The 56,109-nt window shown below is 67.5% G+C and carries 55 protein-coding genes (1 of these 55 only partly in view); 38 read left to right on the top strand and 17 right to left on the bottom strand.

All coding sequences use genetic code 11. From position 1 onward, the window contains the following. Positions 1–743, top strand: the 3' portion of a protein-coding gene (locus ABTX24_RS25625; RefSeq protein ID WP_350843622.1) for an AraC-like ligand-binding domain-containing protein. It extends 232 nt beyond the left edge of the window; 743 of the gene's 975 nt are visible here — the last part of the coding sequence; its start codon lies beyond the left edge, outside the window; its stop codon occupies positions 741–743. A 65-nt stretch (positions 744–808) separates the two neighbouring features. Here ABTX24_RS25625 and ABTX24_RS25620 read toward each other — a convergent pair whose 3' ends face one another. Further along, positions 809–2,335, bottom strand: coding sequence for a GMC family oxidoreductase (locus ABTX24_RS25620; protein ID WP_350843620.1), 1,527 nt, complete (start codon positions 2,333–2,335; stop codon positions 809–811). A gap of 246 nt (positions 2,336–2,581) precedes the next feature. Between ABTX24_RS25620 and ABTX24_RS25615 the strand changes: the two genes are divergently transcribed. From ABTX24_RS25615 to ABTX24_RS25560, 12 genes are all read left to right on the top strand, one after another. Continuing rightward, positions 2,582–4,030 (top strand): aldehyde dehydrogenase family protein, encoded by a 1,449-nt coding sequence (locus tag ABTX24_RS25615; protein ID WP_350843618.1) that lies wholly within the window; start codon positions 2,582–2,584, stop codon positions 4,028–4,030. Positions 4,031–4,087: 57 nt separating this feature from the next. Further along, positions 4,088–5,050, top strand: a complete 963-nt coding sequence (locus ABTX24_RS25610) for an MBL fold metallo-hydrolase (protein ID WP_350843616.1) — start codon at positions 4,088–4,090, stop codon at positions 5,048–5,050. Positions 5,051–5,067: 17 nt separating this feature from the next. Beyond that, positions 5,068–6,678: an FAD-dependent monooxygenase gene (locus ABTX24_RS25605; protein WP_350843615.1), complete on the top strand. Its 1,611-nt coding sequence runs from the start codon at positions 5,068–5,070 to the stop codon at positions 6,676–6,678. Continuing rightward, complete coding sequence (locus ABTX24_RS25600) at positions 6,675–7,319, top strand: YczE/YyaS/YitT family protein (protein ID WP_350843613.1); 645 nt, start codon at positions 6,675–6,677, stop codon at positions 7,317–7,319. Before ABTX24_RS25605 ends, ABTX24_RS25600 begins: the two co-directional genes overlap by 4 nt. Before the next feature lie 144 nt (positions 7,320–7,463). Continuing rightward, positions 7,464–8,546: a homogentisate 1,2-dioxygenase gene (locus ABTX24_RS25595; RefSeq protein WP_502890782.1), complete on the top strand. Its 1,083-nt coding sequence runs from the start codon at positions 7,464–7,466 to the stop codon at positions 8,544–8,546. 183 nt (positions 8,547–8,729) lie between these two features. Further along, complete coding sequence (locus ABTX24_RS25590; RefSeq protein ID WP_350843611.1) at positions 8,730–9,146, top strand: DUF4345 domain-containing protein; 417 nt, start codon at positions 8,730–8,732, stop codon at positions 9,144–9,146. A gap of 96 nt (positions 9,147–9,242) precedes the next feature. After that, a complete protein-coding gene (locus ABTX24_RS25585) occupies positions 9,243–10,274 on the top strand; it encodes an AraC family transcriptional regulator (RefSeq protein WP_350843609.1) in 1,032 nt (343 codons plus the stop codon). Positions 10,275–10,419: 145 nt separating this feature from the next. Continuing rightward, positions 10,420–11,367 (top strand): 3-hydroxyacyl-CoA dehydrogenase, encoded by a 948-nt coding sequence (locus tag ABTX24_RS25580; RefSeq protein WP_350843607.1) that lies wholly within the window; start codon positions 10,420–10,422, stop codon positions 11,365–11,367. A gap of 42 nt (positions 11,368–11,409) precedes the next feature. Continuing rightward, positions 11,410–12,963, top strand: a complete 1,554-nt coding sequence (locus tag ABTX24_RS25575) for a flavin-containing monooxygenase (RefSeq protein ID WP_350843605.1) — start codon at positions 11,410–11,412, stop codon at positions 12,961–12,963. Then, on the top strand, positions 12,956–13,855 hold the full coding sequence (locus ABTX24_RS25570) for an alpha/beta fold hydrolase (RefSeq protein WP_350843603.1): 900 nt from the start codon (positions 12,956–12,958) through the stop codon (positions 13,853–13,855). Before ABTX24_RS25575 ends, ABTX24_RS25570 begins: the two co-directional genes overlap by 8 nt. A gap of 279 nt (positions 13,856–14,134) precedes the next feature. After that, positions 14,135–16,357 (top strand): molybdopterin cofactor-binding domain-containing protein, encoded by a 2,223-nt coding sequence (locus ABTX24_RS25565; protein ID WP_350843601.1) that lies wholly within the window; start codon positions 14,135–14,137, stop codon positions 16,355–16,357. 9 nt (positions 16,358–16,366) lie between these two features. Next, positions 16,367–16,843: a (2Fe-2S)-binding protein gene (locus ABTX24_RS25560; protein WP_350843599.1), complete on the top strand. Its 477-nt coding sequence runs from the start codon at positions 16,367–16,369 to the stop codon at positions 16,841–16,843. Positions 16,844–16,874: 31 nt separating this feature from the next. Here the strand turns inward: ABTX24_RS25560 and ABTX24_RS25555 are convergent, their stop codons facing one another. Together ABTX24_RS25555 and ABTX24_RS25550 are read right to left on the bottom strand one after the other, a co-directional pair. Then, positions 16,875–18,143, bottom strand: coding sequence for a PucR family transcriptional regulator (locus tag ABTX24_RS25555; protein WP_350843597.1), 1,269 nt, complete (start codon positions 18,141–18,143; stop codon positions 16,875–16,877). 37 nt (positions 18,144–18,180) lie between these two features. Next, positions 18,181–19,269 carry an alkene reductase gene (locus ABTX24_RS25550; RefSeq protein WP_350843596.1) on the bottom strand — a complete coding sequence of 363 codons (1,089 nt, stop codon included), beginning with the start codon at positions 19,267–19,269 and terminating at the stop codon, positions 18,181–18,183. Positions 19,270–19,434: 165 nt separating this feature from the next. Between ABTX24_RS25550 and ABTX24_RS25545 the strand changes: the two genes are divergently transcribed. Next, positions 19,435–20,037: a TetR/AcrR family transcriptional regulator gene (locus ABTX24_RS25545; protein ID WP_350843594.1), complete on the top strand. Its 603-nt coding sequence runs from the start codon at positions 19,435–19,437 to the stop codon at positions 20,035–20,037. Between the two features lie 10 nt (positions 20,038–20,047). On the opposite strand, the gene ABTX24_RS25540 is transcribed toward ABTX24_RS25545, so the two are convergent. The 4 genes from ABTX24_RS25540 to ABTX24_RS25525 all read right to left on the bottom strand — a co-directional run bounded on the left by ABTX24_RS25540 (position 20,048) and on the right by ABTX24_RS25525 (position 24,202). Further along, positions 20,048–20,848 (bottom strand): hypothetical protein, encoded by an 801-nt coding sequence (locus ABTX24_RS25540; RefSeq protein ID WP_350843592.1) that lies wholly within the window; start codon positions 20,846–20,848, stop codon positions 20,048–20,050. A gap of 41 nt (positions 20,849–20,889) precedes the next feature. Continuing rightward, positions 20,890–21,747 (bottom strand): alpha/beta fold hydrolase, encoded by an 858-nt coding sequence (locus ABTX24_RS25535; protein WP_350843590.1) that lies wholly within the window; start codon positions 21,745–21,747, stop codon positions 20,890–20,892. A 226-nt stretch (positions 21,748–21,973) separates the two neighbouring features. Then, positions 21,974–23,518 (bottom strand): long-chain-fatty-acid--CoA ligase, encoded by a 1,545-nt coding sequence (locus ABTX24_RS25530; protein ID WP_350843588.1) that lies wholly within the window; start codon positions 23,516–23,518, stop codon positions 21,974–21,976. A gap of 195 nt (positions 23,519–23,713) precedes the next feature. Further along, complete coding sequence (locus ABTX24_RS25525; protein WP_350843586.1) at positions 23,714–24,202, bottom strand: winged helix-turn-helix transcriptional regulator; 489 nt, start codon at positions 24,200–24,202, stop codon at positions 23,714–23,716. Positions 24,203–24,357: 155 nt separating this feature from the next. Here ABTX24_RS25525 and ABTX24_RS25520 point away from each other — a divergent pair, with 155 nt between their 5' ends. The 6 genes from ABTX24_RS25520 (at position 24,358) to ABTX24_RS25495 (ending at position 30,896) form a co-directional block, all read left to right on the top strand. Further along, positions 24,358–25,230: an alpha/beta fold hydrolase gene (locus tag ABTX24_RS25520; RefSeq protein ID WP_350843584.1), complete on the top strand. Its 873-nt coding sequence runs from the start codon at positions 24,358–24,360 to the stop codon at positions 25,228–25,230. Next, positions 25,227–27,125 carry an AMP-binding protein gene (locus ABTX24_RS25515; protein WP_350843582.1) on the top strand — a complete coding sequence of 633 codons (1,899 nt, stop codon included), beginning with the start codon at positions 25,227–25,229 and terminating at the stop codon, positions 27,123–27,125. Before ABTX24_RS25520 ends, ABTX24_RS25515 begins: the two co-directional genes overlap by 4 nt. Positions 27,126–27,227: 102 nt before the next feature. After that, positions 27,228–28,043, top strand: a complete 816-nt coding sequence (locus ABTX24_RS25510; RefSeq protein WP_350843580.1) for a mycofactocin-coupled SDR family oxidoreductase — start codon at positions 27,228–27,230, stop codon at positions 28,041–28,043. Positions 28,044–28,077: 34 nt separating this feature from the next. Continuing rightward, complete coding sequence (locus ABTX24_RS25505) at positions 28,078–28,911, top strand: mycofactocin-coupled SDR family oxidoreductase (protein WP_350843578.1); 834 nt, start codon at positions 28,078–28,080, stop codon at positions 28,909–28,911. 67 nt (positions 28,912–28,978) lie between these two features. Beyond that, a complete protein-coding gene (locus ABTX24_RS25500) occupies positions 28,979–29,965 on the top strand; it encodes an MDR family oxidoreductase (RefSeq protein WP_350843576.1) in 987 nt (328 codons plus the stop codon). A gap of 58 nt (positions 29,966–30,023) precedes the next feature. Next, the gene (locus tag ABTX24_RS25495; RefSeq protein ID WP_350843574.1) at positions 30,024–30,896 is read left to right on the top strand and encodes an alpha/beta fold hydrolase; all 873 of its coding nucleotides are present in this window, start codon (positions 30,024–30,026) and stop codon (positions 30,894–30,896) included. 159 nt (positions 30,897–31,055) lie between these two features. Here the strand turns inward: ABTX24_RS25495 and mftR are convergent, their stop codons facing one another. Further along, positions 31,056–31,667: a mycofactocin system transcriptional regulator MftR gene (mftR, locus tag ABTX24_RS25490; protein WP_350843572.1), complete on the bottom strand. Its 612-nt coding sequence runs from the start codon at positions 31,665–31,667 to the stop codon at positions 31,056–31,058. Positions 31,668–31,797: 130 nt separating this feature from the next. On the opposite strand from mftR, the gene mftA reads away from it, so the two are divergent. Genes mftA through mftF form a run of 7 tightly spaced genes read left to right on the top strand, consistent with a single transcriptional unit; the run spans position 31,798 to position 37,553 of the window. Next, positions 31,798–31,896 (top strand): mycofactocin precursor MftA, encoded by a 99-nt coding sequence (gene mftA, locus ABTX24_RS25485; RefSeq protein ID WP_350843570.1) that lies wholly within the window; start codon positions 31,798–31,800, stop codon positions 31,894–31,896. Further along, the gene (mftB, locus tag ABTX24_RS25480; protein WP_350843568.1) at positions 31,896–32,165 is read left to right on the top strand and encodes a mycofactocin biosynthesis chaperone MftB; all 270 of its coding nucleotides are present in this window, start codon (positions 31,896–31,898) and stop codon (positions 32,163–32,165) included. The genes mftA and mftB overlap by 1 nt, the downstream gene beginning before the upstream one ends. 10 nt (positions 32,166–32,175) lie before the next feature. After that, positions 32,176–33,387 carry a mycofactocin radical SAM maturase gene (mftC, locus tag ABTX24_RS25475; RefSeq protein ID WP_350843566.1) on the top strand — a complete coding sequence of 404 codons (1,212 nt, stop codon included), beginning with the start codon at positions 32,176–32,178 and terminating at the stop codon, positions 33,385–33,387. Positions 33,388–33,416: 29 nt separating this feature from the next. After that, the gene (mftD, locus tag ABTX24_RS25470) at positions 33,417–34,670 is read left to right on the top strand and encodes a pre-mycofactocin synthase MftD (RefSeq protein WP_350843564.1); all 1,254 of its coding nucleotides are present in this window, start codon (positions 33,417–33,419) and stop codon (positions 34,668–34,670) included. Beyond that, a complete protein-coding gene (gene mftE / locus ABTX24_RS25465; RefSeq protein ID WP_350843562.1) occupies positions 34,667–35,338 on the top strand; it encodes a mycofactocin biosynthesis peptidyl-dipeptidase MftE in 672 nt (223 codons plus the stop codon). Before mftD ends, mftE begins: the two co-directional genes overlap by 4 nt. Positions 35,339–35,349: 11 nt before the next feature. Further along, the gene (locus tag ABTX24_RS25460) at positions 35,350–36,144 is read left to right on the top strand and encodes a mycofactocin-coupled SDR family oxidoreductase (protein ID WP_350843560.1); all 795 of its coding nucleotides are present in this window, start codon (positions 35,350–35,352) and stop codon (positions 36,142–36,144) included. Positions 36,145–36,155: 11 nt separating this feature from the next. After that, a complete protein-coding gene (mftF, locus tag ABTX24_RS25455; RefSeq protein ID WP_350843558.1) occupies positions 36,156–37,553 on the top strand; it encodes a mycofactocin biosynthesis glycosyltransferase MftF in 1,398 nt (465 codons plus the stop codon). 190 nt (positions 37,554–37,743) lie between these two features. On the opposite strand, the gene ABTX24_RS25450 is transcribed toward mftF, so the two are convergent. The 6 genes from ABTX24_RS25450 to ABTX24_RS25425 form a co-directional block, all read right to left on the bottom strand. Beyond that, on the bottom strand, positions 37,744–37,992 hold the full coding sequence (locus ABTX24_RS25450; RefSeq protein WP_350843556.1) for a zinc-binding dehydrogenase: 249 nt from the start codon (positions 37,990–37,992) through the stop codon (positions 37,744–37,746). A gap of 548 nt (positions 37,993–38,540) precedes the next feature. Beyond that, positions 38,541–40,076 carry a bifunctional 3-(3-hydroxy-phenyl)propionate/3-hydroxycinnamic acid hydroxylase MhpA gene (mhpA, locus tag ABTX24_RS25445; RefSeq protein WP_350843555.1) on the bottom strand — a complete coding sequence of 512 codons (1,536 nt, stop codon included), beginning with the start codon at positions 40,074–40,076 and terminating at the stop codon, positions 38,541–38,543. Continuing rightward, entirely contained in the window at positions 40,073–40,423 is a 351-nt protein-coding gene (locus ABTX24_RS25440) for a DoxX family protein (protein WP_350843553.1), read from the bottom strand. The genes mhpA and ABTX24_RS25440 overlap by 4 nt, the downstream gene beginning before the upstream one ends. A gap of 8 nt (positions 40,424–40,431) precedes the next feature. Next, on the bottom strand, positions 40,432–42,351 hold the full coding sequence (locus ABTX24_RS25435; protein WP_350843551.1) for an acyl-CoA synthetase: 1,920 nt from the start codon (positions 42,349–42,351) through the stop codon (positions 40,432–40,434). Next, positions 42,348–43,283: a fumarylacetoacetate hydrolase family protein gene (locus tag ABTX24_RS25430; protein WP_350843549.1), complete on the bottom strand. Its 936-nt coding sequence runs from the start codon at positions 43,281–43,283 to the stop codon at positions 42,348–42,350. The genes ABTX24_RS25435 and ABTX24_RS25430 overlap by 4 nt, the downstream gene beginning before the upstream one ends. Then, positions 43,280–44,413, bottom strand: coding sequence for a VOC family protein (locus ABTX24_RS25425; RefSeq protein WP_350843547.1), 1,134 nt, complete (start codon positions 44,411–44,413; stop codon positions 43,280–43,282). Before ABTX24_RS25425 ends, ABTX24_RS25430 begins: the two co-directional genes overlap by 4 nt. Before the next feature lie 232 nt (positions 44,414–44,645). On the opposite strand from ABTX24_RS25425, the gene ABTX24_RS25420 reads away from it, so the two are divergent. Genes ABTX24_RS25420 through ABTX24_RS25410 form a run of 3 tightly spaced genes read left to right on the top strand, consistent with a single transcriptional unit; the run spans position 44,646 to position 47,721 of the window. Further along, entirely contained in the window at positions 44,646–45,254 is a 609-nt protein-coding gene (locus ABTX24_RS25420) for a hypothetical protein (protein ID WP_350843545.1), read from the top strand. A gap of 12 nt (positions 45,255–45,266) precedes the next feature. After that, positions 45,267–46,610, top strand: coding sequence for a Dyp-type peroxidase (locus ABTX24_RS25415; RefSeq protein ID WP_350843543.1), 1,344 nt, complete (start codon positions 45,267–45,269; stop codon positions 46,608–46,610). Positions 46,611–46,623: 13 nt separating this feature from the next. Next, on the top strand, positions 46,624–47,721 hold the full coding sequence (locus ABTX24_RS25410) for a catalase family protein (protein ID WP_350843542.1): 1,098 nt from the start codon (positions 46,624–46,626) through the stop codon (positions 47,719–47,721). Between the two features lie 29 nt (positions 47,722–47,750). On the opposite strand, the gene ABTX24_RS25405 is transcribed toward ABTX24_RS25410, so the two are convergent. After that, positions 47,751–48,425, bottom strand: a complete 675-nt coding sequence (locus ABTX24_RS25405; RefSeq protein WP_350843540.1) for a TetR/AcrR family transcriptional regulator — start codon at positions 48,423–48,425, stop codon at positions 47,751–47,753. A gap of 524 nt (positions 48,426–48,949) precedes the next feature. Here ABTX24_RS25405 and ABTX24_RS25400 point away from each other — a divergent pair. From ABTX24_RS25400 to ABTX24_RS25385, 4 genes are all read left to right on the top strand, one after another. After that, entirely contained in the window at positions 48,950–49,471 is a 522-nt protein-coding gene (locus ABTX24_RS25400; protein ID WP_350843538.1) for a PadR family transcriptional regulator, read from the top strand. Beyond that, complete coding sequence (locus tag ABTX24_RS25395) at positions 49,468–50,457, top strand: zinc-binding dehydrogenase (protein ID WP_350843536.1); 990 nt, start codon at positions 49,468–49,470, stop codon at positions 50,455–50,457. The genes ABTX24_RS25400 and ABTX24_RS25395 overlap by 4 nt, the downstream gene beginning before the upstream one ends. A gap of 98 nt (positions 50,458–50,555) precedes the next feature. Then, positions 50,556–50,708, top strand: a complete 153-nt coding sequence (locus tag ABTX24_RS25390) for a hypothetical protein (RefSeq protein ID WP_350843534.1) — start codon at positions 50,556–50,558, stop codon at positions 50,706–50,708. 19 nt (positions 50,709–50,727) lie between these two features. After that, complete coding sequence (locus ABTX24_RS25385; protein WP_160023009.1) at positions 50,728–51,069, top strand: hypothetical protein; 342 nt, start codon at positions 50,728–50,730, stop codon at positions 51,067–51,069. A 17-nt stretch (positions 51,070–51,086) separates the two neighbouring features. On the opposite strand, the gene ABTX24_RS25380 is transcribed toward ABTX24_RS25385, so the two are convergent. Together ABTX24_RS25380 and ABTX24_RS25375 are read right to left on the bottom strand one after the other, a co-directional pair. Then, positions 51,087–51,710: a class I SAM-dependent methyltransferase gene (locus tag ABTX24_RS25380; RefSeq protein ID WP_160023011.1), complete on the bottom strand. Its 624-nt coding sequence runs from the start codon at positions 51,708–51,710 to the stop codon at positions 51,087–51,089. A gap of 6 nt (positions 51,711–51,716) precedes the next feature. Then, on the bottom strand, positions 51,717–52,343 hold the full coding sequence (locus ABTX24_RS25375) for a GNAT family N-acetyltransferase (RefSeq protein ID WP_160023013.1): 627 nt from the start codon (positions 52,341–52,343) through the stop codon (positions 51,717–51,719). 143 nt (positions 52,344–52,486) lie between these two features. Between ABTX24_RS25375 and dop the strand changes: the two genes are divergently transcribed. The 4 genes from dop to prcA all read left to right on the top strand — a co-directional run bounded on the left by dop (position 52,487) and on the right by prcA (position 56,003). Beyond that, on the top strand, positions 52,487–53,998 hold the full coding sequence (dop, locus tag ABTX24_RS25370; protein ID WP_160023015.1) for a depupylase/deamidase Dop: 1,512 nt from the start codon (positions 52,487–52,489) through the stop codon (positions 53,996–53,998). 116 nt (positions 53,999–54,114) lie between these two features. Continuing rightward, positions 54,115–54,312 (top strand): ubiquitin-like protein Pup, encoded by a 198-nt coding sequence (locus ABTX24_RS25365; RefSeq protein ID WP_008356645.1) that lies wholly within the window; start codon positions 54,115–54,117, stop codon positions 54,310–54,312. 3 nt (positions 54,313–54,315) lie between these two features. Next, positions 54,316–55,152 carry a proteasome subunit beta gene (gene prcB / locus ABTX24_RS25360; RefSeq protein WP_350843531.1) on the top strand — a complete coding sequence of 279 codons (837 nt, stop codon included), beginning with the start codon at positions 54,316–54,318 and terminating at the stop codon, positions 55,150–55,152. Then, the gene (gene prcA / locus ABTX24_RS25355) at positions 55,149–56,003 is read left to right on the top strand and encodes a proteasome subunit alpha (protein WP_160023019.1); all 855 of its coding nucleotides are present in this window, start codon (positions 55,149–55,151) and stop codon (positions 56,001–56,003) included. The genes prcB and prcA overlap by 4 nt, the downstream gene beginning before the upstream one ends. Positions 56,004–56,109: the final 106 nt, after the last annotated feature.

Here is a 56,109-nt window from a genome sequence, read left to right as displayed (position 1 = left end):
GGTCTGGCCGCGACTTCTACAAGCTCTCCATGCAGCTGCGCGGCAGCAGCCTGCTGCTCCAAGACGGCAAGGAAGCCGTGCTGACCCCGGGTGACATCGCGATCTACGACACCACGCGGCCCTACACCTTGCTGTCGGACGACTACATGCGGCACATCGTGCTGATGTTTCCCCGGACGTCCATCGACCTGTCGACCGAGGACCTCAGCGAGCTCACCGCCACCCGACTGCCGGCCGACCTCGCGCTGTGCCAGGTCGTCAGCCCGTTTCTCCTGAGGATGGCCAAGAACTTCGAGTCGCTCCACGGCGTCTCGGCGCTCCGCCTCGCTCACACGACGATCGACCTGGTGACCACGTTGTTCGCCAGCGAGCTCGACATCGGACTGGAAGGTGCGAACGAGCCGCGGCGGAGGCTGCTGAGCCAGATCAAGCACTTCATCGAAGCCAACCTCGACGATGACTCGTTGTCGCCGGGCCAGATCGCGGCAGCCCACTACATCTCGGTGCGCCAGCTCCATCAGCTGTTTCAGACCGAGGGCAGCAGCGTGTCGACCTGGATCCGTACGCGACGGCTCGAGCAGTGCCGCAGGATGCTCACCGATCCGGTGCACTCAGGGCGGTCTGTCTCGGAGATCGGTGCCCGGTGGGGACTGCCGGACGCGCCTCACTTCTCGCGGGTGTTCAAGGCCGCCTACGGTGCTTCGCCGCGTCAGTTCCGTGCCGAGGCCCTTCACGACGCCTGATCTGCATACGAAAGGTGGCCGACGCGTGAGCGTCGGCCACCTTTCTGCTTTACCGTCTCGACGCGCTACTCGGCGAGCACGAAGTCAGCAGCACGTTCGCCGATGAGACAGGCCGGTGCGTTGGTGTTGCCGCTCGTGATGCGGGGCATCACCGAGGCGTCAGCGACGCGGAGGCCGGCCACCCCGTGCACGCGAAGGGTCGACGGGTCCACCACGGCGTCGGGGGTCGTTCCCATGGCGCACGTGCCGACCTGGTGGTGGTACGTGATCGCGGTCCGGCGTACGTAGTCGCGGAGCTCCTCGTCGGACTCGAGCCCTGGTCCGGGGTAGATCTCGCGGGCTCCCCACTCGGTGGCCAACGCAGGCTGTCGCCCGATTTCCCGGCACTTCTTGAGCGAGGCGACGAGGGCATCGAGGTCGGCCTCGTCGTCGAAGACGTTGAGGTCGATCGCGACAGGATCATTGGCACCCGGACCGGTCAGTGTGACTGAACCACGGCTCTCGGGCCGGACCAGACCTGCCATGAGCGAGAAGCCGAACTCCGGCCCGCTCATCCATTCCTCGGAGTACATGGGGACGCCGAAGTTGATCGGCTGGGTGTCGGGGGAGTCGAGCCCCTCGCGGCTCCGCCAGAAGTGGTGCGTCTGGCAGGCGGCGAGTCCCGGCGTCGGCGGGCCGACCTCCCGTGTGGTCGTCTCGAAGATGACCGGAGCGATGAGGTGGTCGTGCAGGTTGCGCCCCACGCCGGGCAGATCGCGCTCGATCGCGATGCCCAGCGCCCGGAGCTCGTCCGCCGGGCCGATGCCGCTGCGGAGCAGCAGGCGGGGGGAGTCCAGCGCGCCCGCGCACAGGATTGTCTCGGCGGCGTACGCCTCGGTCGGGACGCCTTGCACGTCGACCTCGACGCCGCTCACCACACCGTCCTCCACGATGAGCCGATTGACCCGGGCACCGGTGACGATCTGGAGGTTCTCCTGCTCGCGGACCGGCTTGAGGTACGCCTTGTAGGTGTTCCAGCGCTCGATGCCGCGAATGTTGAACTGCATCTTCGCCACGCCATCGAGGTGACCGCTGTTGTAGTCCGGGTTGAGCGGCAGGCCTGCCTCGACCGATGCGTCGAGGATGGACTGCTGGATCGGGTCGAGGGTGTACGAGACATTGATGTCCAGCAAGCCGTCGGTGCCACGGCCCGTGGCGGGCTGCCCGTCGTACGCCTCGATCCGGTCATACACGGGGGCGACGTCTTCCCAGCCCCACTCGGTGGCGCCCAGCTTCTGCCAGTGGGTGAAGTCCTCGACGGCGCCTCGAACCCAGATGCAGGCGTTGAGCGCGTGGGAGCCGCCGAGCACCTTGCCGCGTGGCAGGTGCAGGGCACGTCCGGCCGCATTCTTCTGCGGCACCGTGAAGTATCCCCAGTCCTGTGGGCTCATCCAGAGCTCAGCCAGGCGCATCACGTCGTGGATGGCGGGATTGGTGTCCTCGTCGCCGGCTTCGAAGAGCAGGACGGACTTGCCGGCATCCACGAGGCGGCGGGTGAGAATGGAGCCGGCGGAACCGGCTCCGACGACGATTACGTCGGCGTTCAGCGTCATGACGCGACCTCCCAGTGGCGAATGTGCGGCTCGCGAGGGGATCTCGCGACGGCGGCGCTCCTTCTCATTCTGAGAATTGGAAAGGCCGGCGGAAGTGCGGGAGCGGAACCTTTCGCGCTACGCCAAGTGTCGATCACGGCGGGCCAAGTCAACGGTTGGTTCCCGCTCCAGAATCGAGTGGGCGCCTCTCCGGCGCACCGATCAGCGGCACTCGCCGACCTCACCGCAGCGCAGGAGGACACCGGAATGGCAAGCAAGCTCTTCATCGATGGAGAATGGACCGGTTCCTCCGGAACGTCCGCGATCGACACCGTCGACCCCTCCACCGGGCTGGTCATCGAGACCGTCCCAACAGCCAACCGGGTTGACGTGGACGCGGCTGTCGCCGCAGCGCGAGCAGCCCTGAGCAACCCCGCATGGGCCGGCCTGCTCCCGGTCCAGCGCGCGGGCTTGTTGTTCAAGCTCGCGAGCCTGGTTGACGAGCATCACGAGGAGCTGGCACAGCTCGAGACCCGCGACCAGGGTCAGCCGATCGGCATCTCGCGCATGGTGTCGGTGACCGGCGCTGCCGAGCACATCCGCTACTACGCGGGTTGGGTCACCAAGATGCAGGGCAGTACGAACCCGGTGTCCTTCCCGGACACGCTGAACTACACCCGCCGCGAGCCGGTCGGGGTCAACGCACTGATCACGCCGTGGAACTTCCCGTTGATGATCCTGACGTGGAAGCTCGCACCGGCGCTGGCGACCGGCAACACGGTCGTGATCAAGCCCAGCGAGGTCACGCCTCTGACGAGCCTGCGCCTCGTAGAGCTCTGTGCCGAGGCCGGCTTTCCACCGGGGGTCGTGAACATCGTGACCGGCGACGGGTCGGTGGGGGAGATGCTCACCCGTCACCCGGACGTCGACCACGTCTCCTACACCGGGTCCACGGCCGTCGGGAAGCTCATCACCATGGCGAGCGCCGAGACCAACCTCAAGCGGCTCACCCTCGAGCTGGGCGGGAAGGCCCCGAGCATCATCGCCCGCGACGCGGACATCGACGCCGCGGTCGGCGGCAACATCATGGGTGCCACGCTCAACAGCGGGCAGGTGTGCGCTGCGTACACCCGGTTCTACGTCGAGCGTTCCCGCGAGCAGGAGTTCGTCGAGAAGGTGGTCGGCGGGCTCGCCCAGGTGCCGATCGGGCCGGGCGCCGACGAATCCAACGTGCTGGGACCGCTGGTCTCGGCCAAGCACCTGGCACATGTCGAGAAGCTGGTCGCGACCGGAGCCGCCGATGGCGCTGACCTGGTGGCCGGTGGCCGGCGCATCGACCGGGACGGGTACTTCTTCGAACCGACCGTGTTCACCGGCGTCAAGGACAGCGCGGCGATCATGCACGAAGAGATCTTCGGGCCGGTCCTCGCCGTGACCGCGTACGACGACACCGATGAGCTCCACGACCTCATCAACCGCGCCAACGACACGCCGTACGGCCTGGCCGCCACGGTGTGGACCCGCGACATCGCCACGTCGCAGCGACTCGCGAACGGCATCAAGGCCGGCGCCGTGTTCGTCAACATGCCGCCCATCCCCGACATGGCCGCACCGTGGGGTGGCTACAAGGCCTCGGGCTGGGGACGCGAAATGGGTCCGTGGGCGCTCGACGCCTACACCGAGCTCAAGTCCGTGTGGCTCCACTACGGGTCCTGATCCACGCCCCAGCCCACCAGAGCTTCGACCGCCGCAACACCTAGGAGAAGAAACCGTATGTCCAGCAAGCCGTTCGCCTCATCCGCAGACCTTGCCGCGAAGGACCAGACCCTCGAGGTGCTCGCCGATGGTGTGTATGCCCTCACCGCCGAGGGCGACCCCAACCTCGGCGCCATCGAGGGGGAGGACTTCGTCGTGTGCTTCGAGGCGCTGGCGACCCCGGTCGCAGCTCGCCGATGGCTCGCGATGCTTCGCGAGCACACCGACAAGCCCGTCAAGTACCTGGTGCTCTCGCACTACCACGCGGTCCGCGTCCTCGGAGCCAGCGCGTTCGATGCCGAGGTGATCGTCGCGCACGAGCAGACCAAAGTGCTCATCGCCGAACGAGGAGAGCAGGACTGGGCCTCGGAGTACGGCCGGATGCCGCGCCTGTTCGACGAACCGGAGTCCATTCCGGGACTGACGTGGCCGACCGCGACGTTCTCGGACCGCTTCACGATCGATCTCGGAGGCGATCGCGGCGACCTGGTGCTCCAGCATCTGGGTCGAGGGCACACCGCCGGCGACATCGTGGCCTGGCTTCCGAAGCAGAAGATTCTGTTCGCAGGTGACCTCGTGGAGGCTCAGGCGGCGCTCTACACCGGCGATGCGTTCCACCGTGACTGGTCGAGCTCGACGCTGGACGGCATCGCTGGGCTTGGCGCCGAGCAGATCGTCGGCGGCCGCGGCGCTGTTGCGCGAGGGGCCGACGCCGTGTCGGCTGCTATCGAGCAGACCCGTGGCTTCCTCACCACGATGATCGACGAGGTCGGCTCGGTCCAGGCCCGCGGCGGGACGCTCAAGGAGGCGTTCGAGGCGACACACGCGGCCCTGTCGCCGCAGTTCGGGAAGTGGCCGATCTTCGAGCACTGCCTGCCGTTCGACGTGGCCCGGCTGTGGGAAGAGCTCTCCGGGACCGACTGGCCGAGCATCTGGACTGCCGAACGCGACCGCGAGGTCTGGGCCCGGCTCCAGGACTGAGCGGATCCATGACCAGCATGAGCCACTCAGAGGATCCGGTTGTCGTCATCGGCGACGGTCCCGTCGGACAGACCGCGGCGCTGCTCCTGGCGCGATGGGGCCTGCCCGTCGTCGTCGTGGACGCACGTCCAGTACGGGACATGGTCGGCTCGAAGGCGATCTGCCAGCAGCGCGACGTCCTCGATGTCTGGGACAGTCTCGGCGGCGCGGGTGCCCAGATCGCGCGAGAAGGCGTCACTTGGACCCGGGCAACGACGTTCCATCAGGACCATGAGCTGTTCACGCTCGAGTTCCAGGACCCGGGCCAGTCGCCCTTCCCGCCGTTCGTGAACATCTCGCAGTGCCGCACCGAGGAGATCCTCGACGAGAAGATCGAGACCAACCCTCGTATCGACGTTCGGTGGGGTCATCGGGCCACCGGGATCGCTCAGAACGACTCCGGGGCCGTGGTCACGTGTGTCACCGAGTCTGGCGAGGTTCGTATCGCAGCGTCGTACGTGATCGCGTGCACCGGCGCCCGCAGCGATCGGCTCCGCGCGGAGCTGGGACTGACGTTCGAGGGTTCGACGTTCGGCGACCAGTTCCTGATCTGCGACATCCGCACGGACCTGCCGGGCTGGGGCCAAGAGCGCCGGTTCTACTTCGACCCCCCGTGGAATCCGGGTCGTCAGGTGCTCATCCATCCCTGCCCCGACTCCACGTTCCGGATCGACTGGCAGGTGCCGGAGACGTTCGATCTCGCCGAGGCGGAGCGGTCAGGTTCGCTGGACGCGCGCATCCGCCAGATCATCGGCGACCGCGAGTACGAGGTCATGTGGAGCTCGGTCTACCGGTTCCACTCCAGGGTCGTGAACCGGATGCGCGTCGGGCGGGTCCTGCTGGCCGGCGACTCGGCTCACTTGGTCTCGCCGTTTGGCGCACGCGGTCTCAACAGCGGTGTCCAGGACGCCGAGAACGCCGCCTGGAAAATCGCATTCGTTCTACATGGCTGGGCTCCGGAGAGCCTCCTCGACAGCTATCACGACGAGCGGCACGCGGCGGCGCTGGAGAACATCGACGTCACGACAGCCACGATGAACTTCCTGGTCCCGCACACCGCCGCCGAGCAGGACCATCGCCGCCGGGTGCTCGAAGCGGCACGCCACGACCCGATGTCACGGGCCGAGGTCGACTCCGGTCGGCTCGCCGAGCCGTTCTGGTACTCCGACTCGCCGCTCACGACACCGAGCGTCGACCGCCCAGCGTCCGGCCGTCCACCGCGCGGCACGACGCCGCCATGTGCGCCGGGGGTGTTGATTCCCGACCACAAGGTGTACGACAGCGTCGATGGGCGCCCGGACCGCCTGAGACGGAGGCTGCGCGACGGCATGACCCTGCTGTGCGGGACAGCGGTCGACGTCGGTCAGGTTCGCGACGTCGTGGCGGCGGCCGGCTCCGCTCACGTGTACGTCAGCGGAGTCGACGAGCTCGACGATGACCTCGGGCGCGCACTCGGGCTCGGCGCCGACGAGGTCTGGCTGGTTCGGCCTGACGCGCACATCGCAGCGTGTCTGGCGTCGGCCGACGCGGCCGACGTCCTCGCAGCGGTCCACCGCACACTGGGCAGCACCGCGAATGCGCTTTCGTGAGCCGACTTTGGCCGGTGAGCCGGGGCGGCCGGTTCATCCAGCTCGCGGTGGGTCTGCTCATCGCGTCGACGGGTATCTGGCTGAGCATCCGCGCGAACCTTGGGGTCGCCAGCTGGGAGGTCCTCCACATCGCTCTGGCAGACCGCCTCGGGATCGGTGTCGGAACGGCGTCGATCGGGGTCGGAGTCCTGCTGGTCACGATCGTGGCACTCCTGGGCGTACGTCCTGGCGCAGGCACGCTGCTGAACGTCCTGATCATCGGGATCGCTCTGAATGTCCTGCTCGACCTGCCAGCACTCGCGTCGTTGCCCTCGGGCGGGCTGCCAGTTCGGCTCGGTGTACTTGCCGCCGGAATCGTCGTGTTCGCAGTTGGATGCGCGATCTATGTCGGGGCGCATCTGGGTTCGGGTCCCCGCGACGGGCTGATGCTGGCGGTCCATCTGAGAACGGGGCTGGGCATCGGGCCGGCGCGGATCCTCTCCGAAGGCGTCGGGCTGGCCACCGGTTGGCTGCTCGGGGGACCGGCAGGGCTTGGGACCGTGCTGTTCGTCCTGACCGCCGGCCCCTGTGTGGCAATTGCGTTCAAGGCTCTCGGTCTGCGGCCTCTGGCACCTACATCACCGCACGCCGCGGCGTGCTGACCACCATCTGTAAGGAGACGGCTCGTGTTCTATCGCCACCTGGGTGACATCCCTCGGCACCGGCACACCCAGATGAGGGACGCCGATGGCCGGTTGCACTACGAAGAGCTCATGGGCGAGGAAGGTTTCTCGTCTGACTCATCCTTGCTCTATCACAGAGAGATCCCGTCAGCGATCGTCGCGACCGCGGCGTGGGAGCTGACGGACCAGGCGACCGCTCCGAATCACCCCCTCCGGCCGATCCACTTCACGCTCCACGACCTCTTCCGCGACAGCGAGCCTGATGGAACCGATGCTGTGACCGGCCGGCGCCTGGTGCTCGGCAACGGCGACGTCCGGATCTCGTACGTGGTCGCCGGCGCAGTCGCGCCCTACTACCGCAACGCGATCGGGGACGAGTGCGTCTACGTCGAGTCGGGCTCCGGCATCGTCGAGACCGTGTTCGGCGCCCTGCCATACCGGACCGGTGACTACGTAGTGATTCCTCGGGCGGCGACCCATCGCTGGGTGCCGGCGGACGTCAACCGCCTGTACGCCATCGAGGGACAGGGGCACATCGCCCCTCCGAAGCGGTACCTCTCCCGCTACGGCCAACTGCTCGAGCACGCACCGTTCTGCGAGCGCGACCTGCACGGGCCGACCGAGCCGCTTCTGGCCGAGGGATCCGACGTCGAGGTGCTGGTCAAGCATCGAGGCAACGGTCCAGGGGGAATCGTCGGGACGACGATGACGTACGCCACCCACCCGTTCGATGTCGTCGGCTGGGACGGCTGCCTCTATCCCTACACGTTCAACATCGAGGACTACATGCCGTTGACCGGCAAGGTCCACCAGCCACCCCCGGCTCACCAGGTCTTCGAGGGAAACAACTTCGTGATCTGCAACTTCGTCCCGCGCAAGGTCGACTACCACCCACTAGCGGTGCCCGTTCCCTATTACCACTCCAACGTCGACAGCGACGAGGTGATGTTCTACGTCGGCGGTGACTACGAGGCCCGCAAGGGCTCAGGAATCGATGTGGGTTCGGTGTCACTGCACCCCGGCGGCCATGCTCACGGCCCCCAGCCCGGCGCGATGGAGCGGTCGCTCGGAGCAGAGTTCTTCGACGAGCTCGCGGTCATGGTCGACACGTTCCGCCCGCTGGAGGTGGGCGAAGCCGGTCGCATGGTGGACGACGGTGTGTACGCCTACACGTGGGCGCATGGCCGCAGCGGATCACTGGGATGAACGACGCGCTCGCTCGTTCCATTGCCAGTTCCGTTCCATTGCCAGTTCGTCCGCTCCCGATTATAGTACGAACGTAATTTAAAATGCAGAACGGCTCAGGAACGAGCCCCTCATGACGAGCCAGTCGTGGCGGGACGGCTTCGTGACGTCGTACAAGGACGTGCCTACAGAGAAGGAAAACGCATGCCGTCTGTTCCGGTGACAGGTGCAAGCCGGCGTAGCCGACGACGCTTGCAGTGGACCCTCGCGGTGCTAGCGGCTATCCCCACCACCAGCGCCGCACGCGAGATCGTGCTCGGCCCTCGAGGAGTGCCAGGCGGATCGCCGGAGGTGACCCCGACGGTGGACAGTGCCCTTCGCTACGCCAACGTGTTCAAGCTCGCCGTTGGACCTGTGATGTGGTCTCAGGTCCCACGTGTCGACAACAACTCGCCGGCACTCACTTCTGTGCTGGCCGCGCTCTTCGTCGGCGGTCTTGCTCGGACGTGGTCCTGGAAACAGGCTGGCCGGCCCCATCCGGTCTCGGTGACAGCGCTGGGGCTCGAGCTCCTCGCCCCGCCCGTGCTGATTGCCTGGCAGCGGCGAGTTGCCTCGCGCTGAACCTCGTTCATCGGTCACGTGGAGGCAGAGGACCTCGCTGTTGTCCTCTGCCTGGTCACTTGTCCTGGGTGAGCGGGTGCTCGAGAATCGTCGACCGTGACCAGCCTCATACGCGCCACGGTCATCTCAGGCGCCCGTGAGCTGATCGACGAGCTCGGCGGGAACGCGGATGAGCTGCTCCTGGCCCACGGCATAGATCCGCTGGCGATCGATGACTTCGACCGCTACGTCCGCTACGCGGATGCGGCCGCGGTACTGGGGCAGGCGGCGCGTCAGCTGGATGTCCCGGACGTCGGGCTGCGCCTAGGCGGCAGGCAGGGCATCGGAGTCCTTGGCCCCCTTGGTGTCATTCTCCGCAACGCTGAGACCGTGGGTGATGCGGTGTCAGCATGCTGTCGGTTCCTGGGCAACATCGCGCCGGCAGACACGGCCGAGCTGATTCCGGGATCGGGCTCCCGATCCGCTGTCTATTCATACTCGACGATCTTGGACAGTCCCTTCGACCGGCGCCAGATGGTGGAGAGAAGCCAGGCGTTGGCCATGCACGTGCTGCGGATCATGATGGGCGATGGCTTCACGCCCCGACGAGTGACGTTCCAGCACGAACGGTTCGCGGCGGTCGACTGCTATGAGAACGTGTTTGGCTGCCAGGTGGTCTTCGGTCAAGACCGCAACGGCATCCATCTCGCACCGGATGACCTCCGACGCGCCATCGATCACCGTGACGCAGTGGCTGCCGAACTGGCCGAGGACTACTTGAGCAGGTTGCATCCCACGGTCGCTCTGGCCGAGCACATCCGCGACGTCACCCGGCGGCTCATGATGGTCGGCGAGATCGGGTTACGCCAGGTCGCCCGGGCGGTGTCGATCCACGAGCGCACCCTCCAGCGCGAGCTTGCTGCAGAGGGGACGAGCTTCGAGGAGATCCTCGACGATCTACGCCGCGCCACGGCATGGGAGCTCGCGGCGACCGGCATGCAGGCTGCGCAGATCTCTCGCGCGTTGGGGTATGCCGAACAGAGCAGCTTCACCCGTGCGTGTCGACGCTGGTTCGGTCACTCTCCCCGGGACCTTCTTCGTCAGCGGCGAGGCCAGAACCCAGGGCGGGAGCCAGCCCGGCGAGCGTAGTGATCGATCGCTGGGTCGACCTTGCTGGCGTCAGATGACAAATCTGTGTCGCCCGAAGGCAAGTTCACAGACGACCTCCTCTGCCATCTTGTGATGGACGTCACGCCGGTCGGGCGTCCTCGAATCGACAGGATGGTGGATCCACGTGTCAGATCTCAATCGGGTCACAGTGCTGGGGGCAGGCGTGCTGGGTGGGCAGATCGCCTGGCACAGCGCGTTCAAGGGCAAGACCGTGGTGGTCTACGACATTGCCGAAGACGCCATCGAGAGAGCGCGTGCCACGCACGACGGCTACGCAGAGATCTATCTCGATCAGGTCGGCGCGAGTGAGGGTGATATCGCCGCCACGCGCGGACGGCTCACGTACAGCACGGACCTGAAGGCAGCGGCGGCTGAGGCGGATCTCGTGATCGAGGCCGTGCCCGAGGTGCCCGACATCAAGGTCGCGGCCTACCAGAAGCTCGCCGATGTCCTGCCCTCGCATTCATTGATCGCGACGAACAGCTCGACCTTCCTGCCCCGGGACTTCGCTTCCGCCACCGGCCGGCCGGACAAGTTCTGCGCGCTCCACTTCGCCAACATGATCTGGGCCATGAACGTCGCCGAGGTCATGGGCCATCCGGAGACGTCGAAGGAGACGCTGACCTCCGTCACGGAGTTCGCCATCGAGATCGGCATGCGGCCCATCCCGGTGCGCAAGGAGCAGAACGGCTACGTCATCAACACCTGGTTCGTGCCACTGCTCAACGCCGCCCAGACGCTGGTGACCAACGGCGTAGCCACACCCGAGGACGTCGACCGCACGTTCATGCTCAACGGCGCGAACTTCGGTCCGATGGGCATGTTCGATTTCGTCGGCATGAAGACCGCCTATGACGTGCTCGCCTACTGGGGAGCACGGTCCGGCGATGAGCAGATGAACCGGAACGCGGCGTACATCAAGGAACGGTTCCTTGACCGCGGTGCGTTGGGAGTCGCCACCGGCTCGGGTTACTACAGCTACCCGGACCCGACCTATCAGCGGGCCGACTTCCTGGCCGTTCCGGACCTGGCGGAAGTCCCAGGTCTGGTCGAGTCGATGCTCCCGTCCTGAGCCCCGCACCCGCCCCAACCCGGAAACAACGAGGAGCCCGCGATGACTGCTACAACCTCAGCCCACACGTCCGTTGCCTTCGACCACGTCGACGTACTCGTCGTCGGCGCGGGGATCGCCGGCCTCAGCGCCGCCTACCATCTCAAGAGACTGCAGCCGGGACGTACGTTCGCGATCGTCGATGCGCGCAGCAACATCGGCGGCACGTGGGACCTCTTCAAGTACCCCGGCATCCGTTCCGACGCCGACCTGCAGACCTTCGGCTTCGGCTTCAAACCATGGCGTCGGGACAACGCGATCGCCGACGCCCACGAGATCCTCGACTACCTCCACGAGACCGTCGAGGAGAACGACCTGCAGCGACACATCCACCTGGGACACAAGGTGCTGAAAGCGGACTTCTCGACCGCCGACGAGCGCTGGGTCGTCACGCTCGAACGCGCCGGCGACGGCGCGCGGGTCGATGTCACGGCCACCATGCTCTTCTCCGCGGCCGGCTACTACGACTACGACCAGGGCTATACCCCTGAGTTCGAGGGCAGGAATGACTTCGGTGGCGAGATCGTCCACCCTCAGCAGTGGCCCGAGGACCTCGATCACGCCGGAAAGAAGGTCGTCGTCATCGGGAGTGGCGCCACTGCCGTCACCCTCATCCCGTCCATCGCCGCGAGCGCCGATCACGTCACGATGCTGCAGCGCTCCCCGTCGTACGTGCTCCCGATCCCTCGACAGGATCCGATCGCCAACACGCTGCGCCGGTTCCTACCTGCCAAGCCGGCCCACGACCTGGCCAGGGCGTTCAACATCCGTAGGTTGAACGTCCTCTACGGGTTGAGTCAGCGGTTCCCCAGGCAGATGCGTGCACTCGTGCGGAAGATCAACGCCGCGTCTCTCCCCGAGGGCTACCCCGTCGACACCCACTTCAATCCGGCCTACAACCCGTGGGACCAGCGCATGTGCATGGTCCCCGACGGCGACATGTTCAAGGCCATCTCTGACGGCAGCGCCTCCGTCGTGACGGACAAAATCGTCCGCTTCACCGAGTCCGGCATCGTGCTGGAGTCGGGCGCCGAGCTCGAGGCGGACATCATCGTGACCGCCACGGGACTCAGGATGGTGCCCTTTGGAAAGATCGCCCTAGCCGTCGACGGCACTGACGTCCACCTTCCTGACCACGTCATCTACAAGACGATGATGGTCAGCGACGTCCCGAACTTCGCTTTCACCGTGGGCTATGTGAACCAGGCGTGGACTCTGAAGGCGGATCTCGTCTCGGCATGGTTCTGCCGCCTTCTCGCCTCTATGGATGAGCACGGTCACGCCAGCGTCACGCCGGTGGTTTCGGACAGGTCCATGCCTCTGAAGCGCTACGTGGAGATGGATACGGGCTACGTCAACCGGGCCATGCACCTGTTCCCCAAGCAAGGCACCCGCGGCCCCTGGGTGGCGCCACAGAGCTTCAACCGTGACCGGGTCGTCCTGGGCAAGGACCCGATCGACGACCCAGAACTGCACTTCACGGATACGAAGCTGGCTCCGACGACAGCCACGTCCTCGTCCGCCGAGCCGGCCTTCGAGGTGGTGCTTGGTGAGTAGCCCGGCATTCGTCGCTGTGCAGGGCCGGCGCGTACGCGTGCGGCTCGCCGGTCCTCCCGAGTGCCCACCGGTCGTCCTGATCCATGGGATCGGTCGGACGCTGGAGGATTGGGCCGAACAGTTCCCTCGGCTCTCCTCGAGATGCCGACTGATCGCGCTCGACCTTCCTGGCTGTGGGTTCTCGCAACGTGCACCGCAGCCGACGACGCTAACCGTCCTGGCCCAGGCGGTCGTCGATGTCTTGAACGAGCTCGACGAGGCGCGGCCAGTGCATCTGGTCGGTAACTCCCTAGGTGGTGCCGTTGCGATGCAGGTCGCCGTCACGGAACCCAGCCGTGTCACGAGCCTCACCCTGGTGGACAGCGCAGGCTTCGGGAAAGAGGTCGCACTCGCACTGCGCCTGCTTGCTGTGCCGTTGATCGGTGAGGCCTTGACCGCACGTCTCCCACGTTGGTCCGCGCGAGTGTCGGAGCGCACGCTGTTCGTCGACCCTCGCCTTGCGACCGAGGCGCGCGTGGGTCATGCACTCGCGGTCTCTCGCCAGCCCGCCACCGGGAGCGTGATGCTGGAGATCGCTCGGTCGCTGGCGACGCTGTCCGGTGTCAGCGCCGCCTGGCGCACGGACCTCCTCCGCGCGGTGGCCGACCTCGAGCTCCCGACTCTTCTGGTGTGGGGCGATCGCGATCGGGTGCTTCCCCATGCCCACCTGCAATCGGCACGAGCTGCTTTCCCCAAGGCCGAGTCGGAACTGTTCCCAGGGGTCGGGCACATGCCTCAGATCGAGGTCCCCGACGCCTTCGCTGAGCGGTTCCTCGATTTCCTGGGCGGCGTTCCGCAGCCGACCGGGTCTGGTGCGGTGAGGTCGCCATCAGTACGGCGCCGGGCCGAGTGATGCGGTTGGAGTGCTCTCCAAATGTGGCTTCCGGAACTGGGGTGTTCCACATGGCGATCGATGTGTGACCGGTGTCACCGTACGGGGGTGGCCCGCACTGATGGCGCGGCGACTGAAACCCACTGTTGCTCGGAGGCTTCCATGGTCGATCACCCCTCGGACGATGCGGCGCCAGCCGATGGCTGGGTCGGACCGGCCTTGGGCAGACGCAAGGTCCTCGGGTACTTGTTGGCGGCACCGACACTGGCGGTGGCGGTGCGCCTGGGAGTGGACTCGAATGTGCCCAGCGAGGCTGGCGCGCTGACCGCGCTTCCCGTGCCCAGCAACGATCTGCCGGCCGACATCTTCGACCTCGGGGATGCGCAGAACTACGGTGCGAAGCCGACGTCGCACCTGATCTGGATGGAGCTGCGCGAGGACGGCACGGTTCACTTCGCGCTCCCGCGTATGGAGGCCGGCCAGGGCATCGTGACCTCGACGGCGATGATTATCGCCGACGAGCTCGACATCCCGGTCAGCAAGGTCGAGGTGACCCTCGCGAAGGCACGCCCCGAGCTGGTCATGAACCAGTTGACCGGCGGCTCCAACACCACCATGTCGACCTACTACCCGGTGCGCGCTGCGGCCGCCATCGCTCGTGGTGCGCTCCTCGAGGCCGCAGCCGCCATGCTGGGCGGGCTCACCCCGAACCTTCTCGACACCGAGGCAGGCGCGGTGGTCGCCCCCGACGGGACCAAGATCCCGTACGGCGATCTTGCCGCTGCTGCCGCGGTGCCGAAGACCACCGAGGTGGAGGCCGAGCTCAAGGCGACGTCCGAGCTCAACATCGTCGGGTCGCCGATGGGTCGTACGGACGCGCGCGCCGCAGTGACCGGAGCGAAGCGTTTCACCTTGGACCTCGACATCGCCGACGCCCTGCCCTGTATGGTCGCCAAGCCGCCGACGATCTTCGGCAAGGTCCGCCAGCTCAACAACGAGGCGGAGGTCGTCGCGATGCCGGGCGTCACCCATGTCGCCGTCATCGAGACCGGCGTCGCGATCCGGGCACGCACCTTCGGCCAGTGCATCGATGCCATCCGAGCCCTCGATGTCGACTGGGATCCGGGACCGGTCGGCGCCGATTCCGACGACGATGTGCTGGCTGACCTCAAGCGGGCTGAGGTGCCGCTGCTGGTTCCCAGCGTCCCGATCCTTGCGAAAACCGTCGATACCGAGTTCACCTTCGCCTTCGCCAGCAATGCCTCGCTCGAGCCGGACTGTGCGATCGCCGACGTACGTGCGGACTCTGCCGAGATCTGGGGCGGGTTCAAGGCCCCGGTTCCTGCCCAGCAGGAGATCGCGTTGAAGCTCGGACTGCCGCAGGGCCAAGTGACGATCAATGTGGTCACCGGGGGTGGGTCGTTCGGCCGCAAGCTCTTCCACGACGGCGCCATCGACGCGGCTCTGGCGTCCCAGGCGATGCGGGCACCGGTGCGGTTGATGTGGCACCGCGCAGACGCGTGTCGGCACGGGCGGATGCATCCGATGTGCACGTCGCGTGTGCGGGCAACCACGCTGGGCAAACAGGTCCTGACCTACGAACAGCGGCACACCAGCGCCCGCACCGACTTCGGCCACGGATTCGGCGACATCATCACGGCGGCAGCCGGGAAGCTTCCGGTGACCGACTACACCCTGTCGCAGACCGTCTACTCCCTGACTGCCGGAGCGCACTACAACTTCGGTGCCACCACATCGCTGCTCAACGAGCTGGTGGACCGACGGTTCAACACGGCGTCGATGCGCAACATCTACTCACCGAACGTGGCGATCGCGCGGGAGGTGACGGTCGACAAGATCGCCAGAACCACCAACCAGGACCCTTACCAGCTCCGACGCGCCTTCGTCCGCAAGGATCGGTCCCGTGCGGTCCTGGATCGCGTCGCCGAAGCCGGCAACTGGGGACGGTCGATGCCCGCCGGCCACGGCCAGGGCCTCGGGATCCACAACGAATACCACGGTTTCAGCGCATGCCTGATCGAGGTCGACGCCACCTCGGCGACGGTGAACCGGAAGATCCGGAAGGCCGTGACCGGCCCCCGTGTCACCAAGGTCGTCTTTGCTGTCGATGTCGGCCTGATCATCAACCCGACCGGGCTCAAGGCGCAGATGATGGGCGGCATCATGGACGCGCTGGCGATCGTCTTCACCTCCAGCGTCCACCTGAAGGACGGCAACTTCCTCGAGGCGAGCTGGGACAACTACGCCTACACGCGACAGTGGAACACGCCGCCCGAGCTCGAGATCCACTTGATCGAGTCCAACGACGAGAGCCCGGGTGGAGCGGGGGAGTTCGGGGTAGCCGCCGCCTGTGGCGCTGCCGCCAACGCGTACTGGGCGGCCACCGGCACCATGCCGACGCAGTTCCCGATCAACCACAACGGCCCGCTGCACTTCGACCCGTTCCCGTACACGCCGTCCGTCCCACCGTCGCCGACCAACGGCCTCGACTTCGTCAGTTAGGACCACGAGATGTCGACACACACGTTCAAAGTCAACGGCAACCAGGTCAGCGTCGAGGTCGAGGACGACGTACGTCTCCTCTGGGTCCTACGGGACGTCCTGGGCATCACCGGACCGAAGTACGGCTGCGGCATCAACGTCTGCAAGGCCTGCACCAGCCACATCAACGGCAAGGCGTTCAACCCGTGCGCGGTGCGAGTCGCAGACATCGCCGCCGGCGACGAGGTCACCACCATCGAGGGCCTCGCGGACACCGTCGAGGGCGACCTGCACCCGATGCAGCAGTCCTGGATCGACCACGACGTCGCCCAATGCGGTTACTGCCAGCCTGGCCAGATCATGGCCGCCGTCGACCTTGTGCGGCGGGTGAAGGCGGAGGGCCGCGCCGTCACCGACGCCGACCTGGACACGATCCGCAACGTCTGCCGCTGCGGCACCTACCCGCGCATCCGCTCGGCCATCCGCGACGGCGCGGAGAGGATGTAGCCGAGATGATGTAGCCGTGCGGCCTCGCCTGTCACGAGCCTGCGCGCAGCACCCGGACGGCTAGGAGCAACTCCACGAGCGACTCGAGTCTGCGAAGGTCGGAACCGGTGCTCGAGGCGATGCGCTCCAGCCGGTAGTAGACCGTGTTGGCGTGAACGTAGAGGGTCTCCGCCGCTTCGCGGACGTTGAGGTTGCTGTCAGCGTAGGCCTCCAGCGTGTCGGCATAGATACCGTCGCCAGCCAGATCCTCGGCGAAGAACGCGACCACTTGATCCCTGAGGAGGCGACGAGCGAACGGGTCGGGTCGCCGAATCAGGTAGGTGAGAGGGGAGACTTCGGCAATCGGCACGAACCCCTGGCGGCCCCTGAGCGATTCGCAACCCAGGGCGGCCGCGCCATAGGCATCAGCGACAAGCATGAGACCCGCTTGGACCGTGCTGCAGCCGACCGACATCGCGGTACCCCGGGTATTCAGCTCATCCGCGAACCGACGCAGGGAGTACGTGACCTCCGACTCGGTCCTGTCCAGCAGCGGGATCAAGCCGACCATCTCACCGCGCCGGGCGACGAAGAAACCGGCCCCCGCAAGTGCGACAGTCGCGGCCGCCACGGCTTCGGACAGGTCGTCACTACACTCATGGCCAACTGCCGGTCTTGCCACCACAAGAAGGAACGTGGAGTCCTCGGCGAGGCCTGCATCTGCGAGGATGCGTTGGCCCAGCAGCCCCTGTGGAGCTCGCCCGTCCAGAAGGTCGTCCAGTACGTCCCGCTGCAGTCGTTGGAGATCGGCGAGCTGGTGCTGCTGAAGCTCGAAGTATGAACTCGCCACAGCGGAGCTGCCCGCCTCGATCAGGCGCATCAGCTGGGTGACGATCCCCAACAACATCTCCGCAGCCTCATCCGACTGAGCGCTGTAGGCACGAAGGCCCTGCCAGAGTGTTCGTTGACCGACTCGGAACGCGGTGAGGAAGTCGACGAGTGAGATGTCGGCCTCGAACCTCGGCCTGGTGTGCTTCGACATCCACGGAAAGTCCTCGGGAGTCGGCTCATGCCCTTCGCGGAGGCTGCGTGCGAAGATCCCGAACACCTGGCGGCAGTGCGCCGCGACGTCAGCCTCCTGGTCGCTGTCTCGGTAGGCGGGGACTGCTTCCCAGATGTCCTGGACCGCCTGCCGTGCGAGCGTCTCCGCAGATTCGTCGATCCAGTCGGCAATCTGTGGCCGCGGCGCACCGTGGATGTCTCTCGGGGCCTGCCCGCCCGCCACAAGGATCTCTCCACTCCCCGGGCTCTCCGGTTTCATGGTGATCGTTCTCCTCCAAGTGGCGGTCGGGTGGGTGTCAGGCGTGAGTGAGCGTCGGGTAGTCGGTATACCCGCGGGAGCCACCGGTGTAGAGCGTGTCGGCGTCGAGGTCGTTGAACGGGGCATCGGTGCGGAGCCGCTCGGCCACGTCGGGGTTGGCGATGGCGAACCGGCCGAGCGGCGCGATGTCGGCCAGACCTGCGTGGATGTCGTCGGCGATGTGCTCGCGCTCACGCCCGTACCGGACCACGAGCAGCGCGCTCGGCCACGCGTCCCGGAAGGAGCGCAGCAGCTCGTCGTCTCCCAGGTGGTGCACGTGCAGGTACGCCAGATCGAGCTTGGCGAGCTCGCCCACGAGGAAGCGGTACTGGGCACGTACGGCCTCGGTGTCGCCCTCATCGAGGCCGCCGAGCGGGAAGGCGGGGGAGATGCGGATGCCGGTACGGTCCGCGCCGATCTCGTCGGCGACGGCCCGGGCGACATCGATCACGAAGCGGGCCCGGTTCTCGATCGACCCGCCGTACTCGTCGGTGCGCTGGTTGGCGTTGGGCGCCAGGAACTGGTGCAGCAGGTATCCGTTGGCGGCGTGGATCTCCACGCCGTCCGCGCCGGCGGCGATCGCCGAGGCGGCGGCGTGACGGAACTCGCCGATGACGTCGTGGATCTCCCCGGCGCTGAGCTCGCGCGGCACGGGGGTCTTCTTCGGGCCCTCGGCGGTGAACATGTCCTGCTCGGCAGAGATCGCCGACGGGGCGACCGGCTGCCGGTGGTGCGGGGTGTTGTCCGGGTGGGAGATCCGCCCGACGTGCATCAGCTGGATGAACAGGTGGCCACCCTTGTCGTGCACCGCATCGGTGACCTTCCGCCACCCCGCGACATGCTCAGGTGTGTAGATCCCCGGCGTGTTGAAGTAGCCCTGCCCGTCGTCCGAGGGCTGCGTGCCCTCGGAGATCAGGAGGCCCAGTGACGCGCGCTGGCTGTAATAGGTCGCCGCAAGCTCGCTGGGGGTGCCGTCGGAGCTGGCGCGGCTGCGGGTCAGGGGAGCCAGCGCGAGACGGTGGGGGAGCTCGAGTCGACCGAGGGTGAACGGCTGCCAGATTGAAGAGGAGGAAGAGGAGGAGGTCATGACCGGGTGATGTTCCTTTGCAATGAAGCGGTGGCCACTGTTCCGGTGCGAGGCCAGGTCGTCTCGTACCGCCGTGGGAGAATGAGCACGGGCACCTTCGAGCCCACGCAACAGTGACTACACTCAAAACTGAGGCTAGTCATAGTTTATTCCAGGAGGAGCACGATGCCAGTGGCGTCCCAGGCGCTTGGGCGACGCGAGCGGAACAAGCAGGCCAAGCTCGAACGCATCACCGCGGCGGCCAGCGAGCTGTTCGCCGAGCATGGCGTGGATGAGGTCACCACGCAGCAGATCGCGGACGCCGCCGACATCGGCACCGGCACCCTCTTTCTGTATGCCAAGACCAAGGGGGAACTGCTGCTCCTTGTCCAGAACGCGCACTACGTCGAGGCGCTGGAACGCGGCCGCGCCGCCGCCGAGAGCGCATCCAACGCGCTGGACGGGGTTCTCGCGCTGGTCACGCCGGTCGTGGAATGCAATCGTGTCCAGGTCGACAACGGCCGCACCTACCTGCGGGAGATGGCCTTCGGCGATCCCACCGAACCCCATCACGCCGAAGCGCTGTCCATCGTCGTCCAGACCGAGGAGGCCGTCGCCGGCATCCTGAACGACCGGGCGCAGATCGCCCCTGCCGAGGCGTTGACCCTGGCTCGGGTGGTCACGGCCATCATGTTCTTGGACATGGCGGTGACCGTGAACGCAGGTTTGAGCGTCCCGGAGATCCTCGCGAGCATTCGCACCCAGCTGGCAGCGATCCTTCCGCGCTGACCTCGGCACGTCAGCTCTCGTAGTGGGGCAGGACCTCGCCCTCCTTCACATAGGTCAGGGTGGCGGCGACGTCGTACGCGTGGATCGCCGAGACGTACGGGACCATCAGATCGGTGAGGTCGCCGACCTGGGTGCCGGTGAAGAACGCGTCGCGGGCGACGTCGTCGGCGAAGCCGAGGATGACGGAAGCGTGCAGGTGTTGATCGCCGGGGTTGTCATGGGCGACGTTCGGGGTGTCCCAGAGCTTCTCGCTCCACGGCAGGAACACCTGCGTGCGCAGCTCCTTCAGGACTCCCGTCCCGGCGAGAGCGGGCACGAGGCCTTTCTTGACGAAGCGGTGGAAGTCGATCGTTCCGGCGTCCGAGTGGCGGCGTAGGTAGACGACCGCGCGTGACCCAGGCCTGTCTCCCGGAGCGACGTCGTACCAGCGGGAAGAGTTGGGTGGGCCGGCGTAGAGAAGGGTGCGGCGGAACACGTTGATCTCGTCCTCATAGGCGAGTGCGGTCTGCTTGCGGCCGGCCAGTGGGGACAGTGGGCTCTCGAAGGTGACTTCGGCGATGCCGTCGATCTTCCGGTCGACCGGGATCGCAGTCTCGACTCCTGGCGTGGCGGGCCAGCGGCCCGGGTTGGCCTCGGCGAGGTGGATCTGCCGGTACTCGAGCTGCCCCGGAGTGTTGGCGATGATGCCGGAGTGAGGGCCCTTCCAGTAGACCATGCCGGTCTGGCGGGGCTGATCGGTGCGCATCCACAACAGGATCGAGGAGCTGAAGTGCTTCGAGACGTCCGGTGTCTTCGTGGTGGCCTTGCTCATGGTGATGCCTTCCGTTCCTCGTGTGCTGTCGGGGACGTCGTTCACGGCGCGAGGAACTTTGCGGCGACCGGAGCGAACTCCTGCCAGTACTGGAAGATGCCACCGTGGCCCGAGTTCGGGTAGATGATCAGCTCGCTGCCCGCGATCCTCTTGTGCAGGTCCTCGGAGAGCACGGAGGGCACCATCCGGTCGTTGTCGCCGTTGGCGATCAGCGTCGGCTGGGTGATCACGGCCAGATCCGACGGTTCCGAGCGACCGAATCGCTGGATGGCCTTCAGTTGCGTACTGAACGCCTTGTTGCTGATCTTCTTGTCGCGGTCGGCGGTGCGCTCCTTAAGGCGTTCCACGAACGCCTTCCCAGCCTGCTTGCCAACCTTGTCGCGGTTGAAGAAGAGGAACTCCTTCGGGTCAGACCGTGTGATCACGGACCGAAAGATGTCCCAGTAGGTGACGCCCACGACCTTGTCGATGTTCTCGCCGCCGCGCGGCCCCGTGCCGGTCAGCACGAGCTTGCGGACCAGGTCGGGGTGCTTGACGATGAGATCTTGGGCGATCATCCCGCCCATGGAGAAGGAGAAGACGTCTACCTTGTCGAAGCCGAGCGCGGTGATGAACGTGTAGGCGTCGTCGGCGGCTTCCTCCAGGGTGTCCGGGACGGTTCCGGAGGACGCGCCGACGCCTCGCTGGTCGAAGGTGATGACGTGTCGGGTCTTCGCGATGGCGTCGACGATGCGCGGGTCCCAGTTGTCCAGGGTTGCGGCGAGGTGCACGAAGAACACGACGGGGATGCCGCCCGTCGGTCCGAGCTCGCGGTAGGCGAGCGTGACATCTCCCGCGGTGACGGTCTTGGCAGGGGCTTTCGCGTACGAGGTGATGGCGGGTTCGCCGGTGCTGCTCATGATGTTGTCCCCTTCGGGGGCCGGTGTTGCCGGCTGCGTTGTCATGGGTGTCGCGACGTATCCAGTCGCGTGCTCAGCGGCGCAGGAATGGGAAGCCCTGAACCCAAGTCCTGGATCGAGGACCTCATGCCGCCCGAGCCCACTCAATCATGAGCGCGCTCAGTAGCGGTGTCAAGGAGGCCCCGCGCGGAGCAGGTTGCCGGTGGTATCCCTGCTCTCGGTCCCGTCAACGCAGCTCGCGCTTGAGGATCTTCCCTGTGGCGGTCATGGGCAGAGAGCTGGCGACTTCGATGATCCGCGGGTACTTGTACGCGGCCATCTGCTCCTTTGCCCAGCGGACCAGGTCCTCGCTGGTCGCCTCGGCTCCCGCGTTGAGGATGACGAACGCCTTGACCTCTTCGCCGTGGCTCTCGTGGGGAATGCCGATGACGGTGGCGAGGCTGATGTCCGGGTGGCTCATGAGGACTTCTTCGATCTCGCGGGGGTACACGTTGAAACCGCCCCGGATGATCATGTCCTTGGAGCGGTCGACGACGTAGTAGAAGCCGTCCTTGTCCTTACGGGCCAGATCGCCGGTGCGGAACCAGCCGTTACGCATCACCTCGGCGGTCGCCTCGACCCGGTTGTAGTAGCCCTTCATCACGTGGTGTCCGCGGGTGGCGATCTCGCCGATCTCGCCGACCTGGGTGACCTCGTTCCAGTCTTGGTCGATCAGCTTGACCTCGACGCCCCAGACGGGAATGCCGATCGATCCTGGTCGGGGATCGCGGTCCGGGTCGCTGAAGGTGACGACCGGCGAAGTCTCCGACAGGCCATAGCCCTCGAGGATCTGCACCCCGAGCTTCTGCTGGGCGCGAGTGATGATGTCCACCGGCAGGCTGGAGCCACCGGACACTCCGATGCGGAGGTTCTGCGCGATCCGTGTCACGTCGACGTCGTCGGTCAATGCTTCCAGCAGGCCCCACCACATGGTCGGTACGCCGGCGAAGAAGGTGATCGACTCGCGCTGCATGAGGTCGATGACCTGTCGCGCATCGAAGCGGGGCACCAGGTGCAGGGTTGCTGCCATCGAGAAGCCGGCGTGCATCTGCACGGTGGCTCCGAAGGTGTGGAACAACGGCAGTGCCAGGACGTGGGTGTCGGTCGCCGGTTCGCTGGAGAACAGCCGGTTGCAGGTCAATGCGTTGAAGGCCGTGTTGGCATGCGAGAGCTCGGCGCCCTTCGGGCTTCCAGTGGTTCCGCTGGTGTAGAGGATGCAGGCGGTATCGGTCGCCTCAGTCGCAACCGACTCGAACTGCACGGGCATGGACGCCAATGCCTGGCCGAGTGTCTCGACTCCCTCGATCGGGCTGGGAGCGGCCGGATCCGCGGTGATGAGGAAGAAGTGGCTGGCGCTCGATGCCTGGAATCCGCTGTGTCCTTCGGTCCCGACCGGGAGTTCTGGGGTGCCTTCGAAGCAGAAGTACGCCACGGCCTCGGAGTCGGAGAGATGGTAGGCGATCTCGCGCGACTTCAGGAGAATGTTGAGCGGGACGATGACCGCGCCGGCCTTGAGAGCCCCGTAGTAGACGATGGGAAACCAGGCGATGTTGGGGCTGCTGAGCGCGACCTTGTCGCCGGGTTGGATGCCCCGGTCGATGAGGAGATTTGCCACCTGGTTGGCGGCCGCATCGACCTGCGCGTAGGTCAGGCGAGTTCCCCCGAACACCAGGGCGTCACGCCGAGGGTACCTACGGGCGGAGTCCTCGAGGAGGACGGACAAGTTGAACATCGGATGCTGCTCCTTGGCGGTTCATGGAACGCCTGGTCGTGCTCGGCGGGCCGTAGTGCTGTCGATTGCAGTATGACCATAATGTGATGAGCGCCATGTGAACAAGGGGCCATGGAGCGATCCGCAATTACTTTGCGTTGGGGACAGGTTCTGGTTGCTGCCGAAGAACGTCCGTAGAGGACAATGGCTCGTTGCTTACGACGCCGACCGGGTTTCGAGCACGGCACGGAGTCGGTCGTCGGCGGCAGGTCCGGGCCGGAATGACGTGTGTTCCTCGTCAAGCGGCTTGCCGGTCGAGCGATCGACCAGCACGGGGTCGACCTCGGCTTCGGTCTCGCTGTCGACCAGGAGGACGTTCACTGCCTCCGGCGGATAGTGCTGGTTGCCCCAGGCATACAGCGCGATCAGTACCGGACGGAAGGCGTGCCCGGCTTCGGTGAGCACGTACTCGTCGCGGGGAGGCCGCTCGTTGTATCGGCGCCGTTCGAGGAGGCCGGCATCAACGAGGGCGGCGAGCCTGCGAGAGAGCGAGTTGGGCGAGATGCCGAGGCTCTTCTGGAACTGCTCGAACCGGGTGAGGCCATGCGTGGCGTCTCTCAGGATCAGGATGCTCCACCACTCGCCGACCCGCTCCAGGGCTAGTGCGACCGGACAACTCATACCTTCGAAGCTTGTGCGTTCCATGATGGAAGTCTACCCGAGTGGTGCGCTTCAGTGCCCGCGCCATCGCTTCCAAAAAAGTTCCATGATCGTAGTCACTTGCGTCATGGTAGTGACGAGCGTTACATTCCACTCGTTACCAGTCCTTCAAGCGAACGAGGTGTGTTGTGAGCTCTTTGGTGATTGACAGCAAGTACCGCTCGGTGGAGATCGAAACGAAGTACGTCGAGGTCGACGGTGTGCGGTATGCCTACCGCGAACTCGGTCCGGCGCAGCCGGTGGACGCGACGCCTCTGGTGTTCCTGCACAGGTTCCGGGGGACCTTGGACGACTGGGACCCGGCCTTCGTGGACGCCATGGCCGCGGAGCGGCACGTGATCCTGTTCAGTGACGCGGCGGTCGGTTCGTCGACGGGAGTGCCGGCGACGAGCGTTGACGAGAAGGCTCGCAACGCGGCCTCGTTCGTGCGTGCACTGGGCCTCGGAAGCGTCGACGTACTGGGCTTCTCGATGGGCGGATTCGTCGCCCAGGCGATCGCCATGGCTGCGCCCGAGCTGGTGCGCAAGGTCGTGCTGATCGGCACGGGGCCCGGCGGTAACGCCGAGACCGATCCGCCCACGGACATCGTCTTCGAGATCGCCCTGAAGCCCGAGTACGCCTTCGAGGACGTCCGCTATCTCTTCTTCGCCGAGGGTCGTGACGCCGAGACCCAGGCCTACATCGAGCGCCACGCGCTGCGTACGGATCGGGAACCGCTGGTCTCCGAAGAGACCATCCAGGCCATGGTGGGCCTGATCCTGGACTACATGGGCGGCAAGACCGACCACTATGCACGTCTTGCCGAGCTGCGTCAGCCGGCGCTCATCATCAACGGGGACGACGACCACTTCTTCCCCTTGAAGAACGAGTGGCTGCTGTATCGCGAGCTGCCCAACGCGCAGCTGGCGATCTATCCCCAGGCCGGCCACGCGCCCCACCAGCAGCACCCGGAGACGGTTGCGGCTCAGGTCAACCGGTTCCTCGGCGCCCAGGACGCGGAAGCTTCTCGATGACCGACCATGGCAGCCTCTACCAGGGCTGGCGGGAAGACCCGCTCGGCTACTGGCGAGAGCAGGCCTCTCGGATCGCCTGGGACACGCCGCTGTCCGAGGTCTTCGACGCTTCCGCCGGTCCGTACGGCCGCTGGTTTCCCGACGGCCGGCTGAACACGAGCTACAACTGCCTGGATCGTCACGTCGAGGCAGGTGCTGGTGACCGCCCGGCGCTCGTCTGGGACAGCGCGATGACCGGTGAGGTCGTCACCCACACCTACCGCGAGCTTCGCGACCGGGTCGCCAAGCTGGCCGGGGCACTCGCTGCAGTGGGAGTGGGCCGGGGCGATCGGGTGGTCATCTACATGCCGATGGTCCCGGAGGCGGCGATCGCCATGCTGGCGTGCGCACGACTCGGCGCCGTCCACTCGGTGGTGTTCGGCGGGTTCGCGTCCTCCGAGCTGGCGACGCGGATCGACGCCACCTCTCCGCGAGTCGTGATCGCGGCATCGTGCGGACTGGAGCCAGGCCGGGTGGTGGAGTACAAGCCGGTGCTCGACGAGGCGCTCATGCTTGCGCGCCATCGCCCAGAGGCGTGTTTCGTGCTCCAGCGTCCGGAGGCGCCGGCGGAGCTGATGCCGGGTCGTGACCACGATCTGCTGGCCGCGGAGGCGGCGGCGAGCCCGCACGATCCGGTGCCTGTGCAGGCGACCGATCCGCTGTACATCCTGCACACCTCGGGCACGACGGGTCGACCGAAGGGCATCGTCCGCGACAACGGCGGGCACGCGGTCGCCCTCGCCGCCTCGATCCCGACGATCTTCGGACTAAGCGAAGGAGATGTGTACTGGGCCGCCTCCGACGTCGGGTGGGTGGTCGGACATTCCTACATCGTGTACGCGCCGCTGCTCGCCGGGCTGACCTCGGTGATGTATGAGGGCAAGCCGGTCGGCACACCGGACGCTGCCGCGTTCTGGCGGGTCATAGAGCGGCACCGGGTCAACATCCTCTTCACCGCGCCCACGGCGATTCGGGCGATCAGGCGTCAGGACCCGGAGCTGGACATGAAGGCGGAACACGACCTGTCGTCGCTGCAGGCAGTGTTCCTGGCTGGGGAACGCTGCGACCCGCCGACCGCGATCTGGTTGCAGGAGCAGCTCGACCGACCTGTCATCGACAACTGGTGGCAGACCGAGACCGGCTGGCCGATCACGGCCCGGTTCCGAGGTGGAGAGCTGACTCCCTTCAAGCCCGGCTCCGGAGGACGACCGAGCCCGGGTTTCGAGGTCGCTGCGCTCGATGATCTCGGCGGTCCGTTGGCGGTGGGGGAGACCGGCAACCTCGCGATCCGACTTCCGCTGCCACCGGGATGCGCACCCACGTTGTGGGGCGACGACGAGGGCTACCGGACGTCGTACCTGGAGGACTTTCCGGGCTGGTACCGCACGGGTGACGCCGGGCGCGTCGACGGGGACGGTGACGTCTGGGTGCTCGGCCGCACCGACGACATCATCAACGTGGCCGGGCATCGCTTGTCCACGGGTGCGATGGAGGAGGTGCTGGCCGCCCATCCCGATGTCGCCGAGTGCGCGGTCATCGGTGCACCCGATCCGCTGAAGGGCGAGCTGCCGACGGGACTGGTCGTGCTCAAGGCGCGCGCCGACCGTGACCCGGCCGCCATCACGGCCGAACTGGTGGCGATGGTCCGCGAGCGGATCGGCGCCGTTGCGTCGTTCCGTACGGTCCTCGTCGTCGACCAGCTTCCGAAGACCCGCTCGGGGAAGATCCTTCGTCGCACGCTCCGCGACCTCGCCACCGGAGGGCCGGTCCAGGTGCCACCGACGATCGAGGACCCCGATGTCGTCGACCGCCTTCGCGAAGCCTTTGGCGCGATCGAGGCCCAGGCAGCGCGCTGATGAACCACGACGCCGGGCTGCACCCGCAGCCACGACGCCTCGCTTCACACGGAGCGGCCACGATGGCCGGTCCCGTTCGGATCGAACAACGAGGAGAAGGTCATGGGACGAGTCGAGAACAAGGTCGCGTTCATCACCGGTGCGGCCCGCGGACAGGGTCGTGGCCATGCGCTGCGACTGGCCGCTGAGGGCGCCGACATCATCGCGCTGGACATGTGCAAGCAGCTGCCGTCCGCGCGCTACGACCTGGCCACTTCCGAAGACCTGGTCGAGACCCGCAAGGCAGTCGAGGCACTGGGTCGTCGGGCGATCGCCGTCGAGGTGGACGTACGTGACGAGCAGCAGCTCGAGGAGGCGTTCCGGGAGGGCGTCGCTGAGATCGGCCATGTGGACATCGTCATCGCCAACGCGGGGGTTGCCCTGTTCGCGGTGGACCAGCCGCACGAGGCGTGGAAGGACACGATCGACATCAACCTCACCGGCGTCTTCAACACCCTGGAGACAGTCGTGCCGTCGATGATCGAGCGCGGCGCAGGCGGGGCCATCGTGCTGACCAGCTCGACGGCGGGTCTGCGCGGAATCCTGGGGCCGTCCCGGGGGTCACTCGCGTACGTCGCCTCGAAGCACGGCCTGGTCGGGCTGATGCGGTCCTATGCCAACAATCTGGCGGCCCACTCCATCCGGGTGAACACCGTGCACCCGACCGGGGTGGAGACGCCCATGATCGTCACCCCGTCGATCGACGCCTTCCTCGAGGCGAACCCTGAGCTCGTCTCGCACGTCACCAACGCGATGCCGGTCGGCCTCGTCTCGGTCGAGGACGTCACCAACGCGGTGCTCTACCTCGTCTCCGACGACGGCCGCTACGTCACCGGGACGACTCTGACGGTCGATGGCGGCTTCGCGAACAAGAACTGATCCAGGACTCATCCACACAACCAAGGAGCACAACATGACTGGACGCGTCGAAGGCAAGGTCGCCTTCATCACCGGGGCAGCCCGGGGACAGGGCAGGGCACATGCCGTCCGGCTGGCCTCAGAGGGAGCCGACATCATCGCGGTCGACATCTGCGAACCGATCGACTCCGTGCCGTACCCCCTGGCGACCGAGGCCGAACTCAAGGAGACGGTGAACCTCGTCCAGGGCCTCGGCCGCAAGATCGTGGCGAGCCACGCCGACGTGAGGGACTTCTCGGCACTCGAGGCCGCCGTAGCAGACGGGGTCGCGGAACTCGGACGGCTCGACATCGCCGTGGCGAACGCCGGGATCCTCTCGGCAGGCCCGACCGAAGCCCTGCCGGAGCAGACCTGGCGGGACATGATCGACGTCAACCTCACCGGCGTCTACTACGCCGCCAAGGCCGCGATCCCGCACATCCGGGCAGGCGGCCAGGGTGGGTCGATCGTCCTGACCAGCTCCGCGCTCGGCATCCGGGCGATGCCGAACATGGCGCACTACGTCGCCGCGAAGTCCGGTGTCATCGGCCTGATGAGGGTCATGGCCCTCGAGTTGGCCGCTGAGAAGATCCGGGTCAACACCGTCAACCCCAGCATCGCAGACACACCCATGGTGCAGAACGAGGCTGTGCACAAGCTGTTCATGCCCCACATCGACAATCCGACACGTGAGCAGGCGGCCGAGGTCTTCGCGACGCTGAACCCGATGCCGACCCCATGGGTCGACGCCCAGGACGTCAGCGACGCGGTGCTGTTCCTCGTCTCGGACGAGGCCCGTTTCGTCACCGGCCTCGAGTTCAAGATCGACGCCGGCTTCTGCCTGGCCTGACGGGCGCCCGCCCTCCCGCGGACCTCGGACAGCCCGGGGCCGACCAAGCACCTGCCAAGGAGACCAGATGAGAGCAGTACAGATCCTGAAGGACGATGCCGGCCAGCGCGCCGAGCTCACCGAGATCCCCGACGAGGACATCGGAGACGGCGACGTCACGATCGCCGTCGAGTACTCGGCGGTCAACTTCAAGGACGGGCTGGGCGTCACCGGTGCCGTACCGGTGGTGGAGCGCTTCCCGGTGGTCGCCGGCATCGACCTCGCCGGCCGCGTGGTCGAGGCCTCGGCCGAGTCCGGGTTCTCGCCGGGCGATGCGGTCGCCGTCAACGGGTGGGGACTGGCCGTGAACCACAACGGTGGCTTCGCCACCAAGGCACGCGTACCCGCAGCGTGGATCACCCGGGTACCTGAGCGATTCACCACCTGGCAGGCGATGGCGATCGGCACCGCCGGCTACACCGCAGGGCTCAGCGTCGTGGCCCTCCAGCAGCACGGGTTGAGGCCCCAGGACGGACCGGTCATCGTCACGGGTGCGGCCGGCGGCGTCGGCTCGGTCGCGATCGCACTGCTCGCCGCGCTCGGCTACGAGGTGCACGCTTCGACCGGACGACCGGCCGAAGAGACGTACCTGCGTCGCCTGGGTGCCTCCACGATCGTCTCGCGTGGGGAGCTCTCGGAGCCGGCCGCGGCACCGCTCCAGAGCGAGCGATGGGCAGGCGGCGTCGACAGCGTCGGCAGCCATACGCTGGTGAACGTGCTCGGCCAGATCCGGTATGGGGGAGTCGTTGCGAACTGCGGGCTCGCCCAAGGACTGGACTTCCCGGGGTCGGTCGCTCCGTTCATCCTGCGGGGCGTCACCCTGGCCGGGATCGACTCGGTCAACGCTCCGCAGACCAAGCGGAACGACGCCTGGGATCTGCTGGCAGCGAACCTCGACGCAGACCTGCTCGAGCAGATGACCACTACGGTGCCACTCGGTCAGGCAGCCAAGGTTGCCGAGCAGGTGCTTGCCGGAACTGTGCGCGGGCGGACGGTCGTCGACGTCAACGCCTAGTGATCCTTTGGGAGGCTGAGGGCGGCGAGCGGTGCGGAACTACGGGAGAGTGTGAGTCATGTTCGATGACTTCCGCCGGGAGGCGGTCCGCACCGCGATCACCATCAACACGGTCGTCGGCGGCAGTGGCAGTCCCGTGCTGCTCCTGCACGGCTATCCGCAGAACCTCTCGATGTGGGCACAGGTAGCCCCAGCCCTTGCTGCCGACCACACCGTGGTCTGCGCAGATCTGCGTGGCTACGGCGACTCGGACAAGCCCGTCCAGGACGAGGACCTGGCCAACTACAGCTTCCGCCAGATGGCCCAGGATCAGGTCGATGTCATGCGGACCCTGGGCTTCGAGCGGTTCCATGTGGTCGGCCACGACCGCGGCGCACGGACCGCGCATCGTATGGCCCTCGACCACCCCGAGGCTGTGCGGTCGCTCGCACTGCTGGACATCGCACCCACCTACGACATGTTCCAGCGCGTCGACGCGGCCATGGCAAAGGCGTACTGGCACTGGTACTTCCTGCAGCAGCCGGCGGCATACCCCGAGGAGATCATCGCGGCCAACCCCGACTACTTCTTCGAGGGCTGCCTGACTGGCTGGGGAGCGATGGAGCTGAGTGACTTCGACCCCGAACAGCTCGCGTCCTACCGTCGATCCTGGCGTGATCGCGACTTCATCTTCGGCAGCGGCGCCGACTACCGTGCCGCAGGCGAGGTCGATGTGCGCCTGGACGAGGCCGATCTCCACCGCAAGGTCGACTGCCCGGCTCTGGTGCTCTGGGGCGAGCGAGGAATCGCTCGGCTCATCGACATGGAGCAAGTGTGGTCCGCCCGGTTGTCACGGATGCGAACAGCGACTCTGCCCAGCGGACACTTCTTCGTCGACCAGTTCCCCGCAGAAACCACCCGACTCCTCCGCAGCTTCCTCGCCTCCGTCTGACACGCCCTGGGTGAGGGCGTTCGTGTCGTGGCGGATCCCGGGCAACGGCATCGACGCCACCATGGTGTTTCTGTGGGTGATGCTGGTTTCGCGATCTAAGTGTGCGCAAACAAGCCACAGCGACGCACTCCGTCGCTGCGGCTCTGTGGCACGCAGGTGTCAGTTTGCGAGGTGCGAGCGCAGGTGGGCCATCGTGGCGTCGAGCAGGTCGGGGAGCGAGGCGTCCTCGTCGGCGAGCCATGCCTGATAGGAGGTCAGGGCGAGGGCGAGGGAGACCTGGCCGATGGTCTGGGGGAGGAGGTCGTCGGGGCGGAGGCCGGTGCGCTCGGCGACGTATCTGGCGATGACCTCGCGCCAGCTGGCGTAGCGGAGCACGGAGTGAGCCTGGAGCGCCGGGGTGGTCAGGATCAGGCGCATCCGGTCGCGGTGGCTGGGGCTGGCGTCGGCGGGGAAGTCGTTGAAGGCGAGTACGCCGCGGTGGACCGCCTCGTGCAGCGGGAGGTCGGCAGGCATGGAGCGCAGGATCTCGCGGAAGGCGTCGAGGGTGCGGTCGAACTGTCCCCAGGGGATGTCGTTCTTGGAGGGGTAGTAGCGGGTGATGGTGCGCCTGCCGACTCCGATCGCCTCGCCGATGTCGTCGAGGGTGGTGGCCTCGAAGCCCCTGGTCACGAAGAGCTGGAAGGCAGCCTGCTCGATCTCCGCGTGCGTGGTGGCGGCGGGGCGTCCGCGGAGCGAGCTGCGCCGCGTCGCGGGGGCGGGGCTGGTCGGCATTCGTCCGAATCTATCAGCAGCCTCAGTCGCGCCGTAGGCAAAAGAGTTGCCGGTTCTGGCGAACCCCTATCTTTTTGACCTTGAGTGTCATTAATGTGTCGTACGTCACCCGAGATGAAGGAGAGCTGTCATGAATCCTGAAGAGAACACCCAGGTAGTGGACGAGGCCATGACCGAGGAGTCGCTGATCGAAGAGGTCTCGATCGACGGCATGTGCGGCGTCTACTGATGCTCGTCACGCTGGAGAGCGCGTGGGCGCTGTCGCCGTCGGTCGCGTTGCGGCCCGAGCCGTTCGGGGCGCTGGCTTACCACTTCGGGAACCGGAAGCTGACCTTCCTCAAGCGTCCCGAGCTGGTGGCGGTGGTGCGTGCCCTGGGGTCGCACCCGGATGTGCGTGGTGCGCTCGTGGCATCGGGAGTGCCGGAGGGCCAGCACGCTGCGTACGTCGCTGCGCTCTCCGGCCTGGCCCGGACCGACATGATCCGTCCCGTGGCGTGAGGAGACTGTGATGAAGCTGGTGGAGCACTTCGAGCTCGGCCTGGATGCGCCGATCTGTCTGACCTGGGAGCTGACCTACGCGTGCAACCTGGAGTGTGCGCACTGCCTCTCGAGCAGCGGCCGGCGCGACCCGCGCGAGCTGACCACCGAGCAGTGCGAGGCGGTGATCGACGAGCTGCAGCGGATGCAGGTCTTCTACGTGAACATCGGCGGTGGCGAGCCGACCGTACGTTCCGACTTCTGGCACCTGGTCGAATATGCCGTCGCCCACGACGTCGGGGTGAAGTTCTCGACCAACGGCGTCCGGCTCACCCCGGAGCGGGCGCGGTGGCTGGCGGGCAGCGACTATGTGGACGTACAGATCTCGCTCGACGGCGCCACCGCCGAGGTCAACGACCGGGTGCGGGGGACGGGGTCCTACGACACCGCGATCACCGCGCTGCGCAACCTGCACGAGGCGGGGTTCGGTGACGCCAAGGTGAGCGTGGTCTGCACCCGCGAGAACATCGGGCAGCTCGACGAGTTCAAGGCGATCGCCGACCGGTTCGGGGCGACGCTGCGGCTGACCCGGCTGCGTCCCTCGGGCCGCGGGGCGGATGTGTGGGACGAGCTCCATCCGCTGCCCGAGCAGCAGCGGGAGCTGTACGAATGGCTTGTCGCCAACGGAGACAATGTGCTGACCGGTGACTCCTTCTTCCACCTGGCCGCCTTCGGGCCCGCGGACGGCAGCGGTGCGCTGCCTGGTCTGAACCTGTGCGGCGCCGGCCGGGTGGTGTGCCTGATCGACCCCGTCGGGGATGTCTACGCCTGTCCGTTCGCGATCCATGACCAGTTCCTGGCCGGCAACCTGCTCACCGACGGCGGCTTCGAGAGCGTGTGGAAGACCTCGGCACTCTTCCAGGAGCTGCGGGAGCCGCAGACCGGTGGCGCCTGCTCGGGTTGTGCCCACTACGACTCCTGCCGCGGTGGCTGCATGGCCGCGAAGTTCTTCACTGGACTGCCGCTGGACGGGCCGGACCCCGAGTGTGTCCAGGGCTATGGCGAGTCCGCGCTCGCCGGTGCCCGGACCATTCCCGCGGTCGGCCAGGACCACTCCCGCAGCGCCCCAAGCCGCAACGCGCCGGTGCTGCTGACGCTCTCCCGACGGCGTCCGGACTCCGACCTCGCCCCGCCGGTGAGTGCTTGCGCCGAGTCGCCGCTGGCCGGCTTCGCCCCGAACTGAACCCTCTGAAGACAGAAGCGAGATCAGACATGCCCTGGAAGAATCCCTGGAAGCAGAACCCGTGGTTCGAGTCCGTCGCGGTGGCGCAGGAGCGTGCCCGCAAGCGGCTGCCGAAGCCGGTGTACGCCGCGCTGCTGGCCGGCTCGGAGCGTGGCCAGACGATCGCGGACAACCAGCAGGCGTTCGCCGACCTCGGGCTGGCGCCGCACGTGGCCGGCCATCACGACAAGCGCGAGCTGGCGACCTCGGTGCTGGGCCAGGAGATCGGGTTCCCGGTGATCATCTCGCCCACCGGCGTACAGGCCGTCCATCCCGACGGTGAGGTCGCGGTCGCGCGGGCGGCGGCGGCGCGGGGCACGGTGATGGGGCTGTCCAACTTCGCCTCGAAGTCGGTCGAGGAGGTCGTGGCGGCCAACGCGGCGACGTTCTTCCAGATGTACTGGACCGGTGACCGGGATGTGATGATCCGCCGGATGTGCCGGGCGCACGCCGCCGGGGCGAAGGCGCTGATCGCCACCCTGGACTGGTCCTTCTCCATGGGCCGTGACTGGGGCAGCCCGGAGATCCCCGAGAAGGTCGACCTCTCCGCGATGCTCCGGTTCGCGCCCCAGGTGATGAGCCGGGGGAGATGGCTGGCGGCGTACGCCCGCAGCGGCGGCATCCCGGACCTGACCGCCCCCAACCTGGCGCCGATCGCCGACGACGGCAGCCTGGGGGAGCCGCCCACGTTCTTCGGTGCCTACTACGAGTGGATGACCACGCCGCCCCCGTCGTGGGACGACGTCGCCTGGATGGTGAGCACCTGGAAGGACCTGACTGCCGACAATTCTGGTCAGGGCAAGCCGTTCATGCTCAAGGGCGTTTGCCGGGTCGACGACGCACTGCGCGCGGTCGACGCGGGCGTGGACGCGATCTCGGTCTCCAACCACGGCGGCAACAACCTCGACGGCACCCCGGCCACCATCCGGGTGCTGCCCCCGATCGCCACCGCGGTGGGCGACCAGATCGAGGTGCTCCTCGACGGTGGCGTACGCCGCGGCTCCGACGTCGCCAAGGCGCTCGCCCTGGGCGCGCGTGCGGTGATGGTCGGCCGTGCCTACCTGTGGGGCCTGGGCGCCAACGGCCAGGCCGGCGTCGAGAACGTCCTCGACATCCTCCGCAACGGCCTCGACTCCGCGGTCCTGGGCATGGGCAAGGCCTCCATCCACGACCTCACCCCGGAGGACCTGGTGATCCCCGACGGCTTCGAGCTCGCCCTGGGCCAACCATCGGACCGGCCGTGAGCCTGGTCGACCGCCCCTGGCCGGAGATCGTGCCGGGCGGCACGATCCTGGTGCCGGTGGGGTCCACCGAGCAGCACGGCCCCCACCTTCCCCTCGACGTCGACACGGTGATCGCGACCGCGGTGGCCGACGAGCTCGCCCCGCTCATCGGCGCCTCCGTCGCCCCGGCGGTGCCGATCGGTGCCAGCGGCGAGCACCAGTCGTTTCCCGGAACTATCTCGATCGGCACCGAGGCACTGACCAGCCTGCTCGTCGAGCTCGGCCGTTCACTGACCACCTGGGCTTCCCGGATCGTCTTCGTCAATGGGCACGGAGGAAATCTCGACGGACTCAAGGCCGCGGTCAGAATCCTCCGCGCTGAAGGTCGCGACGTCGCCTGGGTGCCCTGCCAGGTGCCGTACGCCGACCCGCACGCCGGGCTCACCGAGACCTCCCTGATGCTGCACTTGGCCCCTGAACGAGTACGCCTGAAGCGAGCCACGCCGGGCAGCACCCGCCCGCTGCGGGAGCTGCTTCCTCAGATGCGCTCCGGTGGGGTGGAGGCAGTTTCGGCCAACGGAGTCCTCGGCGACCCCACCGGCGCAAGTGCCGAAATCGGGAAACTGATTCTCACCGAGATGACCTTCGCCGCCTACGACCGCGTCAAGATCGGCGTCGCGGCGCGATGAAGACTGATGCGGTGGACGCAGACGAGGTGGGACGGGTGGCGCTGGTGACCGGTGCTGCGCGCGGGATCGGCGCGGCGACCGTGCGCGGTCTGGTGGCCGAGGGCGTACGCGTCGTGGCGCTCGACTGGTGCGCGGGTGAGGACTCTCCGGCCGGCTATCCGCAGGCCACGAAGGCCGACCTGGACACCCTGGTCGCCTCGCTCCCGCCCGGCTGGGTCGAGCCGGTCGTCGGTGACGTACGGGACCCGGCGGCGCTGACCGCCGCGGTGGACGCCGCGAGACAGAGGTGGGGGCGCGTCGACGTCGCCGTCGCAGGTGCGGCGGTGATCGCCGGCGGGCGCCCGCTGTGGGAGGACACCTCGCTCGACCTGCAGTGGCAGATCGACGTCGCCGGAGTCTGGAACACCGCCGCGGCCGCCGTCCCCGCGATGCTCGCCGGGCCCGACCCCAGCGGCTGCCGGTTCGTCGCGCTCGCCTCCGCCGCAGGATCGCGCGGACTGTTCCACCTCGCCGCCTACAACGCCGCGAAGCATGCCGTGATCGGCCTGGTGAGAGGCCTGGCCGCCGACCTGGCCGGCACGGGCGTGACCGCCTGCGCCGTCTCGCCGGGCTCCACCGACACCGCGATGCTCGCTGCGACCGCCGACCTCTACGAGGTCAGTCCGGACGACCTCGCCGCCCATCAGCTCCTACGCCGCCCGCTCATGCCCGACGAGGTCGCCGCGACCGTCGTCCACGCCTGCTCGCGTGCCGGGGCGGTGCTCAACGGCTCGGTCGTCGCCGCCGACGGAGGCTTCGGCGGATGACACTTCGGCGGATGAGGCTGCCGGATGGGTTCACGGTGCGGGTGCGCGATGACGTACGTCTCCTGCCCACGGCGGACGGTGGGTTGTCGCTGGTCGGCGGCTCCCCGTTGCGGTCCATGCGCCTGGCGTCCACGGCCGCCGACCGTGTGATCGGCAGGCAGGTGCGGGTCCACGATGCCACCACCGACCTCATTGCCCGCCGCCTGCTCGACGGCAACCTCGCCGACCCCGCGGGCCTGACGCCCGCCGACCCTGCCGACCTCACCGTCATCGTCCCGGCCCACGACCGACCCGAGCTCCTCGACCGCTGCCTGGCCGCGCTGAGCGGGCTCGGCGTCATCGTGGTCGACGACGCCTCCCGCGCCCCGGATGCCGTCGCGGAGGTCGTACGCCGCCACGGCGCCACCCTCCTCGCGCTGACCGACAACCGGGGACCTGCCGGCGCCCGCAACGCCGGGCTCGCGCGGGTCGCCACGACCTACGTCGCCTTCGTCGACTCCGACGTCACCGCGGCCCCGGAGGTGCTCGCGCAGCTGGCCGGTCATCTCGTGGACCCTCGGGTCGCGCTGGTGGGGCCGCTGGTGCGCGGGCACAGCGCCAAGGCGCGGCCGGCGTGGTTCGAACGCCACGACATGGCCGCCTCCTCGCTCTCCCTGGGCTCCAGAGCGTGCTCGGTACGTCCCGGCGCGGCGGTCGGCTGGCTGCCGTCGGCCTGCCTGGTCGCCCGCACCACGACCCTGCGAGCGGTCGGCGGGTTCGCCGGCGACCTGCGCGTGGGCGAGGACGTCGACCTGGTCTGGCGACTGGTCGAGGCCGGACACGTCGTCCGCTACGCGCCGGATCTCGTGGCCCTGCACGAGGTCCGCGGCACCGTACGCGGCTGGCTCGGCCGCAAGCTCGTCTACGGCACCGGCGGCGCCGAGCTCGGGCGCCGTCACGGCTCGGCGGTCGCCCCGGCCGTACTCTCCCCGGCGATGGCGGCGGCCGGAGCCGCGATCCTCGCCGGCCGCTGGTGGTCGGTACCCGCGGCTCTCGCCTCGCTGGTCTGGGGCAGCCGCGTCGTCTCGGAGGCTCTGCCCGACGTACCCGGCCGCCGTGGCCTCGCCTCGCGTCTGGCCGTCCGAGGACTCGGCTGGTCGCTGCGTCAGGAGTCGGCGCTCCTGCTGCGCCACTGGTGGCCGCTCACGCTGGTCGCCTGTCTGTTCAGCCGAACCGCACGCCGGATGGTGCTCGCCGCGCTCGTCGTCGACACCGCCGTCGCATTCCACGAGACCGACATCCGGCCCACGACCCTCATCGGCCGCCGCCTCGACGACCTCGCCTACGGTGCCGGACTCTGGCTCGGCGCCGCGAGATCCCGGTCCGCGCAGTGCCTCACCCCGCGCCTGGTGCGTCGGCCTCGGCGGTAGGCACCCCGGCGCGGAGGTCAGTCGGTGAGGAAGTCGGCGGCGACCGGGGCGAACTTCTCGTGGAACTGGAAGATCCCGCCATGACCGGAGTTGGGGTAGATGATCAGCTGGCTGGCCGGTCACGGTCGATGGTGCGTTCCTGGAGCCGCTTGATGAAGGCCTTCGCGGACGGGCTCGTTGCCGGGGATGCTCATCGGGTCACCACGATCTTTCCGTTGGCCTTGCCCTGGTCGAGGTACGTCATCGCTTCGGTTGTGTCGGCGAAGGGGAAGGTGCGGTCGAGGACCGGCTGGAGGATGCCGTCGTCGTAGAGCGCGGCGAGAGTCTTGAATTGGGTGCCGTTGGCTTCCATGAGGAGGAACGAGTAGCGCACGCCGAGCTTCTTGGCGCGGGATCGGATCTTGCGGCTCATCAGCGCCAGGACAGGCTTGAGGAGCATCGAACGCCCTTCCGAAACTTTGAGGTGCACAAGCACGCTAGAACTCTGAAGGAGTTGATCGAAGGGACGTAGCCGCCCTGTCGGCGTACACGACCGCCAAGATCGATCGCGAGACGTTTAGGGCCACCTCCGAGGGCCGGACGGAACCTGCGTGTGAGTGGCTGTGCCCCTGGGCTTCTTCGACGGGAGTCGCGCTTCGTCTCCAGGAGCTGTTGACGGTGTCAACACCACGCTGGGCTTCGGTACCTCTCCCACGATGTCCCCGGACCTGACGAGGCGCTCGAGTTGCCTCCATGCAGATCGTCTTCATCCGCACGCTCATCACCGGCAAGCAGGGCACCGAGCCCGGCCGTTCGATCGAGCAGGTCTCCAACACGGGTCAGTATCTGTAACCTGTGCCGACCGACCAATCGGCCCGCCACCTGCGAAAAGGTGGCGGGCCGATTGCCGTCTGCTGGTGATTTCGGTTGGCTCGACACGCTCTCGTCGCGCATGCCGCAACTCCCTAACCCGAGGCCCTTGAGTTCCCCGTGCCGGTGGACATCGTCCTACGAGGGCTTGGGGCAGAAGTTCGGGGTCGCGGCGCAGACGGCGGCCACGTCGCGACTGGCAAGCATGACCGCTCGATCTGGCCGCACCAACGCCGCGGTCATGCGGTTGTGCGTGAGCCAGTCGTGGAGTGGGGAGCCGGCGGGGGCCTCGACCGCGACCGCGCCCCGACTGGTCAGGAGCGACCGTTGAGAGGCGGTGAGGGGCTGCGCGGAGATGACCGCGAACCGGTGTCCGACGGTCTGGTCGAACCGACGGCCCTCGGAGGTGGCCGCGTTCGGTGCCAAACGCCCTGCTGGTGAGCGGCGAATCCTCGATCTCCTGACGAGTGCGGTACGCGCCAGTGCGGGGGTCTCGCTGTCCAGGATCTTGGAACGGATGCCCGGGATGTAGCGCAGGCGCGGGGCAAGGACGCGGCGAGCGGTGTCGCCTGCGCGGCCGCCCTGGGTCATCAGGACGCCCATGAGCTTGGCGATGCGGATCAGTGCACGAGCATGGGGTTTGCGCTCGGCCTCGTAGGTCTCCAGCACGCTCTCGGGGAGATCTCCGACCAGCACGCCGGCGATCTTCCAGCTGAGGTTCATCGCATCTCGGAGGCCTGCGCCCATTCCCTGGCCGATGAACGGCGGCGTCAGGTGAGCGGCGTCGCCCAGCACGAACACATTGCCATCGCGCCACCGGTCCGCGACCTGTGCGCGGAAGGTGTACTCCGCGACTCGGACGAGTTCCAGATAGGAGATGGCGGTGCCTTTCACCCAGGGCTGGATCATCGGAAGCAGCGCCTGGAGCGAGGCGAAGTCATCCGCGGTCTCTCCCGGTAGCAGCTGGAACTCCCACCTGTACCGGGTCTCGCCGATGCGCATGTATGTCGCGGCACGGGCGGCGTCGCAGACCTGGTGGACGCCTTCCCACTGGTCGAGGTCAGCCGAGGTGGCGACGTCCACGACGAGCCAGCGCTGCTCGAAGTGGAGGTCCTCCATCCGGGCTCCGATGGAGGTCCGCACCACGCTGTTCGCTCCGTCGCAGCCGAGGACGTACGTCGCCAGGACCGACTCGTGGGCGCCGGTGACCCGATCGGTGAAGTCGACGCGGGCACGGCCATGGCCGTCCTGGGTCACGTCGGTGACCTCGGCGTTGCCACGCACGGTGACGCTCGGCTGGTCCTTCAGGTTCGTGCGGAGCAGGTGCTCGAGGTCCGGCTGGTCGAACATGTTCGCGCGCGGATGCCCGTGGCGTCCTTGCTCGCCTCGCCGGTCGAACTCTGCCAGAACCCGGAGATGCCGGTTGACGAGCCGCAGACCGTGCGCCGGTCGCGAGATCGCGGCGAACTCGTCCTCCAACCCGAGTTCGGCGAGGATCCGGTAGATCTCGTCGTCCAGATGTACAGCGCGAGGCTGGGGGTAGACCCCGTCCCAGCGATCCAGCACGAGGCATCGGATTCCGTAGTGACCCAACAGTGTTGCGGCGGTGACGCCCGTCGGGCCTGCGCCGGCGATGACGACCGGGTAGGTCTCGGAAGGAGCTGTTGAGTTCATCGGAGGCTCCCCAGTCCGAATGCGAGGACTACGGTCAGGCAGCCGAGCACCAGAGCCGGGGCTGCTTCCTTGGGTCCGTCACCGGCGCGGATATGAACGAAGGTCGCTGCACCGAGAAGGAGGAACAGTCCGAGCGCGGCCGCGATGGGGATGAACCTCGAGGCTGGTCCCAGGAGCAGCCCTGCCGCACCCGTGATCTCGAGGGCACCGATGCCGCGGTAGGCGGCGACGCCGAATCCGACGTGGGCCGCTCGCTGAGCCATGGCGGGCAGAGCGAGCAGCTTGGCCGCGCCCAGCGCTGCGAAGACAGCGGCCAGGGCGACCGTGAGGATGGTCAGAGCAGTCATCGAGGTTCCTACGGTCGGTCGTGCATCTGAGAGAGGGGGAGGATCGCGGCGACGAGGCGCCAGGCGATGGGATATCGCCCGAGAGCGTCCTTGACGTGCGCTTCGTCGAGTCCGGTCGTGGTCTCGATCTCGGCGACCACACCGCCGTCCTCGACCAGCCCACGGACCTCGGCGACGCCGTCGACGCCGGCGAGGGCGGCCACGACCGCGTCGCGGGTCGCGTCAGCCCGCAGGGCGGGTTTGTAGGGCTTGCCGACGTCGGTGACCGGCATGGCCTCGAGGACGGTGACGGACTTGGGCGCGGCGGCCTGCTCGGCCACGTTGTCGCGTGCCCAGTCTCGTAATTCGGCGGTGGTCGCGGCGGCACCGGGCATCAACGTGACGAATGCGACGGGCACCTCGCCGGCGTGCACATCCGGTCTGCCGACCGCTTGCGCAGCCGTGACCTCAGGATGGGACAGCAGGGCGTCCTCGATGATGGCGGGGTCGATGTTGTGGCCCCCACGGATGATCAGGTCCTTGGCGCGGCCGGCCAGGTGGACGAAGCCTTCGGCGTCGATCCAGGCCAGGTCGCCGGTGTCGAGCCATCCGTCGCGGAGCTTGCCGAGGCCGTCGAGCAGGAGGCGCCCCTCACTGCTGCGGCCGGTGACATAGCCCGGGAAGACTGTCGGCCCCTTGATCGCCAGGATGCCGACGGTGCCGTCCGGCAGGTCGACCCACTCGCCACTCGGAGAGATCTCCACGGTCTTGACCTGCTGGTAGGGCAGTCGTTGCCCGACCGCCCCCGGACGAGGGGCGTACGGGAAGCTGCGGGCACTGGCGCAGGTGGCCTCGGTGAGTCCGTACCCCTCCACCAAAGCGACTCCCGTGTGGGTCTCGAAGCTCTCGCGTACGGCCGGCGGCAGGGGAGAGGCGCCTACCAACGCAAAGCGCAGGGAGGTGATGTCGGCGTCCACCGGGCACGCGGCCAGGACGGCATAGACGGTGGGCACCGAGCTCATGGCAGCGATCTGGTAGCGCTCGACCAGCCGCCAGAAGCACCCGTAGAGATTCACGTCGCGGTAGCCCTGCGGTCCGGCCCAAACGACGCGCTGCCCCTTGAAGAGTGGTGCCAGTACGGTCACGACCAAGGCGTTGACGTGGAACAACGGGAGCGCGGCGAACACGGTGCTGTCTTCGTCGAGCAGGCCGTTGGCCGCGATCATCCAGGCGTCCGAGACCTCGTTGGCGTGCGTGTGGGCGGCCAGTTTCGGAGTGCCGGTGGTCCCGCCCGTATGGAAGACGGCAGCCAGGTCGCCGCTGGTGGGCTCGACCCCCGCGAAGCCGAAGTCAGGTTCATCCTGAGCCAGTGCGGACAGGTACTCCAGACGTACGTCGCCGATCGCGGGAAGCGGCTCGGCCGGTCCATCGCCGGCGGTGGGTCGCAGCACCAGCAGGGCGTCCACTTCACCCTGGGACGCGATCTCGCAGGCCGTCTGCCACACACCTGGGTCGAGTTCGGGACCGGCGGCGATGAGTACCCGGGCGCCGGACTTGTTCAGGAGCTGCGTGATGTGGTCGGGGGAGAGTCCGGGGTTGATCGGGGCCGCGACGCCGGCAAGCTGCGCAGCGAGTGTCGCGGTGATGAGCTCGCCGCAGTTCGGAGACAGGAGCGCGACGGTATCGCCTCGGTCGATGCCGAGGCCGTGCAGCAGGTTGGCGACCTGATGCACATCCGCGAGAAGTTCTCGAAATGTCCGCTCGGAGGGCTGCTCCCATCGTGCGGCGTCGGGGAGGACGGACACGGCCACCCGGTCGGGCCAGAGAGAGGCTGCTCGGCTCAGGAGGGAGTAGGTGGACTCGGGCAGCCCGCGGCTGCTGAGAGCGACCGCCTCGATGGCGGTCAGGTCGCTGGGCGCGTCGTAGGTCGGCCAGAGCATGCTGTTCATCCGTGCTTCACCTCGGTGCGCTGCCGGCCCAGGTCAAGGGCGCCGTCGTCGGTCGCGATGGCGATCTCGATGACGTCGCCTTCCGCGAGGTACTTCGGGTTCTTGCCCTGTGCCTTGAAGAACATCCGCCACTTGGTCGCGGGTGGCAGCAAGGAGCCGATGATCTCGATCGGCTTCGGGGGTGCGCTGAGTGCGGTGCCGACGGGGGTGCCGGTGAGCAGGAGGTCACCGGGATCGAGGCGCTGGAAGAGGGACAGTGCCTGGAGCGCCTCGAGGGGGCTGTAGATCATGTCGGCGACGGTCATGTCCTGGCGTGGCTCGCCGTTGACCCACAGTCGCAGACGGAGGTCGGTGAACCGCTTCAGGTCGTCGGCTTCGAGCAGCAGCAGGGCCGGGCCGGTCGGGGTGAACGTGGGGTAGGACTTGGCCTCGAAGAACTGGGTCTTGGGCAGCTGTACGTCGCGTGCGGAGACGTCGTTGGTGATCACGAGGCCGGCGACAAAGTCTGCGAGGGTGTCTTCGGTGATCGTGGTGCCGACCGGCATCGAGCGGCCGATCACGATGCCGATCTCGGCCTCGTAGTCGAGCAGACCGACATGGGGCGGACGTACGACCTCGTCGTAGGGGCCACTGATCGATCCTGAGGTCTTGCGGAAGAAGGTGAGCGGGATGCTCGCCGGATTCATGCCCGCGTCCTTGACGTGGGAGGCGTAGTTGGTCATCTGCGCCACGACCCGGCACGGCACCGTCACCGGCGAGACCAGGTCGAGGTCCTCCACCGAGGCCGTGGCCGGCTGCGACAACGCCGCCACCACGGAGGCCCGGTCGGCCAGCAGGTCGGCGGTAGTGAGGGCTTCGGTCTCGACGCGGGTGGCGCCGTCGGCCTTCTGCACCCACCAGGCGTTGGCGGTTCGGAGTACGGAGATGGTCATGAGGAGGCAACTTTCAGGAGGCCGCGGAGGCGGGAGAGGTCGAACTCGTTGTCACCGCGCAGCGAGGTGAGCATCGAACCGAGTTCGCGGAAGGTGTCGGCGCGTCGGGGTGAGACACCCATGAAGTCGGCAGAAGCCGACGGGCCCCACTGGGCCAGGCCGGAGGCGGTCATCGGGGACCAGCCGGGCTCGAGGGTGTTGTCGAAGCGGTCCCCGTCGGTGAAGTGCTCGACGAGGAACCCGTCGGGGTCGCGCCAGTAGTCGAAGATCTGGCTGCCCTCGATGTGACGACCGATCCCCCATGACCGGAAGTAGCCCAGCGCGAGCAGGTGCTCTCCGCCCGCCGCGAGCGCATCCAGATCGGCGACCTGGTAGGCCGAGTGCACGTAGCGGTTGCGAGGCCCCAGCGTCATCGCCAGCGTGTGGTGATCGGCCGGCTCCGGACCGCGGTCGCATCGGATGAAGCTCATCGTGGGGCCACGGTCCCGCTGGCCCTCGAAGTACTTGAAGTCACTGACGATCAGGCCGAGGTGCCTCAGATACCAGTCGAGCGTCTCGAGGTACTTGGTGGTCTGAAGTACGACGTGGCCCAACCGCTCGACGCGGGCCGGCTCGCGCGCGGGCCGCTGGGTCCGGTTCACCCGCAGGGTCTGCTGGCCGGTGTTGATGGTCTGTGCTGGCTGACCAGGCAGGGCGGGATGCTCGTACAGGTCGGCCACCACCCGCACCCGGGCACCGCTCGGGTCGACCAGATCGACGCCAAGGCCCCCGAGGTTCTCCGGGAGCTGTGCGGCGCTCGAGCCCGCTGCCCCCGCGAGCCGCAGGACATCGGAGGCATCCGCCGCCTGGAAGGCCGCACCCAGGTACTTGGAAGGTCCCTTGCGCACGATGACGCAGGGTCCACCCGCCTCGGTGCCACGGAGGAGGAGCTCGTCTGCTGTGCGGGTCAGCGTGCTGAACCCGAACGCCTGGGCGAACCGCTCCGACGCCGCGAGGTCGGGCTTCTGGAACTCCAGCCAGGCGAGGTCGCGCACCTTGATCACCGGGTCGGCCGCCCGGCCCGGGTGCTCGCCGCGCAAGGCGCCTTGCTCACTGTGGAGGTCGTCGTGCGTGCCGTGATGGCCAGCCATCATCCACTCCCTTCATCTCAACTGAGACAATCGTCACTTACGAGCATATCCTCAGTCAAGACCTTGCTGACGAAATCGTCATTCGTGAAGTGGCGATACGGCCACATGCATTCGAGTGCCAGCGATATTGACTGTTTGTCGAAACCAGCAGGACTGACAAATTCGTCAGAGTTGGGGTACTGTCGTGGCACAGCCTCAGTTCGGGGCGCCATCCATCAACCGAGGGGGAACCATGAGTGACCGCGATCTCGAGAACCGATTCCAGGGTCTGCCGACCACCATCCGCGAGAAGGTCGACGCCGTCGTCGGCGACGCCAAGATCGCACTGAAGGTGCGTGTGGCCGAGCTGCTGGCCGACAAGGAGGAGATGGCCGAGCATGCGGTCACCTCAGCCGGCCGCGTCGGTGCCAAGAGCGGCGAGGTGTCAGAGCTGACGGCGATCATGCCGCTGAAGCCGGGTGGTGCTGAGAAGCTGCGCAAGTTCTTCGACCTCGTCGAGGGAAACCTGGCCGGCGCAGGCCAGGTCGGGACGCTGCACAACATGCGGTTCGTGTTCCTCGACAACGACACCAAGCTGCTCTTCGCCACTGCCTACGACGGTGAGTGGGACCCCTACATCGACGACTTCGCGACCAAGATCCCCGAGATGATGGACCACCTGTTCGGCAACGTCGAGGGTTGGCCCGGGATCCACTCGCCGGAGGTGAAGGACTTCATCGTCCAGTACCAGCTCCCGGCCGAAGCGTGGTTCGTAGCCCATCCCAGTCTCACGGTCGCCGGTGCCAAACGTCTGAAGCGACTCGACCGCACGGTGCAGAACTTCCTCACAGAGCTCAACTGACCCCGCGCGGCCATGGACCTGTTCCGCCGCCTGACCAAACAGCCGACGCTCGAACTGGACGACATCCAGGCGGCAGTCCTGCGAGCGCGGCCCGAGCCGTACTTCGGCACACACGCGATCCTGGAGATCACCGATGCCGCGGCCGGCAGGGAGCTCCTGCGGCGGCTGGCGCCGCGGATCACCTCCGCGGCGAGCTGGGACAAGCCCGTCCCGGCGTGGACCATCCTGGCGATCAGCTACACGGGGCTGAAGGCACTGGGGGTCTCCGAGGAGAGTCTGGCCTCGTTCCCTGCCAACTTCCGTGCCGGGATGGCAGCCCGCGCCGAGAGACTTCGCGACACCGAGCCCAACGCTCCGCAACACTGGGAGTTCCCCTTCGGTACCGGCCGCGCTCATCTTGCTGTCAGCGTCTACGCCGAGCGCAAGGAGGATTGGCAGGAGGCCGTCGCCGGCTACGAGCGCGAACTGGCCGGGGTGGCGGGGGTCGACCTCTTGTCGCACCAGGACTTCGGGGCCACCGGGTTCAACGTGTTCGGCTACCGCGACGGCTTCACACAGCCGGCGGTCGAAGGAAGCGGTGCGGAGACGATGCCCGGCGACGGGCGGCCGATCGCGCCGGGCGAGTTCGTGCTCGGCTATCCCAGTGAGACGGGCCGACCGCTGCCGATGCCGAGCCCGAGCGTCCTGGGGCGCAACGGCACGTACCTGGTCTTCCGGAAGTACCACTCCCACGTCGCGGCGTTCAATCGGTTCCTGCATGACAACGCCTGCACCGCCGAGGAGCGAGAGCTGCTCGCGGCGAAACTGGTGGGGCGATGGCGCAGCGGCGCCCCGCTCGCCCTCTCGCCGGACCGCGACGACCCGGCGCTCGGCGAGGATCCGAGACGGCAGAACCAGTTCAAGTACGCCGATGACCCACGCGGGCTGCGTACTCCGCTGGGATCGCACATTCGGCGCATGAACCCGCGCGACTCCAAGCTGGAGATCCTCAGTGACCTCAGGATTCGCCGGCTCATCCGTCGCAGCACGTCCTACGGCGACCCTGTCCCTGACGGAGAGGTGCGCGACGACGGGAGAAGCCGCGGCCTGGACTTCATCGCGCTCAGCGCACGGGCGATCGACACCGTCGAGTTCCTGCAGAGCGAGTGGGTCAACTCGGGCAACTTCGCCGGCCTCGACAAGGAGAAGGACCCGCTCATCTCCAACCAGGACAAGGGGGCGTACTTCACGGTTCCGGGCACGCCTCCGCGCCGTGTCCAGGGCATTCAGAGCTTCAACACGCTGCTGGGTGGGGAGTACCTCTTCATGCCCAGCCTGTCCGCCATCACCTGGCTGAGCCAGGAACCAACGGCTTGAACCGGAGATCATCATGACCGAACCCATCGGCTACGTCCGATACAGCGACGACCTCGAACAACCCTTCCCCGACGAGGAGGAACTGACCCGACAGGTCGTAGCAGCCATGCTCAAGGCCAACCAGCAGGTGGCCGCGAAGCACCGGCACGGCCTGCGCGATGCGCATGCCAAGAGCCACGGAGTGCTCGTGGGCGAGCTGCGCGTCCACGCGGACCTACCGGAGCACCTCGCACAGGGCCTGTTCGAGGCGCCGGCAACGTTCCCGATCGTGGTGCGCCTCTCGACCGCCCCCGGCGACCTCCGTTCGGATCAGGTCCCCGTCCAGCGCGGGTTCGCCATGAAGGTCCTCGGCGTGGCCGGGGACCGGGCCGTCGAGGATGGCTTCAGCACCCAGGACTTCCTCCTGGTCAACCACCCCACCCTCCCGTTCGGCACGATCGGGGAGTACGCCAAGCTGCAGAACCTCCTCGAGAGCCAGCCTCGACAGAGCGATCAACAGCTCAAGGTCCTCGGTGCGGGCGCGCGGGTCGCCGATGCCGTCCTGACACGCCTGCACCGGCCGATCCCGCCGGCCGTGGAGACCCTCGCGGCGCAGAACAACCACATCCTCGGCGAGACCTTCCACTCGATGGCGGCCATGCGCTACGGCGACCACGTCGCAAAGCTGTCGGTCGCACCGCGCTCGACCAACGTCAAGAACCTGACCGGGCAACCCGTGGACTCCGAGCTCGGCGAGTCCGCGCTGCGCGAGCTCGTCGGAGACTTCTTCGCTGAGCAGGGCGCCGAGTACGACCTGCGAGCCCAGCTGTGTGTGGACGTCGAGCGGATGCCGATCGAGGACGCCTCGGTGCTGTGGTCGGATGAGCTTTCGCCCCACCAGGTCGTGGCCACTGTGCACCTGCCGGCCCAGGATCCCTACAGCGACGCGAGGCGGCGCTACGCCGACGACGTGCTGTCGTTCAACCCGTGGCACGCACTGGCTGCGCACCGACCGCTGGGGTCGGTCATGCGGTCCCGCCGCAGCGCCTATCCGCACTCGAGCACCTTCCGTCACGACTACAACGGCGTGACCAAGCAGGAGCCGGTCAGCATCGACGAGATCCCCGCCTGACCGCGGGGCTCAGCCGCCTAGCTACATCGCTAGGCGGCTGAGCCGTCCAGGGACACCGTGACCTCAGGCAATGGTCGGCTACAGATCTCGGCAGCCTCCTCGGCAGTCAGACCGAACGTCCGAAGCAGCGCTTCGGTCGTCTCGTCGGTGGTCGTCGCGTCGTCGCGCTCGGGGTGATCGTGCAGCAGTTGACCCAGTGCGAGCGCGGACCCTCCTGCCAGTACGAGCGCGATCTCGGGGTCGATCATGGTGAACCGCCCCGTCTCGACACCACGGGCGATGTCCCTCAGTGCACGCGGAGTCAGGCCCTGCTTCGAGGTGACCAGGCGAGCCCCCGTGGAGATCAGCACCTTGCTGAGCTCGGGGTAGGCGCGATGGAGCCGGCCCGTCAGGCGAAAACTCTGGGCGAAGGCTTCGGCAGCATCTTCGAGGTCTGCCGTCAGCTCATCCATGAGGGCGCCGTGGCGCTCCAGCGCATCGTCCACAGCAGCATCGAAGAGCTCCTCCTTGCTCTCGAAATGGTTGTAGAACGAGCCCATACCGACATCGGCAAGCTGAGTGATCTCGAGGATTGCGACGCTCGTGCGCCCCTGCGCGATCAGCTGCTGACCGGCACGAACCAGGCTCGCACGGGTGCGAGCCTTGCGCCGCTCGGTGCGCGACGCAGTGCCTCCATCCGCGGATGGTTTGTTCGTGTTCGGCATGATCGGCACTCCTCGCGACAATGAATCGAAAGTTCATTGTAGCAATGATCAGCAATTCTGAGAGTTTCGTCATTCATGGAGGCTGTGGTGTTGACCTCTCACCCGCGGGGGACGCCGCCTGCCCTGCCGAGAAGCAGATCAGGGGGTTTCTGTCATCCCTGCTCGCGGCTAAGCGACTCCGGTAGCAGGACGATCCTGCGGGCTCGTGAAGTGCGAGATACCCCCGGTCTCCCTGGAGCTTCTCTCTGTGTGCGAGGGACTTGAACCCGCCGTGACGTGGGAGTCGATCAGCTTCGTCTAGGGCCTAGGCGGGCGCGGCTCTTCGTCCCACGTTCTCCTCGGGAGCTGTTGACGGTGTCAACACCGGGGTGGAGTTCGAGCCTTTCCCGCGACCCCGTCATCGGCCCGCCACCTGCGCAAAGGGTGGCGGGCCGATTGCTGTCTGCTGGACACGCGAGCGCCGCCAGGTCGCCTCCGTCGAAGGGCTGCCCGACAATACCTCGAAACGAGGTATTGTCGGTGGCGTGAGCATCATCGACGTCATGGTCCTCGGCTTCCTGGCCGAAGGACCCCAGCACGGCTACGAGCTGCGCCGGAAGATCGAGCAGCTGTACGGCCACACCCGCCGCATCAGCGACGGCACGCTCTATCCGGCGACCGACCGACTCGACCGCAACGGCCATGTGGTCAAGAAGTCCGAGCCCGGGCGCGGCCGGGCCGGCCGACACACGCTCACCCTCACCGATGCAGGGCGGTCTCATCTGCTCGAAGCGATTCGCACCGCAGACGGCCACGACATCACCGACGCGAGCCGGTTCTTCGTCGTGCTCACCTTCCTGTCGCTGCTGCCGGACCGTACCGACCAGCATGCGGTCCTGCGCCGGCGACTGGAGTTCCTGGAGACGCCGGCGAGCTTCTTCTACGACGGCGACCGCCCGATCCGGGCCGAAGAGGTCGTCGACCCCTACCGTCGCGGGCTGCTGCTGACCGCCCGAGCCACCAGTGCCGCCGAGCGGGCCTGGATCAGAGAGGAGATCGACTCGTGAACTCGAGGGAGACCATGCGAGCTGTCGTGCTGGAGGCGCCCGGACCGGTGGAGGCCCTGCAGGTCCGGGACCTGCAGGTCCCGGAGCCAGAGCGGGGCTGGGTGCGGATCCGCGTCAAGGCGTTCGGGCTCAACCGCTCCGAGCTGCACACCCGTCTTGGCTTCGCCGGGGACTCGGTGACGTACCCACGGGTGCTGGGCATCGAGGCCACCGGCGTCGTGGATCTTGCGCCAGGCGGCGAGTTCGAGCCGGGGCAGCAGGTGATGACGATGATGGGTGGGATGGGACGTACGTTCGACGGCGGCTACGCCGAGTACACCTGCGTTCCCGCGAGACAGGTCATCCCGTTCCGGTCCGACCTCGACTGGGGGACGCTGGGGGCGGTGCCAGAGATGCTGCAGACGGCGTACGGCTCCTTGACCGTCGGCGTCGACATCGAGCCTGGTCAGAGTCTTCTCATCCGAGGCGGCACCTCGTCGGTCGGAATGGCGGCAGCGGTGCTCGCCAAGCGGAGCGGTGTCCGCGTTCTCGCCACGACCCGGAGTGCGGCCAAGGCCGAGTCGCTCGAGGCGATCGGGGTCGATGACGTCTTGGTCGACGACGGCGACGTCGCGGCCCAGGTGCGGCGGCTGCTTCCTGAAGGGGTCGATGGCGCGATCGAGCTGATCGGGACGCCGACACTGCCCGACACGCTGCGTTCCACCCGCGTCCACGGCACGGTGTGTTTCACCGGGATGCTCTCGAACATGTGGACCGTCGAGGAGTTCTACCCCATCGACTATCTCCCCACAGGTGTTCGCCTCACCGCCTACGCAGGTGAGGCCGAGAATCTCCCGGCCGACGTTCTTCAGGGCTTCCTCGACGACGTGGCGGCCGGTCATGCAGTGGTGCCGATCGACACGACGTACGACCTCGACAGGATCCGCGAGGCTCACCAGCGGATGGAGGATGGCGCGGCTCGTGGAAAGCTCGTCGTGGTCGTCTGACGGGCGCCGAACCTGTGGCGGGTGTATTCGGCTGCGGGCGGCGTCGCGCGGGGCTAGTGTTTGAGCGTTCGCGGTCCGGTGAGAATGGGGGGAGCCAGATGGCAGCGGAATTGCTGATCCTGGCTGGAGCGGTCGCGCTCGTCGCGGTCGTCGTCGTGGTCGCTGTCATAGCCCTCGTCGTGTTGCTGTCCGGTCGGGCCGAGCGAACCAACATTCAGCACAACGTCGGGGACATCGACCCCGGCATCTGATCCTCTAAGGTTGAACGACGTGGCAGACGAGATGGCGCGCAAGGACATCGAGGCAGGTCTGGAGACCCGCCATGAGCTGGGGGACGCGTTCGACGCCGAACTGGTAGCCGGCTTCGCCGACCGCATCGAGAAGACCGTCCAGGAGCGGGTGGGCGCCACCGCCGCCGCCCGCACCCTCGCCGAGCGCAACGAGTCGCGTACGTCGGTCTTCCAGTTCGTCCTGGGCGCAGGTTCGGCGGTCGCCGGCATCCCGATCAGCATCACCCTCGGCGTAACCGACAACCTCGGCGCCCTGGTGATCTCCTGGGTCGGCCTCGTCGGCGTCAACGTCGCTCACGCGCTGCGTACGCGCAAGCGCTGAGGGCTGGGCGGCGGTCTCTACGAAGGAACCGCGCGCCCGACCGAGAGATACCCCCACGGCCGCGAGAACGACGGCCCGGGGAGGTAGGACTGCTCCAAGCGGTCGAGGGTGAAGCCGGCGGCCTCGACGAGCCGCGGGATGTCGCGGGCGAGATGGCAGCCGCCGAAGAGACGCTGCTGGAGGCCGTCGAGGCGGTGCTGCCAGCGCGCGACGCCGGGGTCGGGGGAGAGGCCGTGCTCGACGAAGCCGATGGTGCCGCCGGGACGCAGGACGCGGCGCATCTCGGCCAGGGCGCCGGCGACGTCGGGGATGGTGCACAGCGAGAAGGTGACCAGCCCGGTGTCGACCGAGGCGTCGGCGAGCGGGAGGCGGGCGCCGTCGAGGCCGACGCGGCTCACCGGGACCGATGAGCCCGTACGGCGCGAGGCCGAGAGCTGCCAGGCGACGTCGGAGGGCTCGACGGCGACGATCTCGGTGACCTCGGAGGGATAGAGACCGATGTTGCCCCCGCTGCCGAAGCCGATCTCGACGACCTGGCCGCGGAGACCGTCACAGGCTTGCCGGCGCAGCGGCTCGAGCTGCTCGATCCCGCAGGTGCGGTCCACGATGTGTGGCACGACCCGCGATTCCCAGAGTCCCATGGGGGCTCACTCTTCCATCTCGCCGGTCCATTGGACACCGAGCAGCATCGAGTCCTCGCCCTCGACGAGCGTGGTGAAGCCGACCCGCCGGTAGAACCCGATCGCACGGGTGTTGCCGGCGGCGACGCCGAGGTGCGCACCGCGTACGCCGGCGACGTGGAAGGCGCCGAGCATCATCCCGATCAGCTCCTTGCCGACGCCCTGGCCCTGGGCGCGGGGGAGCAGGTTGATGTGCAGGTGTGCCGGGAACTCGCTGAGGATCTCGCCCAGCATCCGCGGCGGGCGGTGGATCTGGGAGCGGAGCCGGGCGTTCCAGTCGTTCCGGTCGTGATCGGGCCCCGGATCGGGGTTGACGACGCGGAGCGCGGGCCACCAGTCCTCCTCGCACTCCTTCTCGAAGGCGCGGGTGAACGGCGTGCCGACGACGTAGCCCACCACGCCCTCGGAGTCGACCGCCACGAACCCGAGCCCGAGACGCAGCACGATGTAGGGAGCGGCATAGACGTTCCCCAGCAACCGCGGGTCGTCGTAGAACTCGGTGGCGTCCTCGCCCGAGGCCCCGGTGAGCAGGCAGATCGAGTAGAGGTCGTCGAGGTCGTCGGCAGTGGCCCGCCGGATCTCAGGAGTTCCCATGGCCCAACCTCACCATGACCGCTGCCACGCTCCCTTCACTAGGTCTCCTCCTGGTGCCGCCCAGCCGAACAACGTCGGGCAACCTCAGCGTGGCGTGTGGATGCTCACGTGCCTTCGTGCACGTGGCCGGTAGCCTTGCAGGCATGAGCGTACGACGGGTGATGGGCACGGAGGTCGAATACGGAATTTCCGTGGCCGGACAGCCCCAGGCCAACCCGATGGTGGCGTCCTCGCAGGTCGTCAATGCGTACGCATCCTCGACTCTCAAGGCGAGGAGAGCGCGCTGGGACTTCGAGGAGGAGTCGCCGTTGCGCGACGCGCGCGGCTTCGACATGTCGCGGCAGGTGGCCGATCCCAGCCAGCTCACCGACGAGGATCTCGGGCTCGCCAACGTCATCCTCACCAACGGTGCCCGGCTCTACGTCGACCACGCCCACCCGGAGTTCTCCTGCCCCGAGGTGACCAACCCGCTGGACGCGGTGCGCTGGGACAAGGCCGGCGAGCAGGTGATGCTCGACGCCTCCCGCGCGGCCGCGCGGCTGCCGGGCAACCCGCAGATCCACCTCTACAAGAACAACACCGACAACAAGGGTGTCTCCTACGGTGCGCACGAGAACTTCCTCATGCGCCGCTCGACCGCGTTCGCCGACATCGTCAAGCACCTGACCCCGTTCTTCGTCTCCCGGCAGGTCTTCGCCGGCGCCGGGCGGGTCGGGATCGGTCAGGAGCGCCCCAAGCACGGCTTCCAGATCTCCCAGCGCGCCGACTTCTTCGAGGTCGAGGTCGGGCTGGAGACCACGCTCAAGCGGCCGATCATCAACACCCGCGACGAGCCCCACGCCGACCCGGAGAAGTACCGCCGCCTCCACGTGATCCTGGGCGACGCCAACCTCGCCGAGATCTCGACGTACCTCAAGGTCGGGAGTACGTCGCTGGTGCTCGCCATGATCGAGGACGGCTACATCACCCGTGACCTCAGTGTCGACGGCCCGGTCTCGGCGCTGCGCGCGGTCTCTCACGACCCGTCGCTGAAGCAGCTGATCACGCTCAAGGACGGTCGCAAGCTGACCGGTGTCCAGCTGCAGATGGAGTATCTGGACCTGGCCAAGAAGTTCGTCGAGGAGCGCTACGGCTCCGACGCCGACTACCAGACCAAGGACGTCCTGGAGCGCTGGGAGTCGGTGCTCGACCGCCTCGAGCGCGACCCAATGGAGTGCGCCACCGAGCTCGACTGGGTGGCCAAGTACAAGCTCCTCCTCGGCTACCGCGACCGTGACGGCCTGGAGTGGGACGACCCCAAGCTCCACCTGATCGACCTGCAGTACGCCGACATCCGCCCCGAGAAGGGCCTCTACCACCGTCTCGTCCGCGCCGGGCGGATCCAGCGCCTGATGACCGACGACCTGGTGGAGAAGGCGATGCACGAGCCGCCGAGCGACACCCGGGCCTACTTCCGCGGCCGCTGCCTGGAGAAGTACTCCGAGAACGTCGCCGCGGCCAGCTGGGACTCGGTCATCTTCGACCTGCCCGGGCGCGAGTCGCTGCAGCGGGTGCCGACCATCGACCCGCTGCGCGGCACGAAGAAGCACGTCGGTGGCCTGCTCGACTCCTCCGAGACCGCCGTCGACCTGTTCAACCGGCTGACCGGTTCCTGAGCGTCGATCGCGACTCGTGCCACATCTCGGCCCAACGTTCGACTTCTGCTTCCTCCCGTAGCGAAATCGGGCATTGTTTCCTCAGGTTTGTCGGTGCTAGTGGATAGGTTGAAGACATGGCACAGGAGCAGAAGCAGCCGAAGAAGTCCTCCGAGACGGAGGAGTCCGTCGAGACCGCGCCCGAGACCGATGTGAATGAGCGCAAGGAAGCGCTTGACTCCGACGTCGACGACATCCTGGACGAGATCGACGACGTCCTGGAGACCAACGCCGAGGACTTCGTGAAGTCCTTCATCCAGAAGGGCGGGCAGTAGTAGATGTCCGAATCCCGTATCCCGGCTGCCTACATGACGCCGGGCACCTCGTCCTTTGCCGATTTCCTGACGGCTCAGTCCCCGGAGCTGCTCCCGCGACGCGACGCGGCCGCGGGCAGTCTGAGCGACATCGCCCCACACGGCACCACGATCGTCGCGGCCACCTTCCCCGGTGGCGTGATCATCGCCGGTGACCGGCGGGCGACGCAGGGCAACCTGATCGCCGAGCGCGACATGCGCAAGGTCTTCCCGTCCGACGAATACTCCGCGGTCGGCATCGCCGGCTCCGCGGGGCTCGCGGTCGAGCTGGTCAAGCTCTTCCAGACCGAGCTGGAGCACTACGAGAAGATCGAGGGCACCACGCTCTCGATCGAGGGCAAGGCCAGCCGGCTCTCCGCCCTGGTGCGGGGCAACCTCCCGATGGCCATGCAGGGCCTGGTGGTGGTGCCGCTCTTCGTCGGGTTCGACCCTGATTCCGGCAAGGGGAAGATCTATGGGTACGACCCGACCGGCGGCCGCTACGAGCAGACCGGATACTCCGGCGTCGGGTCCGGCTCGCTGTTCGCCAAGGGCGCCCTCAAGAAGCTCTACCGGCCCGACCTCGACGAGGCCACCCTGGTCGCGGTGCTGGTCCAGGCGCTCTACGACGCCGCCGACGACGACTCGGCCACCGGCGGCCCGGACCTGTCCCGCAAGCTGTTCCCGCTGGTCCACGTGATCACCGCCGACGGCGGGCGCACGCTGCCCGACGCCGAGGTCGCGGCGGTTGCCGAGGCCGTCATCACCGGGAGGCTGCAGCGGCCCGACGGTCCCATCGCCGAGCTGGAGGGTGGCCGATGAGCACTCCGTTCTATGTCTCTCCCGAGCAGCTGATGCGCGACCGCGCGGACTTCGCGCGCAAGGGCATCTCCCGGGGTCGGGCGCTGGTCTCGCTGCAGTACGCCGACGGCATCGTGTTCGCCTCCGAGAACCCCTCGGCGGCCCTGCACAAGGTGAGCGAGATCTATGACCGGATCGCCTTCGCGGCGGTCGGGCGCTACAACGAGTTCGAGAACCTCCGCATCGCCGGGGTGCGGCTGGCCGACATGCGCGGCTACGCCTACGACCGGCGCGACGTCACCGGGCGCGGCCTGGCCAACGCCTATGCGCAGACCCTCGGCACGATCTTCTCCTCGGGCGGGGAGAAGCCCTACGAGGTCGAGCTGTTCGTCGGTGAGATCGGTGACTCCGCCGAGGACGACCAGCTCTACCGGCTCACCTACGACGGCCAGGTCGTCGACGAGCACGGGTTCGCCGCCATCGGTGGTGCCGCCGAGGCCGTGGGTGGCTACCTCAAGGAGCGCTACACCGAGGGCGCCTCGCTCGAGGACGCCATCAAGCTGGCGGTCGCCGCGCTCGGCCACACCGACACCGACGACCGCGAGATCGCCGCCAAGGACCTCGAGGTCGCGGTTCTCGACCGCAACCGCACCCAGCCGCGCAAGTTCCGCAGGATCCGGCCGGCGACGCTGCTCGAGATCCTCGGCTCGGCCGTCGCAACCCCAGAGGTCGAGCCGGCCAAGCCGGCCGCCGTCGAGCCGCCCGCCGACAAGCCGGCGGAGAAGCCGGCTGAGAAGCCGGTCAGCGACGCGCCGCTCGCTCCGCCGCCCGACGACGACGGAGAGCCGCCGATCGCCCCGCCGCTCGACTGAGCCCAGAAGCCGGGGAGTCTCAGGCGCACCCGGTGCGCCTGAGACTCCTCGGCGCTGGTGCTGCGCAGCCTCACGATCGGGGCCTGGCTCCCTGGTCTGAACCGAA

It is taken from the genome of Nocardioides sp. NPDC127514 (assembly GCF_040302125.1).
GTDB lineage: Bacteria > Actinomycetota > Actinomycetes > Propionibacteriales > Nocardioidaceae > Nocardioides.
This window is presented reverse-complemented; position numbering and strand designations above follow the sequence as displayed.

Coding starts and splice junctions, on each gene's coding strand:
- ABTX24_RS25620 (WP_350843620.1), bottom strand. CDS start 2,335: ATGACGCTGAACGCCGACGTAATCGTCGTCGGAGCCGGTTCCGCCGGC.
- ABTX24_RS25615 (WP_350843618.1), top strand. CDS start 2,582: ATGGCAAGCAAGCTCTTCATCGATGGAGAATGGACCGGTTCCTCCGGA.
- ABTX24_RS25610 (WP_350843616.1), top strand. CDS start 4,088: ATGTCCAGCAAGCCGTTCGCCTCATCCGCAGACCTTGCCGCGAAGGAC.
- ABTX24_RS25605 (WP_350843615.1), top strand. CDS start 5,068: ATGAGCCACTCAGAGGATCCGGTTGTCGTCATCGGCGACGGTCCCGTC.
- ABTX24_RS25590 (WP_350843611.1), top strand. CDS start 8,730: ATGCCGTCTGTTCCGGTGACAGGTGCAAGCCGGCGTAGCCGACGACGC.
- ABTX24_RS25575 (WP_350843605.1), top strand. CDS start 11,410: ATGACTGCTACAACCTCAGCCCACACGTCCGTTGCCTTCGACCACGTC.
- ABTX24_RS25560 (WP_350843599.1), top strand. CDS start 16,367: ATGTCGACACACACGTTCAAAGTCAACGGCAACCAGGTCAGCGTCGAG.
- ABTX24_RS25555 (WP_350843597.1), bottom strand. CDS start 18,143: ATGAAACCGGAGAGCCCGGGGAGTGGAGAGATCCTTGTGGCGGGCGGG.
- ABTX24_RS25550 (WP_350843596.1), bottom strand. CDS start 19,269: ATGACCTCCTCCTCTTCCTCCTCTTCAATCTGGCAGCCGTTCACCCTC.
- ABTX24_RS25545 (WP_350843594.1), top strand. CDS start 19,435: ATGCCAGTGGCGTCCCAGGCGCTTGGGCGACGCGAGCGGAACAAGCAG.
- ABTX24_RS25540 (WP_350843592.1), bottom strand. CDS start 20,848: ATGAGCAAGGCCACCACGAAGACACCGGACGTCTCGAAGCACTTCAGC.
- ABTX24_RS25535 (WP_350843590.1), bottom strand. CDS start 21,747: ATGAGCAGCACCGGCGAACCCGCCATCACCTCGTACGCGAAAGCCCCT.
- ABTX24_RS25530 (WP_350843588.1), bottom strand. CDS start 23,518: ATGTTCAACTTGTCCGTCCTCCTCGAGGACTCCGCCCGTAGGTACCCT.
- ABTX24_RS25525 (WP_350843586.1), bottom strand. CDS start 24,202: ATGGAACGCACAAGCTTCGAAGGTATGAGTTGTCCGGTCGCACTAGCC.
- ABTX24_RS25515 (WP_350843582.1), top strand. CDS start 25,227: ATGACCGACCATGGCAGCCTCTACCAGGGCTGGCGGGAAGACCCGCTC.
- ABTX24_RS25510 (WP_350843580.1), top strand. CDS start 27,228: ATGGGACGAGTCGAGAACAAGGTCGCGTTCATCACCGGTGCGGCCCGC.
- ABTX24_RS25505 (WP_350843578.1), top strand. CDS start 28,078: ATGACTGGACGCGTCGAAGGCAAGGTCGCCTTCATCACCGGGGCAGCC.
- ABTX24_RS25500 (WP_350843576.1), top strand. CDS start 28,979: ATGAGAGCAGTACAGATCCTGAAGGACGATGCCGGCCAGCGCGCCGAG.
- ABTX24_RS25495 (WP_350843574.1), top strand. CDS start 30,024: ATGTTCGATGACTTCCGCCGGGAGGCGGTCCGCACCGCGATCACCATC.
- mftR (WP_350843572.1), bottom strand. CDS start 31,667: ATGCCGACCAGCCCCGCCCCCGCGACGCGGCGCAGCTCGCTCCGCGGA.
- mftA (WP_350843570.1), top strand. CDS start 31,798: ATGAATCCTGAAGAGAACACCCAGGTAGTGGACGAGGCCATGACCGAG.
- mftB (WP_350843568.1), top strand. CDS start 31,896: ATGCTCGTCACGCTGGAGAGCGCGTGGGCGCTGTCGCCGTCGGTCGCG.
- mftC (WP_350843566.1), top strand. CDS start 32,176: ATGAAGCTGGTGGAGCACTTCGAGCTCGGCCTGGATGCGCCGATCTGT.
- mftD (WP_350843564.1), top strand. CDS start 33,417: ATGCCCTGGAAGAATCCCTGGAAGCAGAACCCGTGGTTCGAGTCCGTC.
- mftF (WP_350843558.1), top strand. CDS start 36,156: ATGAGGCTGCCGGATGGGTTCACGGTGCGGGTGCGCGATGACGTACGT.
- ABTX24_RS25450 (WP_350843556.1), bottom strand. CDS start 37,992: ATGCTCCTCAAGCCTGTCCTGGCGCTGATGAGCCGCAAGATCCGATCC.
- mhpA (WP_350843555.1), bottom strand. CDS start 40,076: ATGAACTCAACAGCTCCTTCCGAGACCTACCCGGTCGTCATCGCCGGC.
- ABTX24_RS25440 (WP_350843553.1), bottom strand. CDS start 40,423: ATGACTGCTCTGACCATCCTCACGGTCGCCCTGGCCGCTGTCTTCGCA.
- ABTX24_RS25435 (WP_350843551.1), bottom strand. CDS start 42,351: ATGAACAGCATGCTCTGGCCGACCTACGACGCGCCCAGCGACCTGACC.
- ABTX24_RS25430 (WP_350843549.1), bottom strand. CDS start 43,283: ATGACCATCTCCGTACTCCGAACCGCCAACGCCTGGTGGGTGCAGAAG.
- ABTX24_RS25425 (WP_350843547.1), bottom strand. CDS start 44,413: ATGGCTGGCCATCACGGCACGCACGACGACCTCCACAGTGAGCAAGGC.
- ABTX24_RS25420 (WP_350843545.1), top strand. CDS start 44,646: ATGAGTGACCGCGATCTCGAGAACCGATTCCAGGGTCTGCCGACCACC.
- ABTX24_RS25415 (WP_350843543.1), top strand. CDS start 45,267: ATGGACCTGTTCCGCCGCCTGACCAAACAGCCGACGCTCGAACTGGAC.
- ABTX24_RS25410 (WP_350843542.1), top strand. CDS start 46,624: ATGACCGAACCCATCGGCTACGTCCGATACAGCGACGACCTCGAACAA.
- ABTX24_RS25405 (WP_350843540.1), bottom strand. CDS start 48,425: ATGCCGAACACGAACAAACCATCCGCGGATGGAGGCACTGCGTCGCGC.
- ABTX24_RS25390 (WP_350843534.1), top strand. CDS start 50,556: ATGGCAGCGGAATTGCTGATCCTGGCTGGAGCGGTCGCGCTCGTCGCG.
- ABTX24_RS25380 (WP_160023011.1), bottom strand. CDS start 51,710: ATGGGACTCTGGGAATCGCGGGTCGTGCCACACATCGTGGACCGCACC.
- ABTX24_RS25375 (WP_160023013.1), bottom strand. CDS start 52,343: ATGGGAACTCCTGAGATCCGGCGGGCCACTGCCGACGACCTCGACGAC.
- dop (WP_160023015.1), top strand. CDS start 52,487: ATGAGCGTACGACGGGTGATGGGCACGGAGGTCGAATACGGAATTTCC.
- ABTX24_RS25365 (WP_008356645.1), top strand. CDS start 54,115: ATGGCACAGGAGCAGAAGCAGCCGAAGAAGTCCTCCGAGACGGAGGAG.
- prcB (WP_350843531.1), top strand. CDS start 54,316: ATGTCCGAATCCCGTATCCCGGCTGCCTACATGACGCCGGGCACCTCG.
- prcA (WP_160023019.1), top strand. CDS start 55,149: ATGAGCACTCCGTTCTATGTCTCTCCCGAGCAGCTGATGCGCGACCGC.